This is a genomic window from Natronolimnohabitans innermongolicus JCM 12255, assembly GCF_000337215.1.
Taxonomy (GTDB): Archaea; Halobacteriota; Halobacteria; order Halobacteriales; family Natrialbaceae; genus Natronolimnohabitans; species Natronolimnohabitans innermongolicus.
Window position 1 is genome coordinate 57,672 of record NZ_AOHZ01000088.1, and the last position, 50,999, is coordinate 108,670.

47 protein-coding genes and 3 pseudogenes (1 of these 50 only partly in view) are annotated in these 50,999 nt (G+C 60.8%); 24 read left to right on the top strand and 26 right to left on the bottom strand.

What is annotated here, in order from left to right; all coding sequences use genetic code 11:
• Positions 1–121, top strand: partial view of an SDR family NAD(P)-dependent oxidoreductase gene (locus C493_RS19140; RefSeq protein ID WP_007261145.1) — the 3' end only. The gene continues 629 nt to the left of window position 1, outside the view; the window shows 121 of its 750 coding nt (coding positions 630–750); the start codon falls outside the window, past its left edge; the stop codon is at positions 119–121.
• 741 nt (positions 122–862) lie between these two features.
• Here C493_RS19140 and C493_RS19145 read toward each other — a convergent pair.
• The 6 genes and pseudogenes from C493_RS19145 to C493_RS19170 all read right to left on the bottom strand — a co-directional run.
• Positions 863–1,469: pseudogene (locus C493_RS19145) on the bottom strand (IS630 family transposase); the annotation flags it as partial.
• 358 nt (positions 1,470–1,827) lie between these two features.
• Positions 1,828–2,175 (bottom strand): DUF7344 domain-containing protein, encoded by a 348-nt coding sequence (locus C493_RS19150; protein ID WP_049889507.1) that lies wholly within the window; start codon positions 2,173–2,175, stop codon positions 1,828–1,830.
• A 153-nt stretch (positions 2,176–2,328) separates the two neighbouring features.
• A complete protein-coding gene (locus C493_RS19155) occupies positions 2,329–2,529 on the bottom strand; it encodes a hypothetical protein (protein ID WP_007261148.1) in 201 nt (66 codons plus the stop codon).
• 152 nt (positions 2,530–2,681) lie between these two features.
• Complete coding sequence (locus tag C493_RS19160; RefSeq protein ID WP_007261149.1) at positions 2,682–4,793, bottom strand: sensor histidine kinase; 2,112 nt, start codon at positions 4,791–4,793, stop codon at positions 2,682–2,684.
• 90 nt (positions 4,794–4,883) lie between these two features.
• On the bottom strand, positions 4,884–13,742 hold the full coding sequence (locus C493_RS19165) for a right-handed parallel beta-helix repeat-containing protein (RefSeq protein ID WP_007261150.1): 8,859 nt from the start codon (positions 13,740–13,742) through the stop codon (positions 4,884–4,886).
• 258 nt (positions 13,743–14,000) lie between these two features.
• On the bottom strand, positions 14,001–14,810 hold the full coding sequence (locus C493_RS19170; protein ID WP_083912456.1) for a winged helix-turn-helix transcriptional regulator: 810 nt from the start codon (positions 14,808–14,810) through the stop codon (positions 14,001–14,003).
• Positions 14,811–14,904: 94 nt separating this feature from the next.
• Here C493_RS19170 and C493_RS19175 point away from each other — a divergent pair, with 94 nt between their 5' ends.
• Entirely contained in the window at positions 14,905–16,038 is a 1,134-nt protein-coding gene (locus C493_RS19175; protein WP_007261152.1) for a hybrid sensor histidine kinase/response regulator, read from the top strand.
• Positions 16,039–16,056: 18 nt separating this feature from the next.
• Here C493_RS19175 and C493_RS19180 read toward each other — a convergent pair whose 3' ends face one another.
• Positions 16,057–16,443, bottom strand: a complete 387-nt coding sequence (locus C493_RS19180) for a CopG family ribbon-helix-helix protein (protein WP_007261153.1) — start codon at positions 16,441–16,443, stop codon at positions 16,057–16,059.
• Between the two features lie 371 nt (positions 16,444–16,814).
• Here C493_RS19180 and C493_RS19185 point away from each other — a divergent pair, with 371 nt between their 5' ends.
• Positions 16,815–17,093: a PadR family transcriptional regulator gene (locus C493_RS19185; RefSeq protein ID WP_007261154.1), complete on the top strand. Its 279-nt coding sequence runs from the start codon at positions 16,815–16,817 to the stop codon at positions 17,091–17,093.
• A gap of 241 nt (positions 17,094–17,334) precedes the next feature.
• Here C493_RS19185 and C493_RS19190 read toward each other — a convergent pair whose 3' ends face one another.
• Entirely contained in the window at positions 17,335–17,970 is a 636-nt protein-coding gene (locus tag C493_RS19190; RefSeq protein WP_049889509.1) for a vitamin K epoxide reductase family protein, read from the bottom strand.
• A 193-nt stretch (positions 17,971–18,163) separates the two neighbouring features.
• Positions 18,164–18,550, bottom strand: coding sequence for a helix-turn-helix domain-containing protein (locus C493_RS19195; RefSeq protein ID WP_007261156.1), 387 nt, complete (start codon positions 18,548–18,550; stop codon positions 18,164–18,166).
• Positions 18,551–19,101: 551 nt separating this feature from the next.
• On the opposite strand from C493_RS19195, the gene C493_RS19200 reads away from it, so the two are divergent.
• The 5 genes from C493_RS19200 to C493_RS19220 all read left to right on the top strand — a co-directional run bounded on the left by C493_RS19200 (position 19,102) and on the right by C493_RS19220 (position 25,681).
• Entirely contained in the window at positions 19,102–19,944 is an 843-nt protein-coding gene (locus C493_RS19200; RefSeq protein ID WP_007261157.1) for a universal stress protein, read from the top strand.
• 669 nt (positions 19,945–20,613) lie between these two features.
• Positions 20,614–22,314: an L-lactate permease gene (locus C493_RS19205; RefSeq protein WP_007261158.1), complete on the top strand. Its 1,701-nt coding sequence runs from the start codon at positions 20,614–20,616 to the stop codon at positions 22,312–22,314.
• The gene (locus C493_RS19210; RefSeq protein ID WP_007261159.1) at positions 22,315–22,497 is read left to right on the top strand and encodes a hypothetical protein; all 183 of its coding nucleotides are present in this window, start codon (positions 22,315–22,317) and stop codon (positions 22,495–22,497) included.
• A gap of 190 nt (positions 22,498–22,687) precedes the next feature.
• Positions 22,688–24,277 carry a gamma-glutamyltransferase gene (ggt, locus tag C493_RS19215; protein ID WP_007261160.1) on the top strand — a complete coding sequence of 530 codons (1,590 nt, stop codon included), beginning with the start codon at positions 22,688–22,690 and terminating at the stop codon, positions 24,275–24,277.
• Positions 24,278–24,460: 183 nt separating this feature from the next.
• Positions 24,461–25,681 (top strand): MFS transporter, encoded by a 1,221-nt coding sequence (locus C493_RS19220; protein ID WP_007261161.1) that lies wholly within the window; start codon positions 24,461–24,463, stop codon positions 25,679–25,681.
• Between the two features lie 214 nt (positions 25,682–25,895).
• On the opposite strand, the gene C493_RS19225 is transcribed toward C493_RS19220, so the two are convergent.
• From C493_RS19225 to C493_RS19260, 9 genes are all read right to left on the bottom strand, one after another.
• Positions 25,896–26,306, bottom strand: coding sequence for a PIN domain-containing protein (locus C493_RS19225; RefSeq protein WP_007261162.1), 411 nt, complete (start codon positions 26,304–26,306; stop codon positions 25,896–25,898).
• Positions 26,303–26,530 carry a DUF7557 family protein gene (locus tag C493_RS19230; RefSeq protein ID WP_007261163.1) on the bottom strand — a complete coding sequence of 76 codons (228 nt, stop codon included), beginning with the start codon at positions 26,528–26,530 and terminating at the stop codon, positions 26,303–26,305. The genes C493_RS19225 and C493_RS19230 overlap by 4 nt, the downstream gene beginning before the upstream one ends.
• A gap of 328 nt (positions 26,531–26,858) precedes the next feature.
• Complete coding sequence (locus C493_RS23955; RefSeq protein WP_241430924.1) at positions 26,859–27,218, bottom strand: hypothetical protein; 360 nt, start codon at positions 27,216–27,218, stop codon at positions 26,859–26,861.
• 175 nt (positions 27,219–27,393) lie between these two features.
• A complete protein-coding gene (locus tag C493_RS19235; RefSeq protein WP_007261164.1) occupies positions 27,394–27,621 on the bottom strand; it encodes a hypothetical protein in 228 nt (75 codons plus the stop codon).
• A gap of 189 nt (positions 27,622–27,810) precedes the next feature.
• Entirely contained in the window at positions 27,811–28,638 is an 828-nt protein-coding gene (locus C493_RS19240) for a class I SAM-dependent methyltransferase (RefSeq protein WP_007261165.1), read from the bottom strand.
• 115 nt (positions 28,639–28,753) lie between these two features.
• Positions 28,754–29,569 carry a helix-turn-helix transcriptional regulator gene (locus tag C493_RS19245; protein ID WP_007261166.1) on the bottom strand — a complete coding sequence of 272 codons (816 nt, stop codon included), beginning with the start codon at positions 29,567–29,569 and terminating at the stop codon, positions 28,754–28,756.
• Between the two features lie 122 nt (positions 29,570–29,691).
• Positions 29,692–29,934, bottom strand: a complete 243-nt coding sequence (locus C493_RS19250) for a hypothetical protein (protein ID WP_007261167.1) — start codon at positions 29,932–29,934, stop codon at positions 29,692–29,694.
• Between the two features lie 136 nt (positions 29,935–30,070).
• The gene (locus C493_RS19255; RefSeq protein WP_007261168.1) at positions 30,071–30,352 is read right to left on the bottom strand and encodes a helix-turn-helix domain-containing protein; all 282 of its coding nucleotides are present in this window, start codon (positions 30,350–30,352) and stop codon (positions 30,071–30,073) included.
• A gap of 85 nt (positions 30,353–30,437) precedes the next feature.
• Positions 30,438–30,683: a hypothetical protein gene (locus tag C493_RS19260; RefSeq protein WP_007261169.1), complete on the bottom strand. Its 246-nt coding sequence runs from the start codon at positions 30,681–30,683 to the stop codon at positions 30,438–30,440.
• Positions 30,684–31,204: 521 nt separating this feature from the next.
• On the opposite strand from C493_RS19260, the gene C493_RS19265 reads away from it, so the two are divergent.
• Both C493_RS19265 and C493_RS19270 read left to right on the top strand, forming a co-directional pair.
• On the top strand, positions 31,205–31,957 hold the full coding sequence (locus C493_RS19265; protein ID WP_241430925.1) for a transposase: 753 nt from the start codon (positions 31,205–31,207) through the stop codon (positions 31,955–31,957).
• Between the two features lie 335 nt (positions 31,958–32,292).
• Positions 32,293–33,189 carry a hypothetical protein gene (locus tag C493_RS19270; RefSeq protein WP_007261171.1) on the top strand — a complete coding sequence of 299 codons (897 nt, stop codon included), beginning with the start codon at positions 32,293–32,295 and terminating at the stop codon, positions 33,187–33,189.
• A 243-nt stretch (positions 33,190–33,432) separates the two neighbouring features.
• Here C493_RS19270 and C493_RS19275 read toward each other — a convergent pair whose 3' ends face one another.
• Together C493_RS19275 and C493_RS19280 are read right to left on the bottom strand one after the other, a co-directional pair.
• Entirely contained in the window at positions 33,433–34,779 is a 1,347-nt protein-coding gene (locus C493_RS19275; protein ID WP_007261172.1) for an FAD-dependent oxidoreductase, read from the bottom strand.
• Between the two features lie 210 nt (positions 34,780–34,989).
• Positions 34,990–35,721 carry a DsbA family protein gene (locus C493_RS19280; RefSeq protein ID WP_007261173.1) on the bottom strand — a complete coding sequence of 244 codons (732 nt, stop codon included), beginning with the start codon at positions 35,719–35,721 and terminating at the stop codon, positions 34,990–34,992.
• A gap of 221 nt (positions 35,722–35,942) precedes the next feature.
• On the opposite strand from C493_RS19280, the gene C493_RS19285 reads away from it, so the two are divergent.
• Together C493_RS19285 and C493_RS19290 are read left to right on the top strand one after the other, a co-directional pair.
• Complete coding sequence (locus tag C493_RS19285; protein ID WP_007261174.1) at positions 35,943–36,491, top strand: hypothetical protein; 549 nt, start codon at positions 35,943–35,945, stop codon at positions 36,489–36,491.
• Entirely contained in the window at positions 36,488–37,033 is a 546-nt protein-coding gene (locus C493_RS19290; RefSeq protein ID WP_007261175.1) for a hypothetical protein, read from the top strand. The genes C493_RS19285 and C493_RS19290 overlap by 4 nt, the downstream gene beginning before the upstream one ends.
• A gap of 6 nt (positions 37,034–37,039) precedes the next feature.
• Here C493_RS19290 and C493_RS19295 read toward each other — a convergent pair whose 3' ends face one another.
• On the bottom strand, positions 37,040–37,741 hold the full coding sequence (locus tag C493_RS19295; RefSeq protein WP_007261176.1) for a DUF2270 domain-containing protein: 702 nt from the start codon (positions 37,739–37,741) through the stop codon (positions 37,040–37,042).
• Between the two features lie 111 nt (positions 37,742–37,852).
• On the opposite strand from C493_RS19295, the gene C493_RS19300 reads away from it, so the two are divergent.
• A complete protein-coding gene (locus tag C493_RS19300; protein WP_007261177.1) occupies positions 37,853–38,224 on the top strand; it encodes a thioredoxin family protein in 372 nt (123 codons plus the stop codon).
• 44 nt (positions 38,225–38,268) lie between these two features.
• Here C493_RS19300 and C493_RS19305 read toward each other — a convergent pair whose 3' ends face one another.
• The 3 genes and pseudogenes from C493_RS19305 to C493_RS19315 all read right to left on the bottom strand — a co-directional run.
• On the bottom strand, positions 38,269–39,990 hold the full coding sequence (locus tag C493_RS19305; protein WP_007261178.1) for a carbamoyltransferase family protein: 1,722 nt from the start codon (positions 39,988–39,990) through the stop codon (positions 38,269–38,271).
• A gap of 282 nt (positions 39,991–40,272) precedes the next feature.
• Positions 40,273–40,491 carry a hypothetical protein gene (locus tag C493_RS22355; protein ID WP_007261179.1) on the bottom strand — a complete coding sequence of 73 codons (219 nt, stop codon included), beginning with the start codon at positions 40,489–40,491 and terminating at the stop codon, positions 40,273–40,275.
• 205 nt (positions 40,492–40,696) lie between these two features.
• Positions 40,697–41,164, bottom strand: a pseudogene (locus C493_RS19315) (RNA-guided endonuclease InsQ/TnpB family protein); the annotation flags it as partial.
• A gap of 343 nt (positions 41,165–41,507) precedes the next feature.
• On the opposite strand from C493_RS19315, the gene C493_RS19320 reads away from it, so the two are divergent.
• The 6 genes and pseudogenes from C493_RS19320 to C493_RS19345 all read left to right on the top strand — a co-directional run.
• On the top strand, positions 41,508–41,867 hold the full coding sequence (locus C493_RS19320) for an ArsR/SmtB family transcription factor (RefSeq protein ID WP_007261181.1): 360 nt from the start codon (positions 41,508–41,510) through the stop codon (positions 41,865–41,867).
• Complete coding sequence (locus C493_RS19325; protein ID WP_007261182.1) at positions 41,867–42,133, top strand: DUF7521 family protein; 267 nt, start codon at positions 41,867–41,869, stop codon at positions 42,131–42,133. The genes C493_RS19320 and C493_RS19325 overlap by 1 nt, the downstream gene beginning before the upstream one ends.
• Positions 42,134–42,235: 102 nt before the next feature.
• Positions 42,236–42,943 carry an SCO family protein gene (locus C493_RS19330; RefSeq protein WP_007261183.1) on the top strand — a complete coding sequence of 236 codons (708 nt, stop codon included), beginning with the start codon at positions 42,236–42,238 and terminating at the stop codon, positions 42,941–42,943.
• Complete coding sequence (locus tag C493_RS19335; protein ID WP_007261184.1) at positions 42,944–43,525, top strand: TlpA family protein disulfide reductase; 582 nt, start codon at positions 42,944–42,946, stop codon at positions 43,523–43,525.
• A 3-nt stretch (positions 43,526–43,528) separates the two neighbouring features.
• The gene (locus C493_RS19340) at positions 43,529–44,194 is read left to right on the top strand and encodes a cytochrome c biogenesis protein CcdA (RefSeq protein WP_007261185.1); all 666 of its coding nucleotides are present in this window, start codon (positions 43,529–43,531) and stop codon (positions 44,192–44,194) included.
• Positions 44,195–44,428: 234 nt separating this feature from the next.
• Positions 44,429–45,592: pseudogene (locus tag C493_RS19345) on the top strand (sensor histidine kinase); the annotation flags it as partial.
• Between the two features lie 238 nt (positions 45,593–45,830).
• On the opposite strand, the gene C493_RS19350 reads toward C493_RS19345, so the two are convergent.
• Together C493_RS19350 and C493_RS23960 are read right to left on the bottom strand one after the other, a co-directional pair.
• Entirely contained in the window at positions 45,831–46,691 is an 861-nt protein-coding gene (locus tag C493_RS19350; RefSeq protein WP_007261187.1) for an IS5 family transposase, read from the bottom strand.
• Between the two features lie 256 nt (positions 46,692–46,947).
• Positions 46,948–47,349, bottom strand: a complete 402-nt coding sequence (locus tag C493_RS23960; RefSeq protein ID WP_007261188.1) for a bacteriophage holin — start codon at positions 47,347–47,349, stop codon at positions 46,948–46,950.
• A gap of 588 nt (positions 47,350–47,937) precedes the next feature.
• On the opposite strand from C493_RS23960, the gene C493_RS19360 reads away from it, so the two are divergent.
• The 5 genes from C493_RS19360 to C493_RS19375 form a co-directional block, all read left to right on the top strand.
• Entirely contained in the window at positions 47,938–48,747 is an 810-nt protein-coding gene (locus tag C493_RS19360; RefSeq protein WP_007261189.1) for a helix-turn-helix transcriptional regulator, read from the top strand.
• A gap of 223 nt (positions 48,748–48,970) precedes the next feature.
• Positions 48,971–49,576, top strand: coding sequence for an OsmC family protein (locus C493_RS19365; protein WP_007261190.1), 606 nt, complete (start codon positions 48,971–48,973; stop codon positions 49,574–49,576).
• A gap of 13 nt (positions 49,577–49,589) precedes the next feature.
• Complete coding sequence (locus tag C493_RS19370; protein WP_007261191.1) at positions 49,590–49,862, top strand: hypothetical protein; 273 nt, start codon at positions 49,590–49,592, stop codon at positions 49,860–49,862.
• 169 nt (positions 49,863–50,031) lie between these two features.
• Positions 50,032–50,190 (top strand): hypothetical protein, encoded by a 159-nt coding sequence (locus C493_RS24320; protein ID WP_449289433.1) that lies wholly within the window; start codon positions 50,032–50,034, stop codon positions 50,188–50,190.
• Positions 50,191–50,291: 101 nt separating this feature from the next.
• Positions 50,292–50,999: IS1595 family transposase (locus C493_RS19375; protein WP_049889519.1), on the top strand; the 708-nt coding region annotated here is incomplete at its 3' end.

Below are 50,999 nucleotides of genomic sequence, written 5' to 3' on the forward strand. Positions count from 1 at the left end.
GACGGCGTTCGGACGGTGGGGCGATCCCGACGAGGTCGCGTCCTGCGTCGCCTTCCTCGCCAGCGACGACGCGTCGTACGTGACCGGGCGAGCGCTGAAAGTCGACGCCGGCTACGTCTGAGCGGCCGTTTCGACGACGGCTCGAGTCGTCGGACCTGACGGTCTGAGTAGTCTTGCGCATCGTCGATCCGGCAGCGGCTCGGACCGACCGACGGCAGCCCGCCCGCTGGAACGGTGTGAAAACGAGGGCCGTCGACCGCGCCGAGAGTGACAACTGAACCGAGTTACACGCTGATCGCACAGCCATCGAACGATCAGATGCGCAGTGACATTCAGTGACGACGATAGTTGTACGAATCACGAGCGGCGTTTGGTTATCCGTTCAGGTGCGCCGACGAGGGGCCGGTGAATAACGACCTTAGTCCGTTATTATCCGAGTTGGCAGTTGGCTTCTTGTCGGCAAGGTCGAACGAACCTCGGGTGCACGCGAGAGCCACGGGTTCGTGAACGCGGAGTTCACATCACTTCGACCGACGACGCTCGCCGAAGAAGCGGCCTTCGCGGCGCAGTTCAGCCGAGTTGGATCGGCAACGACCCTACCGTTAGAAGTAATTACTCGTTTTGATGCAGCGATCAGATTTCTGATCGGCTCGATTGCCGAGCGGGGTCATCAAACGATCGAGAAAGTGGCTTTCGGGCGCCGTAGCTAGTGTCTACAGCAGCTTGGAAGAAGGAAACAGCGTCTCGAACGGCACGTCGGAAAAGACGATTCGACGTGCAGTTGAATATGGAAATTGCCTATTAGCGATAATTATCTATAATAGGTAGTCCATACAGCCAGATCACACCAGTCGAATACGAATATCGCGGCAGACGAACGCGTGCCACACGAACTCCACTCAGCACGCAACTCGAGTTTCGGATTGCTCGAGCGATCGATACCGCTACCGCGGCGTCCACCCTCCGGCACTTCCCTCGCGATCGTCTCGGAGCGAGTCACGCTCGTCACCGGTCGAATCGGCAGCTTTCCGGCGTGGTTTTCGATAGCACAATCCCGCTTCTCTGAGCAACCGCCGACAGCTCGGGAGCGAGTACTCGACGTCGTAGGTCTCGTTTAGATACTGTTGGACAAGCGCTGCCGTCCACGCCGGTGCGTCGAACCCAACCCGCTCGGGAGGTTCGTGAAGTACCTCTTCGAACTCTCGTTGTTGATTTTCCGAGAGCTTTCGTTTCCTCCCGGATCGGTGAGCATCCGTCACGGCCTGCTCGAGCGGCTCGTCGGTGTCGAGTCGCTCGAGCCAGTTGTAGATCGTCCGTCGTTGAACGCCGTACCACTCGGCCAGTTCCGTCTGCGTGATACCGTTTTTGTACGCGATAGCGGCTAACAGCCGCTGTGTCGGCTTCGATCCGTCTACGCTATCGAGTGCATCTTGCAATTCCTCGACAGCGATCTCCTCGAGATGGTCCACAACGCGTAGCCACGCATTTCGAGTAAAAAGTTGTAACGGGACGGCACCGAGCTACGTTCAATGCCAAACCCGCGGACGGCCTCTGTGACGGGTCTAACGCTCGTACAGCGGCGCTACGTAGAAGATCAGCTATCAAAAGGAGCAGTCGCGTTCGCCGTAATCGAGTTTGGTCAGGGGTACCAAAGGTAGACCCGTCAGGCGTTAGGCTCCCCGATCGAACGGCGACTGCCGTTCACCCGCGAAGGCGTCATACTGTCGGACAGCAGTCAGTGAGCAGTCGGTCGCGAATTCGCGGTCGGCTCCGACGGCGACGACCGCAGTCGCGCGACCGATCGTCAACTCGTGCTATCCGGCAGTATCAGTCGGTCAAGAGGCGAAGGTACGGCTCGATGACGTCCCGGTCGACGGTCAACGAAACCAGTTCCGTCGTCTCGTCGTAGGAAACGAGGCCGGCGGTGGACAGGTGGGGAAGATGCGTGTGGTAGAGATCGACGAGGATGCGCTGATACCGATCGTGCGACGGCTCGTCTTCCGTGATCGCGATATACTCGGCCAGGTCGCCGATATGGATCGCGGCCGGCTTCTGCGAGAGATACCGGAGCGTCCGTTGTCGCCGTCGTGCCGCGAGGGCAGCGAACAGCGTCGTCGGGGTCACGTCCGAGTGGTCACTCTCTCCTGTCTGTGGGTTTCGAGTTTGCGGCTTCATGCTGTCTCCGTACCATACCTACGCTCGGCGCACAACCTGGTCTCTCGTCACGACTTCAGCAGAGTACGACTACAGATGTGTGACCATCCATCATAACCTTTGTTGTGCGCGAATGTGCTCAAAAATCAAACAGTGACGGGTTTCGACTGGTTATTACTCGAGAAATTCGGGGGTATAGCCCGTCTCTCCGGTCGGATCCTCTCGTTTGATCGTCACCGTCCAGGTCGGTGTCCCGGAGACGGGAACGGTGACTTGCCACGCGCCTTCAACGACGACACCGTGGCCGAATGCCGCTGCAATCAACTCACTGAGATCTTTTTCGAAGAGATCCGTTTCGTCAGTAGCGTGCTTCATAGGGAGATACTCAGTATCTTCACGCGTGGATTGGAGATAACGTTGTCCCCATCTATCACGAAAAGGGTTTTAATTGCACCAGTCTCCTGTAGAGTTCTAATTTCAGGAAATGGTTCTTTACCCACAGGTTAGTTAACTTAGTGACCGGACGGTCATTCCGGGATTCGCTGCGGTTGAGCGGGAGAGCCGCAACGTTCGGTGCTGATTTCGAACCGCGCGCCGCCGTCGGTCCCTTCGCTAACGTCGATCTGCCAGCCGTGGGCTTCGATCACATCGTGGACGATCGCGAGACCGAAACCGGTACCATCTCGGCTCGTCGTGTGGCCGCGCTCGAACACGAACTCGCGCTGTTCGTCGGGGATACCGACGCCGTCATCTTCGACGACGAACCCACAGTCGGGGTCGTCATCGAGATGACTGACCCGGATAGTTATGGAGGAGTCACCGCAGTCGGGGGACACAGCACAGCGCTCATCGCCGGCAGCATCAGCCGCCTGCGTCCCGTTTCGGTCGTCGCTCGGACCGTGCTCGAGGCTGTTGTGAAAGAGATTCTCGAAGACGTGGAGCAACTGGGCGCGATCACCGACGACGGTCCACCCGTCATCGAGGGTACACTCGAGCGTCGCGTCCGCACGCTGGGTCATGTCCCACGCGTCGGCGACCACTGACTCGAGCGCGATCGGCGACGGATCCGTCAACGTCGTGCCCGTTTGCGCCATCGTGAGCAGGTTCGTGATCATCCGTTCCATCCGATTGTGAGCGTCGCGAACCGCCTGGAAGTCCTCGGGACCCGAGGACGTTTCGGCGAATCGCAGGTACGTTTGCGCGATGCTCAACGGCGTCCGAAGGTCGTGGCTGATCACGCCCGCGAACTCCTCCAGTCGCTGGTTCGTTCGCTCGAGTTCGCGTTCTCGGTCGTTTCGTGCGGTAACGTCGCGGGAGTTGATCACGACGCCGTCGACGATATCGTTATCGAGCAAATCGACGGCGACGCCCTCGAGAGCGACCAGGGATCCGTCGGCGTGGCGGACCCGGTACTCGAATCTCGTTTCCGAGTTCGGACCGTCACACAGGGCGTGGAATTCGTCGATCGCCTCGGCGCGGTCCTCGGCGTCGATTAACTCGAAGAGCGACTCACCGATGCGGCCATCGGGACGATACCCGAGAACGCTGGTGATCGACGGGCTGGTATACGTAATAGTACCGTCCTGGTCGACGACCGTGATAACGTCCGAGACGTTCTCGATGAGCGCCTGAAAGCGTTTTTCGGCTCTCCGCTGATCGGTCACGTCCCGCAGCATCAGGACGACTCCGTCGGCCCGTTCGTCGCTGATGTCAGAGACTCTCGCATCGACGATCGCGCCGTTTCTATCGAACGTGAGTTCGTTCTCCGTCCCGACAAAAAGCGAGGAGCACTCCGGAAGAACGTCGCCGATCGGCGTGCCGAGCGCGTTCTCGGCGTTCAGAAACGACTGTGCAGCTGCGTTCAAGTCGACGATTCGCCGTTCGTCGTCGACGACGACGTATCCGTCGCGCATCCCGTCGATGACCGTATCACGAGCGATCGGGACGAGATCGAGCCAGCGGTATCGGTACAGGGCGATCACGATCAGCAGACCGGTCAGACCGAACCCCCACACGGAGTAGTTGATCTCGGTTATCTGGTTGTGTGCGAGGACGTTGGCGAGGCCCGGAATCAGCGGGGCTAACACGACCAGCCGCGCCTGTTTGTGATAAACCCCGCTCCCTCGTGCGTCGAGGTACTCGAAGAAGAACAGGTAAATACCGCCCGCCGAGAGGCCCCAGTTGTAGAGGACGTAGAGCCAGTAGACCGAATTCTGGTACGCTTCGACCGGGAGCAGAACCTCCGTAAACGACGTTGGGTCGTGCATCAGTCCGTGGGCTGGGTTCGTCCAGGTCAGGACGACCCACCCAGCAGTGATGAAATAGAGCGTCCCGAGTCGGCGCGGAGAGAGCCAGTCGCGTCGTCCAGCGTACGAGAGCGCGAAGTGAAACAGCCCGGTCGACATGATTACGGCGCCCGAATCGACGGTTTTCGCGAGGACGAACCCGATCGTCGGATCCGACTCGAGAAGCAGGAATCCCTGCGGAATCGTCCACAGCGCGATGCCGCCGAAGAAGGCGCTCAACGGGACGATATCGGTCTTCGACCGGCTACGAAGGACGACCACCGCGAGAGCGAAGTTCAGGAGTCCGATGAGTACGAGGGTCAGCGCGTGTACCGTCGTGAACTCCTGAGTCACGTCTCTGTGAATGGAGAGTACAGAGAAATATATTGTGCGCGTTATCGGACAGGTTTCGAGATCCCGTCGTGAACGGTCCCGAAACTCGACTTAGCGACGGCGCAGCGTGAGTACCACGACGCTGAGCGCGATGACGAGAAGCGAGAGTCCAACACCGAAGCCGGGAACCAGATCGGCATCGTCGGTCTCGTCGCCATCGTCGCGGTCGTCGGTACCATCCTCTTGGTCGTCGGTATCGCCGGGCGCCGTCTCGTCATCGGCAGCGTCGGCGACCTCGAAGGTCGTCTCGTCGGTCGCCGTGTTTTCGGCCCTGTCAGAGACCGTTACGGTCGCAGTGTAGGTCTCGCCCGCCTCGACCTCGAGTGCGTGCGTCGCCTCGGTAGCGGTGATCTGCGTTCCGTCGGCCGCCGTGACGTCTTCCCCGTTGATTGCCAGCGTCACCGAGCCGACGTCGACCCCCGAGAGTTCGTCACCGTACTCGAACCGAACGTCGACGTCGTCCGTCTCCGCTTCGAGAGTGCCACCATCGGTCGGCGTCACGCGCTCGATCGTCGGTTCGTCGTCGTCGATCACCAGCGCACCGTACGTCGAGAACCGATCGACCGAAGCGACGACGAACGGGTCGCCGCCCACCTGTTCGATCGTCGAGTCGACCGGGTTCCACTGCGACGCGGGCTCGTCGTAGTGGTACATGCCGACGTCCGTCGCGTCGGTTCCGACGGGGAGTTCGTCGTCGTCGATCGCCATCGATATCGTCGCCTGCTCGATCGTCCCCTGCTCGAGGTGGTAATCGATGTAGTCGTCGAACCCGGCCGTCAGGAAGCCGACGCCGATCTCACCGCCGCCGGTGTTCGCGTCGACGGAATTCTCCGAGAGCGCGACGAACAGGTCCTGTTCTTTGATCGCGTCTTCGGCCTCCTCGAGGAGATCGAACTCGATCGTCGTTCCCGACTCGTCGAGTACGATGTAGCCATCGCCGAGCGTGAACTCGGTGTTGACGACGACGGAGGCAGTGTCCGTTGCCGCGTTTCCGGCCCGATCGATTCCGGTCACCTCGACCGAGTAGTTTCCGGTCTCTTCGAACTCGAGCAGACCGGTAAAGCGGCTGTCGTTGTCCGCGGCGGTGTACATCGTCACAGTCGCGTCGGCCGTCGAACCGTCCGCGGCGTCGGTGAACGTCGCCTCGACGTGGGGCATCGCCGAGAGCGGCTCGTCGCTGTCGACGACGATCGTCGCATCGTTCTCGTCGACGGTCTCGAGGCTGACGGACATCGAGGGCTCCTCGCGGTCGATCACGAGCGGCCTGTCGGCCTCGTCGGTGCCAGCGCTTCCCATTTTGTCGACGGCGACGACCGACACCGTGTAGCGGCCGTCGTCGGGGAGGTCGGCGAACGGGATGTCGGCGCTCCAGGAGTCGCCGCCGTCGTGTGTCGCTGCGACGGGTACCGCGTACGTCGTCTCGAGCGAGTCGACGAGCACGGTCACCGTCTCCAGGGCGATGTCGGCGTCGATCTCGAGTTCGACGCTCGCCTCGTCGCTCGCGTGAACCCGTTCGGTCTCGCTTTCGGGGTCGTACTGGTCGGAGTAGCCGACGACGTCGACGATCGACGCCTCGACTGTCGACTCGGTGACGGTGACGGTACCCGCATGTCGGTCGCCGAGCTCGAGGTCGTACGTTCCCGGCTCGTCCGGCTGGAACGTGACGTTGAGCGCACCCAGGTGGTAAAAGCCCGGCTCGAGCGCTGTTTCCACGGTGTCGACCGTGTGCGTCTCGCCCGTCTCCTGGCTGGTGGCGGTGAGCGAAATCTCCTGTGGTCCCTCGACGGTGCCGGCCTGGTAGATGCTGCCGGTGACGTACGCTTCCTGTCCCGCGACCAGTTCGATCTCGGAGACGCCGGCAGCGATCACCCGGATGTCAGACTCGGCGGACGCGACCTCGAGCGTCCCGGCGTCTCGATCGCCGAGCTCGAGGTCGTACGTGCCCGGTTCGTCGGGCGTGAACGAGACGTTGAGCGCCCCCAGGTGGTAAAAGCCCGGCTCGAGCGTCACGTCCTGGCCGCCGAGCACCTCGGTCTCGTTGGTCTCGGTGTTCGTGGCGGTGAGTTCGATCTCCTCAGGCCCGTCGATCGTGCCGGCCTGGTAGATGCTTCCGGTGACGGAGAGCTCGTCACCTTCGACCGCCTCGACCTCGGAGACGGCGGCTGCAATCACCTGAACGTCCGACTTGGCGGGTTCGACGTCGACCGTGCCGGCGTCTCTGTCGCCGAGCGCGAGGTCGTACGTGCCCGGTTCGTCGAGCGTGAACGAGACGTTGAGCGCTCCCAGGTGGTAGAATCCCGGCTCGAGCGTTACATCCTCCCGAGCACCGACGACCACGGTTTCGTTGGTCTCGGTGTTCGTGGCGGTGAGTTCGATCTCCTCGGGTCCCTCGATCGTGCCGGCCTGGTAGATGCTCCCGGTGACGGAGAGCTCGTCGCCCTCGATCGCCTCGACTTCGGAGACGCCGGCGGCGATCACCTGGATGTCAGATTCAGCGGGCTCGACGTCGACCGTCCCGGCGTGATGATCGCCGAGCTCGAGGTCGTAGATCCCGGGTTCGTCGGGCGTGAACGAGACGTTGAGCGCCCCCAGGTGGTAAAAGCCCGGCTCGAGCGTCACGCCCTCCTGGATTCCGACGACCTCGGTCTCATTGGTCTCGGTGTTCGTGGCGGTGAGTTCGATCTCTTCAGGTCCCTCGATCGTGCCGGCCTGGTAGATGCTCCCGGTGACGGAGAGCTCGTCACCCTCGACCGCCTCGACTTCGGAGACGCCGGCGGCGATTACGGTGATGTCAGATTCGGCGGGCTCGACGTCGACCGTCCCGGCGTGATGATCGCCGAGCTCGAGGTCGTAGGTCCCGGGTTCGTCGGGCACGAACGTCACGTTGAGTGCCCCGAGGTGATAGTACCCGGGTGAGAGGGTAACGTCCTGACTTCCCGCGATCTCGGTCTCGCCGGTTTCAGTGTTCGTGGCGGTGAGCTCGATCGTCTCGGTCGCTTCGTGGCTGCCGTTCTGGTAGACGCTCCCGGTGACGTGAACCGGCGCTCCCTCGATGACCTCCACTTCCGAGAGCGACGATCCGATTACCCGGATGTCGGTCACGACCTCGTCGACGGTGATCGTTCCGACCTCGCGGTCGCCCAGCTCGAGGTCGTAATCGCCGGGTTCGTCGAGCGTGAACGAGATATTGAGTGCGCCGAGGTGGTAGAATCCCGGCTCGAGCGTCACGTCCTCCTGGGTTCCGACGACCTCGGTCTCGTTAGTCTCGGTGTTCGTGGCGGTGAGTTCGATCGTCTCGGGCCCCTCGATGTTGCCGGCCTGGTAGATGCTTCCGGTGACGGACAGCACCTCATCCTGTAAGACTTCGACCTCGGAGACGCCGGCAGCGATCACGGTGATGTCCGATTCGGCGGGCTCGATCTCGACCGTGCCGGCGTCTCTGTCGCCGAGCGCGAGGTCGTAGGTACCCGGTTCGGCCGTAAACGAGACGTTGAGCGCCCCCAGGTGGTAAAAGCCCGACTCGAGCGTCACGTCCTCCCGGATTCCGACGACCTCGGTCTCGTTGGTCTCGACGTTCGTGGCCGTGAGTTCGATCGTCTCGGGACCGTCGATGTTGCCAGCCTGGTAGATGCTCCCGGTGACGGACAGTTCTTCGCCCTCAATCGCCTCGACCGCGGAGACGCCGGCGGCGATCACCTGGATGTCAGATTCGGCGGGCTCGACCTCGATCGTCCCGGCGTGTCGGTCGCCGAGCGCGAGGTCGTAAGTCCCGGGTTCGGCCGTGAACGAGACGTTGAGCGCGCCGAGGTGGTAAAAGCCGGGCTCGAGCTCCACGTCCTGCGTTCCGACGACCTCGGTTTCGTTAGTCTCGACGTTCGTGGCCGTGAGTTCGATTTCCTCGGGGCCGTCGATAGTGCCAGCCTGGTAGATGCTTCCGGTGACGGACAGTTCTTCGCCCTCGATCGCCTCGACTTCGGAGACGGCAGCGGCGATCACCTGGATGTCCGATTCGGCGGGTTCGATCTCGACCGTCCCGGCGTCTCGGTCGCCGAGCGCGAGGTCGTAGGTACCCGGTTCGGCCGTAAACGAGACGTTGAGCGCCCCCAGGTGGTAGAATCCCGGCTCGAGCGTCACGTCCGCCTGAGTTCCGACGACCTCGGTCTCGTTGGTCTCGATGTTCGTGGCCGTGAGTTCAATCGTCTCCGGGCCGTCGATGTTGCCGGCCTGGTAGATGCTCCCGGTGACGGAGAGCTCGTCACCTTCGACCGCCTCGACTGCGGAGACGCCGGCGGCGATCACCTGGATGTCCGATCCCGCGGGTTCGACCTCGATCGTGCCGGCGTCTCGGTCACCGAGTTCGAGGTCGTAGGTGCCCGGCTCGGGCTCGAATGAGATGTTGAGCGCGCCGAGGTGGTAAAAGCCCGGCTCGAGCTCCACGTCCTCCTGGGTTCCGACGACCTCGGTTTCGTTGGTCTCGGTGTTCGTGGCGGTGAGCTCGATTTCCTCGGGACCGTCGATGTTGCCGGCCTGGTAGATGCTCCCGGTGACGGAGGCGTGCTCGCCTTCGACCAGTTCGATCTCCGACGGCGATGCGGCGATGACGGTGATGTCGGAAACGGCTTCCACGACTTCGACGGTGCCGGCGTTTCGGTCGCCTAACTCGAGGTCGTACGTCCCCGGCTGATCGGGTTCGAACGAGACCTTGAGCGCACCCAGGTGGTAAAAGCCCGGCTCGAGCGCTGTTTCGACGGTGTCGACCGTGTGCGTTTCGCCGGTCTCTTGGTGCGTGGCGGTGAGCGCAATGTCCTGCGGGCCGGCGACGGTGCCGGCCTGATAGATGCTCCCGGTGACGTACGTGTGCGCACCCTCGACGAGTTCTAGCTCCTCGGTGGACGCGGCGATGACCTGAATATCAGTGAACTGGTGTTCGACCGTCACGGTCTCGACCAGAAGGCCGTTGAGCGAGAGAGTGACCTCCATACCGTCTTCGTCCGCCGGCAGATCGTCGAGCGCAGGCGTCCACTCCAGCGTCACACCGTTTCTGTCGATCCCCGGTGGAACGCTAACAGCCGTCTCGTCGACGGCCTCACCGTCGACCTCGAGCGCCACCGTTTTCGTTCCCTCGGCATCACCACCGTTTAATAGATCGCCGGAAACGGTGACGGTCTCGCCGATCAGTACCTCACTCCGATCGACGGTCGCCCCGTAGACCACGACGTCGTCGCTCGCGGCTTCCTCGAGCGCGACCGTCGTCGTCGTTTCGTCGTCGTCGCTTCGCACCTCCAGCGCGACCGACTCGCCCGCGTCGCTCGAGTTCGTGGACCACTCGAAGACCACCGTTTTGTCATCGCCAGCGGCCAGTGAGACGGGGGTCGAATCGACCACCTCGCCGTCGGCGAGTAGCTCGAGCGTCTGTTCGTCGTCCTCTTCGCCCGTATTTTCGACCAGCGCCGTCACCTCGAGCGTGCCACCGGCGACCGCCGGCGTCGACACGGTTACGCTCGTGACGTCGAACGATGCGGGGTCGGGGTCTGGCTCTGGATCCGGTTCCGGCTCCGGATCGGGGTCCGGCTCTTGATCGTCCCCCTGATCGGCCTCGCCGAACACGCCGAACGTCGAAAACGATTCGAGGGTGGCGGTGACGACCTGGTCGTCGACGTCGACTCCGGAGGAATCGACGGGAGACCACGCCGCCGTGGCAGCGTCGTAACGCCACATCGAAAGCGTCTCCGCGTCGATCTCGCCGAGATAGCTGTCGTCGTACTGTAGTTCGACGGTGAGCGATCCGCCCGCCTCCTCGTCGCTCGCAACGAAGTAGGTGCCGAGTGAGAGCATCCCCTCTGGAGCGGCTTCGACGTCCGCTGCGCCCGTAATGCCGACGTTGCGTCCGTCGGCGCTCACCGTCGTTTCGGCGGCCGACTCGCCGACGGTGAGCGCCGACACGGTGTTCTCGTCGGATCCCGACGAGAAGTAGACGTCCCAACCGCCGTTGTCGGACGCGGTACCCCCCTCGAACTCGTTTCCGAAGCTGGCCAAGACGTGAATCCCGTGCGTATCGCTTCCGGTCGCCGTGGCGTTCGTAACGACGGTGCCGGTCACCTCGACGAATCGGAATCCATCGCGACCGCTGTCCCGGGCCGTGTTGTTCTCGAGGGTGTTTCCGACGCCGCTGATACTGAAGCCGTCCGAATACAGCCCGTCCGCGAGATTGTCCTCGAGGACGTTGTCCGCGCCCTCGACGTAGAAGCCGGAGCCGCCGGGCGAACGCCCATCGTCCGTCACGGTGTTGGCGACGAGCGCGTTCTCGCTCGAGCCGCCGGCCAGGACGAACCCGTCGTCCGCGGCGCCGACGACGGTGTTGTTCTCCAGCGTATTGCTGTTCGATGCGTCCAGAACGACGCCGTACCGGTTGTCACGTAGTTCGGTGTGCCTGACGGTACTCTCGGTGACACCGCCCAGCCCGATGCCGATCTCGCTCGCGTTGGTTACCGTGACGTCTTCGATCAGGCCGTCGTCGACGTCACCGAACAGAACGCCGTACTCCGCGTTCTCGATCGTCAGGTCTCGAACGGTGACGTTTTCGATGGACGCAACTGAACCAGGGTCGCCGCTGAGCTCACCATCAGTCATGGGACCGGCGACGATAGCCGGCCAGTCGTGTTCACCCGTAAGTGTCATCCCGTTTCCTTCGAGCGTGACGTCGTCGGCGCTGATGACGATCGGCGGCTCGCCGGTTTCGAGGAGGTCCTCAAGATTGTAGACGCCCGGTTCGTCGATGATGAGTTGCTGTGGCGGTTCGGGACCCGGTTCATCATCGCTGACGACCTTCAGTTCGCCAGCGAACGCTTCGTCGACGAAGATCGGATACGGTCCCATCGGGTCGTGAACCGCGATCTCGAGTTCGACGGTCTTCGTCTCGTTGGCTTCGACGGTCACGGGGACTGGTCCGTCTGCCGCCGGTCCATCGATGCGAAAGTCGAACACCTCGTACAGCGGTAACTCGCCCAACAGCACCGATAGATCGACCGTGCCGGCTTCCTCGCCCGCCTGTACGACGGCGGAGACGGTCACGGTCTCGCCGACCTCGATCCGGTCGTCGCTCAGGAACGCGTCGACGACCTCGGGGCCGCTCTCGGTCTCGTCCTCGTCTCCCTCATCGTCGCCCTCGTCCGGCGGGTCGTCGGGGCCGGGATCGGATTCGAACTGCGGCGACTCGAGCCACGGATCGAACAGGACGTTCTCGCTGACGTTGTCGCCGTCACCGCTAGCGGTCGTCTTCGTCTCCGGATCTGCCACGGTACCGCCGGGTCCGTTCTCGGCACCCCACCAGTTGTCGACGGCGTCGACGGTTCCGTCACCGTCGTACGCGAGGCCGAACTCGCTGTTTCCATCGAAATCGTTGCTACGGACGGTGATCGACTCGGTCGCCGTACTCTCGTAAATGAAGAGACCGTACGCACTGTCCGTGAGCAGGTTCGAGGAGACGTCGAACTCGTCGAACGAGGCACCCTCGTCGGTGTCGATTCTGAGAGCGGTACCGTCGGCAGCGGTGACCTGGTTGTCGGTGATCGAGACCGTTTCCGCGCCCGTCGGGACGTGCTCGAGTTCGACCCACGTGCCTAACCCCTGGGTGTTCACCACGTTCCCGGAGATCTCGATGTCGGCAATTTCGCTCTCCCACGAGCTGACGCCGAGACCGTATCCGTTATAGTCGACGGTGTTGTCCGTCATCGAAACCCGTTCGACGGACGAAGCGTCTCCATAGCTGTATAGCGAAATACCGTACGACCGCTCTGCCCCCTCGTTCGCCGTCACGACGTTTTCGTGGAATTCGACCGCCTCGAACGTCGACTCGGACGCGATAACGTCGATACCGTAATAGCCGGGTGACGGTGTAGAGTCACTCGCCGTCACGACGTTTTCGTGAAATTCGACCGCCCCGAACGTGGACGGAGCGGGCATTTCGCTCGCCTCGGACGTCGATGGGTCGGGCGATTCGATCCAGATTCCGTACTCGGTATTCGAGACGGCATTTCTAGCGACCGACACTGTTCCGTCGACGGTGAATAGACCATACCATTCGATACCGTAGCCCCCGTCGATCTCGTTGTCAGCGACCGTGATCGAATCGAATTCGAGATCGTGACCGCCGATCCAGAGGCCGTACCCCTCGACCGCGATCGCGTTGTTCGAAATCTCGAGCGCCCCGAAGTCGACGGTATCGTCGGGCCCGAAAGTAATCGAGACCGCGCTGGCGTCGGCGGTTTCGTCCGAGACGAACTCGTTTCCGGTGAGTTCGACGTCGCCGAAACTCCCCTCCTCCTCGAGGGCCACGCCGGTTTCGAACGCGAAGAACGCCGAGTTCCTGACCGTCACGTCGGCGGCGCCCTCGCCGAGTTCGATTCCCGTCTGCCAGTCGTCGACGTTCACGTTCTCGACCGTAACGTTCGAACCGGTGACGACCACCGCAGAACCAGTTCCGTCTCCGGAAACGCTGAAGTCGTTCCCGTCGAGCGTAACGTCGTCTGCGGAGATCTCGAGACAGGTCTCGTTGCCGGATAGGGGTTCGGAAAGCGCGTACGTACCGGACGCGTCGATCAGCCTGCACTCGCTTACCGACTCGCCGGTATCGTCCGAGGGGGTAGTTTCACGGTCGTGTGTCCTCTCCACGGAGCGTTCTGATTCGTCAGCATCGGCGTCGACATCGGCATCGGCATCGAAACTCGTCTGTTCGACGGACGGCTGGTCGATCGAATCGTGAGACTTCGCCACCGAATCCGACGTCTCGGCGTCGACCGACGAGTCGGCTGCGACCCCGATCGGGGCCACCAGCGAAACGATCAGTAGTATCGAAACGATCGTTGCGAGCGCCTGTTTTCGCCCCCATACACTCGGTTCGTCATAAATCATATTCTGAATGACCAGTTATATTATATAATGTGTCAGGGAACGCGTCGGTAACCAAGGGGGTTACCTCGAGGTAACCAATCTCCGAGAACGCGGGCCGACCGCTGGAACGTGGCCAGTAGCACACCGAGCGAACGGCCGAAAAGAGGGCAGACGACTCGCAACACACCGCTGCTGCGCACTGCGCCAGGATACTCACTCGACTCCCGCGAAGACGAGCGGGGACGACGCGTGTCCGGCAGGTTCGCGAGGTTTCGACGGCTACGCTTCGAATTCGGCGAGTCGATCCCGGCCCCGGCGGTACGTGTCGCTCGTCGCCAGCCGCTCGCGAGGGTACACCGACTCGAGGAACGACAGCTTCGCTGCCAGGGCCGCTCGAGCGCGCTGGTCGGCGGACTCACCCTGCCGGCGCAGTTGGGTTTCGACCGCCTCGAGGATCGTTTCACGAACGACCGGCTTCTGGAGGACGTCGTCACAGGAGCGCTCGAGCAGTTCCACGGCCGGACGGTCACCGACGACGAGGATCGTTCGGGACAGCGACCCGACGACGTTGAGGGTGGCCTCGAGATCGACACCGGGCAGCCCGTCGTCGACGAACACGACGTCGACCCCCTCGTCGAGAGAGCGCTCGAGCTCGTCGCCGGTGTGGGCTCGGACGACGGAATATCGGTCGGCGAGCCAGTCGCCGTACAGTTCGGCGAGTCGTCGGTCGGAATCGGCGAGCAGAACCGTCGGCGACTCCGACTCGAGGTGGCGCGTTCCCCAGTCCCCTAACGAGTCGAAAATCGGGATGACGTCCGCTCCGGCGTCCGTCAGCTCGTACTCCACCCGAAGCGGGGAGTCGCTCACGACGCGGCGCTCGACGAGACCGACGTCACGAACCCCATCGAGGGTATCCGACAGCACCTTGCTCGAGATCTCGGGAAGTTCCTCGAGGAGGTCGTTAAAACCCAGCGGGCCGTACCGGCTGAGGGTGAGAACGACGACCGGATGCCACTTCTTCGAGAACACGGAGAGCGCGTCGAGCGCGATTCGATCGTCGGCCGGGAGACCATCGTCGCGACGAGTCATACCCGCCGTTTCCGGTGCGATAATATAACTGTTGACCACACGTACGGTCACCGGCGTCGACGGTCGCCGCAAGTCCACGGGGGAAACGAAAACAATGGCAACCACCGAAACGGGTACCAGACTGCTACTCGTCGAGGACAACCACGACGACGCGCGGTTTGTCGAGCGGTTGATACGCGAGCGACAATCGACGCTCGATCGTGAGAGAGCGGACAGCCCGATCGAAATCACGGCGATTCGCCACGTCGACCGACTCGCGGCCGCGCTCGAGCACCTCGAGACGGCCGCGGTCGACGTGATCCTCCTCGACCTCATGCTCCCCGATAGCCGTGGCCTCGAGACGATCGAGCGGGTGGTCGAATACGCCCCGGACGTTCCGATCGTCGTGTTGACCGGCCAGAACGAAACGGAAGTCGGCGTCGAGGCGATCCAGCGCGGTGCCCAGGAGTACCTGTCCAAGGGGAGCGTTACCGGCGAGACGATCTTGCGCACGGTCAGGTACGCGATCGAGCGCTCGCGAAACCAACGGCGGCTAGTCGACCGAAACCATCGACTCGCGGTGTTGAACCAGATCGTCAGACAGGACATCAGAAACGACCTGAGCATGATCGTCGGACTGGGCGATCAACTGCAAAACGCCGACAGTCCGGCCGACGAGCGCGCGGTCGAGACGTTACTGGATGCGGCACGACACGCCGTCGAACTCACCGACACCGCGGCGGAAGTGATCGACGTTATCTCGACCGACGGCCCGAACCGCGAACCGTGTGATCTGTACGCCGTACTCGAGACGGAAGTGACGACGCTCCGCCGGAAACGGGACGTCGATGTCACGCTCGCGCGGGGCGATGCCGGCGACGGTCCGGTGATCGTCTCTGCATCGCCGATGCTCGGCGCAGTGTTCGAACACCTCCTCGTGAACGCCGTCGACCACTCGGAGCGACCGACGCCGCAGGTGACGGTGACCGTCGAGACGACCCCCGAGGAAGCGACGGTCGAAATCGTCGACGACGGCGTCGGCATTCCCGACGCACAGAAGCGGGCGCTCGTCGATCCGGACGCTCGGTTCGACACCCGATCGGGAATGGGCGTCGGGCTGTACCTGGTGACGACCCTGCTCGAGTCGATGGGTGGCACCCTCGAGGTCGACGACAACGACCCGTGCGGAACGTCAGTCACAGTCGCCTTCAGCCGCGAAGGGAGCCCGACCTCGAGACGAGCGACGTGAGCGAATGCAGAATGAGGATTACGACCGGAGGAGGAGCACGTTGACACGGCCGACGGCGTCGAAGTCCCGGAGCCGGTAGACCAGATCGCGAACGCGGGCTGCCTCGCCGCGACAGAAGACGGTCTCCAGACACCAGTTACCCTCGTGAGTGTGACTCGTCGTCGTGATGACGTCCTGAAAGTCGTGTTGGACGTCGTGGAGGTCACGGATCACGCGCTCGTGTTGGTAGTCGAACGCGAGCGCGGCGATCACCTCTCCCGAAACGGTCTCGAGACGGGTGTGGGCCTCGATGTATTCCTGCATCGCCTCTCGGACGGCCCGCGAGCGGGAATCGAACCCTTCGGCTTGCCACGTTCGATCGAACTCCTCGAGGAGGTCGTCAGGAATATTGAGACTGGTTCGCATCTGCCCTCGGTTCGGTGCGCGGGCGAATGACGATTACGGTCTCTCGGCTCGAGTTCGAACGGGTAGTACCCACAGAACGAACCGTTCGTTTCTCGAGACCGAGGTCTCGATTCGACGCCGTCACCTGCGGACGCGGACAGTTCCAACGCGCACTCGACGGCACGACGGATCGCCAGCGGGCGACGTGGCAGACAGTGTGAACGTGGAGATGTACGCGATATCCACACATCATTGAAATCCTCGCAAAATGCCAGTATTTAGTATCTGCTAAATGAGCGGAGCAACGCGCACAGACTCCCTGAACTATTGCTCGAGCGACCGCCGAACCATATAGACGAAAATTTATATGTCTGCTCCGAAACCTAGCTCGTATGTACGACCTGACTGGATTCCAGCGAGACTTGCTCTACGTCATTTCGGGGCAAGAAGAACCGCACGGACTGGCGATCAAAGAAGAACTCGAGAACTACTACGAGAAAGAGATTCACCACGGTCGCCTCTACCCGAACCTCGACGAACTCGTCGACAAAGGACTCGTCGAGAAAGCGGAAAAGGACCGACGGACGAACGTCTACTCGGTTACGGCTCGCGGGCGACGCGAACTCGAAGCGCGTCGCGACTGGGAAAACCAGTACGTCGACCTCGAGTAAGACCGTTTCTGGCGCCCAGACCATCGGTTTCGGTAGCGGGTACCGGTGTGTTCGGTAGCCGACGGTACCGCTAGGCAACCTTGTCGGTCGCTCGATTTCGTCGAGTGTGGTTCCAGTAGCTGTGTAACCGGGTAAAACGACGACTGTTCTCACGTCACGGTCGAAGCCGTGACTGCGCGCTACGAGAGATGAGGAGTGTGTTCACTGCACTGGTGAACTCGCCACAGAGATCGAATGGGAATTAGACGAACTGAACCGCGTCCGGGAGCGGCAGGAGCGGCACGATGAACAGCGCGCCGATCGTGACCAGTCCCATGAGGATCGGGAGGACGACGGCCGGGTAGTTCGTCTGCCCGAGGATGCGACCGAGGTCACCGCCCATGCTGGACAGCGACGGCATCGTGCTCTTGCGGAGGATCATCAGTTCGAGGGCGAACAGGATGACCGTCGCCGCCGCGGACATCATACAGAACGGACAGATCTCCCCGATGACGCCCAGCTGCAGGTAGACGAAGTAGCTCGAGAAGACCACGCCGCTCGCCGTGATCGGGGTGAGGATCTTGATGAGCAGCGGGTGACGCGTATCGAACCACCAGAGGGTCAACCCGAGCGTCGTCAGGTAGTAGAACCCACCGAGCGTCGCCAGCGGAATGCCGAGGACGTAGGCCCACGGACTGGTGATGACTTCGATACTCCCCTGGACTGGTGCATCAGCTGGTATTGCAGGGATTGCAAAGAGGTGTATCGCCGTCAGAGCGACAGTGACGAGCCAGCCGAGTATCGTCACGAGCGCGAACACGCCAAACAGCGTGGACACTCGCGGTGAGTACTCCCATTCGTAATCGAACGACATGCGACCCAGTGTTTCGGTTGACATACAATATTGTGTTGCGGCCCCACCTACATAAGTATTGTGCTGAATGCCCAAAACCATGCAAACGGTTCAGGGAGAGTCTGAGACTGCGTTTTCGCCAGGTTCAGCGACTGGCAATCCGCGAGAACTGTGTCCGAAAGTCGGCGTTAGAAGCCGGCTGCAAGCAGTCTCGAGCGACGGTTCGGTTCGGGCGCGGTTAGCGTTCGTCGACGCGGTCGTACGTCGCCTCGAACTCGTGGATCAGCTGGCCCATCGTGGCGTACCAGTCGTTGAGCACCCGCTGCATATCGCGTGCGATCCGCTCGGGATCAGCCGGATAGTAGACGTGGTAGTACCCGCCTTGCTCGTAGTTGATCTGTCCCTTCTCGAGGAGTCCGTGCTCGAGCAGTCGCTGGATCGATCGATACGCGGTCGATCGCTCGCGGCCGATTCGATCGGCGACGTCGTCGACCGTCAGCGGCGTCTCGCTCGCGACGATCGCGTCGTAACACTCCCTGTCGAGCGACTTGAGGCCGTGCAAGCACTCGAGTAACTCCTCACACGCCATTTCCTGTGTTAACTGGTCGGTGACCGACGATACCATAGTCGTACGTGAATGGAGGTATCGAACCGCAATAAGTATTTCTGGTATTGTACAATACAAGCACAAATATATTGGCTGATAGGTGTATGCGATGGCGTCGGCCCGACTGAGAACGGGAGTCGCAACTGACCGCCACTGTGCACCTAATTACCGGAGAACGCGGCGGTCATCGCGGAAACCCTTTCGCTGGCTACAGGACGCGGCGAGTCATCGTGTTGCGGTCGGCGAACGTTCCATCGGCGAAGTCCGCGGGGCCGCTTCGAACTCTCAGCTATCGGTTCGTCGACTTCAAACGGACACGCGACAGCGGCGATCAGTCGAGACGTCCGTCGCCAGCCTGGGTCGACGCATTCGCGCGAAGATGGCACCGGCCGGCGCCACCGATCGCAGGTTAGAACGGACGGACTGCTGTATTCTCGAGTTCGGTCGCATGCAAATCGTCCCGTCGCGTTTGCGATCCGACCGACCACGACGGCGCTCGCGCAGTCCGCAGCATGTGTATTGTATTGGCCAACCCAAACAATATTATGCCGTCGGTACCTACGGCAGGTATGAAAGCGGTACTCGCGACTGATCTCTCGGCCGCCAGCGAAGCGACCATCGAGAACGAAACCTGCCTCGAGTGTCTGGGTCGAATCGGCGTCGAGGAGATGCACCTCGTGACGGTCATCCCGTCGAACGTCCACGCGGGCATGCCCGGGATCGACTTCGAAAAACGACGCCGAAAGGCGATCAAAAACTACGAGCGCGTCATCGAACGCACCGGCTTCGACGTCGAGACGCACGTCGTCCGCGGAACGCCCCACCGTCGAATCCGGGGCATCGCCGAAACGATCGGCGCGAGTCTCACGGTCGTCGGCTCGCGCGGGAAGAGCCCGCTCGAGAACCGCGTCATCGGCTCGACGGCGCGCAACCTCGCGCGGACGTCCGAGACGCCGCTGCTGGTCAACCGAATCGAGCGCGAGGCCGACGACCCCACCGTCGTGAGACAGCACCTCTTCCAACGAATGCTGTACGCGACGGACTTCTCCGAAAACGCCGAGCGCGCGTTCGAGACGTTCTCGTACCTGCGACACGCGACCCGGGAGGCGACGCTCGTCCACGTCGAGACGCCGAAGGATCCGGAGCCCGGCGACGACGATCCCGAATCGCGGCTGGCGGAGCTGGCCGCGCAACTCGAGGAATGGGGGATCGAGACGCGAACCGAGATCCGGCAGGGCGATCCCGCCGACGAAATCCTCGCCGTCGAAGACGCCGTCGATCCGACGACGATCCTCGTCGGCTCGCGCGGCCACAGTCGGCTTCGCCGGCTCCTGCTCGGCAGCGTCTCCGAGGATCTTGTCGCTCGAGCGAACGGGAACGTGATGCTCGTGCCGCCGTCGCAGGCGATGTAGGTCCTGGTTCGGTTGGGGAGGTGTGTTACTACTAAGCAGGGAATGGGGAGACGTCGTCACTCCCCAAGGTAGTCAGAAGCTTCTGGAGAGGATGCCGAATACAGGATACTGTCAGGACCGCGTAGTGGATTGGTGGTCAACTGACAGGATGTTGGTTTCTGCGTCTCGAGTGCATAGTTAGTGATACTAGACCGAATTGGATAGTCCGGGAGGAGTTTTCCCAGCGACTCAGGCTTGAAGTACATTGATACTCGGTTGTCAACTTCTGTTGGCTCTCCTTCGACCAAGAACTGGACGTTTGTCTGTTCTGATCTAATCTATTCACACACCACATAATCGAGCGAACATCCCGAATCTCGACCAGAGTACAGGAGATAACTAGGCATCGAGAATGATTTCGCCAGTTATATTAGAGTGTGCTTCCGGCACGTGGTTGAATATATTCGATTATAGAACCAGTTTGGGTCGGATTGTCCAAAACAAAAGGTATTGTATTACGGTTCTAGATAACATCCATTCATACTAATCAACGTATTAGTGTTCTTCGCGAATTTGATTGGGATAGACCATATATGGTCACACAATTGGCAACTTTGTTGGACGGTTGTAGCAATAATCGCGATAGTAGAGTCAAAAGAAAATCGGTTGGTTCGTCAGGGGTGATTCCGAATGCCACCCATTGACCCGCTCTACTGGGCTGCCGCAGCGATACCTCTCGCGCTGTTGATGATCACCCTTGTCGCGTTCCGGTGGAAAGCCCACGAGGCCGCGTCGGTCGGGATGTTCGCGGCCCTGCTGGTCGCTTTTGGAGTGTACGAGATGGATCTCTCCGGTTTGGCAGTAGCGAGTGCGGTTGGCGTCTGGGAGGCCGTTGCCATCCTATATATCATCATTCCGTCACTAATCTTCTATCACGTCATTGATCGAGCAAATGGATTCGATGCGCTTCGCGAACAGGTCAAATCCTTCACCGAGAACGAGCTATTCCTCGTGCTCGCAGCCGGCTGGGTGTTCGTCTCGTTCATGCAGTCAATCACCGGATTCGGGACGCCAATCGTAGTCGTAGCACCGATCCTGCTTGCTCTCGGCGTCAAACCAGTGTACGCTGTTGCGATTCCGCTGATCGGACATGCCTGGGCAAACACTTTCGGCACCCTCGGCGTCGCCTGGGTGACACTCGAAGGGGTCGTTGACATACAGGACGTGCTGCTGACGGCACTTAGCACCGGACTGTTGCTCTGGGTCGTCAACGTCATTGCCGGCCTGACGATTGCGTACATCTACGGCCGCAGGACCGCGGTTAGGCACGCAATTCCGATGGTTACTGTAATCTCGTTGGTTCACGGCGGCGGCCAACTCCTGGGTATTTACTTCTGGGAGCCGGCGTTCGCGAACTTCTTCGCGGCGACCCTCGCGATGCTCACACTTGCTCCACTCTCTCGACTCCCACGGTACGCGGCTCAGTTCGATGCTGTCGACAGTCGTCCAGCAATGAAAGAAAGTGTCACCGACATGGACGACAAAGGGCAACCCCCCGCGGTAGCTGACGGCGGGACGGCGGCCGCGTCTGTAGACCTCAAAGGAGAGTTAAAGGCTGACGACCTAATGAGCCTGAAACTCGCTGCACTGCCGTTCGCGGTACTCGCCGTCATCGCGTTCGTCACCGGTATCTTGGATCCGCTCAGCGAGGCTCTTGAAACGATCCAAATCGTGGTCCCACTTCCGGGAGTCGAAACCGGGTTAGGGGTCGAGACTGACGCCCTGAGCGCTTCAGACGGGATCGCGGTACTGAACTATCCCGGTACCTTCCTGCTGGTCAGTTCGCTCGTCGCGTACGCCGTCTTTCGGTACACTGGCCACTACGCAACCGCCGACGATGTAGGGTCGAAGGATGGGTTCACAACCACCGTCCTCCGATCGGCACTACCCGCCTCTGTTGCCGTCGTCGGATTCCTCGTCATGGCGCTCGTAATGGACTACAGCGGACAGGTAACCGTTCTGGCACAGGGAGTGGCGACGGTCGCAACTGCCGAGAGCTATGGGGTACTCTCTCCGCTCATCGGCGCACTGGGGGCGTTCATGACCTCGAGTAACACTGCATCGAACATCCTGTTCGGTGGACTCCAACTCGAGACGGCTCAATCGCTGGGCACGAGTGGTTCGTGGATCCTCGCCGGCCAAACCGCCGGCGGTGCTATTGGAAACGCAATCTCACCGGCGAATGTTATCCTTGGTACAACGGCTGTCGGGATCGTCGGCCGAGAAGGTGACGTTCTCCGAAAGGTAATCCCGTGGGTGGCAGGCGTGTGTGCCATCACAGGGGTTCTGATCGTTTTGGCGACGACCATCGGGTTCCTGGGGGTGGTCTAGATGGATGACGTGAAGGCCTTCACCTCGGCGTTCCTCCTGATTGCCATTTCCTTGCCGCTGGTTAGCTACGGGTCGACGAACGGGGCGGAGTCGCTGACATCGATCGGATTCGTCGCACTGCTGGCCGCGTGTACGATCCCCATCGTCCTGCGGTACGTCGACCAGTCGCCAGCGTCTTCCTGACTGGCAAATGTTTCGCTGAGATTGAGCTATTTATATTGCCCACTTCAATGAGCAATCGTCAACTATAGCCGAGAAAACATACACAATATGGTCCAAACAACCCCAATACCCAACGAAGTAGATATAGAGGCCTATATCAATGCACGAATATCGAAGTAGCGGACGACCGCCGACAAGGGCGAAACGAGCGATGATTACGACGCCGCATACGCTTGCGAGTAGCACCGGGCTCGATGTGCTTCGATCTGGAGGCTCTGCTGTCGACGCGGCCATCGCGGCCAACGCAACCCTGTGTGTCGCGTATCCACACATGGCTGGTCTCGGTGGCGACGGATTCTGGCTGCTCGCGGACGGTAACAACGTCACCGGAATCAATGCCAGCGGTCCGGCAGCTGCGAACGCGACGCGAGCGTCCTACCGCGACCGCGGTCTCGAGTCGATTCCGGACCGAGGGAGTGAATCTGCACTTACTGTTCCGGGCGCCATCGACGGCTGGCGGCTCGCCCACGAGGAGTATGGTAGCCTCTCCTGGGAGCGACTGTTCGAGGACGCTATTCAGCACGCTCGAGAGGGCGTCGCAGTGACTGCCAATCTCGCTCGCTGGATTGCGCTCGACCGGGACGTGCTCGCAGACGATCCACGCGCAGCAGCGACTTTCCTCTCGAACGGCGACGCACCTACTGTCGGCGCGACTCTCCGTCAGCCGGCACTGGCGGCCTCGCTCGAACGAATTGCCCATGGCGGTGCACGGGATGGATTCTACGATGGTCAGCTAGCTATAGAGTTCTGTACGAGTCTCGATGAGGAATCACCGCTCACTGCAACGGACTTCAGCGAGTACAGCGCTGAGTGGGTGACTCCCCTTGATATCGAGTACGGAAACTGTACTGCCCACTCTCTCCCACCAAACAGCCAGGGACTCGCCGCACTCCAGATCCTCGGATTACTCGATGGTTTTGACGTCGAAAGTTGGGGTGACGGCACGGTCGACTACTACCACCATCTCGCAGAAGCGGTCAAAGTCGCCTTCGCCGATCGGGACGCATGGATAACCGATCCCGATAGTATCCAACTTCCGGCAGAGACGCTGCTGTCGTCATCGTATCTCGAAGACCGACGGGCGTTGATCGGACGTGAAGATACGTTGCCGGCCGACCTTGAACCTGGAATCGCTCCCGAGACTACTCAGCCTGTTTCGGAGGACGCCGGCGGTGATACGTGTTATTTATCCGTCGTCGATTCGGATGGGCTGGCAGTATCGCTCATCCAGTCAATTTACTATGACTTTGGAAGCGGCGTGATCGCGGGCGATACGGGAATTATCCCACAAAACCGGGGCTCGTTCTTCTCGCTCGATCCGAATCACATCAACCGACTCGAGCCCCGCAAGCGGACGTTCCATACGCTCACTCCGGCGATGTTGACCGAAGAAGGCGATCCACGACTCGTCTACGGCACGATGGGCGGCGAGGGGCAACCCCAGACACAGGCGGCGCTCGTCACCCGCCTCCTCGATTTCGAATACGATGTCCAGCAGGCAATCGAAGCACCCCGGTGGCTGTTCGGCCGCACGTGGGGTGAAGCGTCGCGTTCACTGACGCTCGAGGGTCGAATCCCGGACCCCGTTGTTACCGGTCTCGAGAAGCGGGGTCACCCCGTGGCGATGGGGCGGAACTACGACGACACAATGGGGCACGCAGCAGCGATTCGCCGTCACGACGATGGCTCACTTGAAGGCGGGTCGGATCCGCGTAGCGACGGTGCAGCGATCGGATACTGAAATTGATCCACCAATGATAGCTATGCAGATGTCGACAAAATTAGAGCGGTATCGCAGACGAATAGCACGGATAGTCACACCAGAGGGGAGTGGCCCGTGACTGAATCAACAGACGATTTCGGTGCGAAAGCACATGAAATACTTGGCTACTCACGTTGGTGGCAGATCGCCGCTGCCGCCGTCATGATGGCTCTTGTCAGTCCGTACCAGTACGTCTGGGCATCGATTGAGGGCCCACTTGCGAACCAGTTAGAGGTCTCGCTGTCGGCACTCGGGTTCGTCTTCACCGTCTATGTCGTCGTGATGGCGCTCGTACAGTTTCCAGCGGGATGGTGGCGAGACCGCTACGGGCCACGGGCAGTAATCGTCGTCGCAGGTCTCCTTGCCGGTGTGGGATACTATGCCCTCTCCTTTGTAACCGCAGTGTGGCACGTCTACGTCGCGTACTTCCTCGGTGCTGTGGGCGTCGGGATGGTCTATACGGTGTCGGTGAACACGGCAGTCAAGTGGTTCCCCGATAAGCGTGGCTTGACGACCGGCATCGGAACGATGGCGTTCGCAGCGGGCAGTGCAGCGTTCGTACCCTACATCCGGATTGCCGTCGCAGACGGGACGCTCGCGAACGCCCTCTCGAATATGGGAATGCTGATCGGGATTGGCATAATCGTCGGCGCCGTTGCTCTCAATGACCCGCCAAAAGAATTTAACAAGCAGGCGTACGGACAGTGTTCCAGCACCGATCAACCGTCGACGAACGCCGAGGGGGATTCCCTCAGTGAGAGGGACTCCGACGGAACAACGACTGCCTCGGACGGCGGCGTACGTTCTTACACGTGGCAGCAGATGATCAGGACCAAGCAGTTTGCGCTGATGTATTTCATGTTCTTTGCAGTGAGCGCCGCTGGCCTCATGATCACCGCTCGAGTGGTCCTCTATGCTGAACAAGCGGAACTCACTGCGACGGCAGTGACTGTGGCAGCGACTCTGCTCCCGATAGCGTCCGCTGGCGGTCGACTCGTCGTAGGAGGAGTATCCGACTACTACTCTCGAGAGTGGGTCGCAGCGGTGTCGTTTACCGTCTGTGGCCTCGCGACGATGGCAATTGTCCTCTTCGCGGGAGTTGAATCCGGGATCGGTTATATCCTCATGGTCACCATCGCTGTCTTTTTCTGGAGCTCCCAGTTTTCGCTGTTTCCCAGCCTCGTTGGGGACTACTACGGGAGCAAACACTCCTCAACTAACTACTCTATCGTCTACTCCGGCAAGATGTGGGGAGGTGTATTTGGTGGGGGCGTTGTCGGCTGGCTCGTCGGCGTTCTCGGCTGGGACGTCACCTTCCTTCTCGGTGGGATTCTGGCGCTTGCTGCAGGCATTGTCGGCTTCTTTCTCAAGCCCCCGCGGTAACTCGGGACGGGATACAGAAATCCCGCACCCATTCGAGTTCACTTGTCCGTGACAATTCTCGTACGGAGGGGGTAAGAGTGTGAAAAGAGAGTAGAACGACTATTTCTGTTGCTTTGGACCGTTCTGGCGATGGTACTTCGGGATCTCGGCGATAGAAAATCACAGGTAGCTAAAGATAAATAGTTGTTGTAGTGATTCAGCGTTAAAGCTACACTCAGTGCGGATTGTACTCCTCTACAGGTAGTACTTCCTGGACATCATCCATCCAGAACTGCTTCTCAGCTGTCGCAAACCTCCCACCATGTTCTAGGGCAGAGGCAGCGATTAGTGCATCGAGCTGATCGACTGGTGCTCCTCGATCGTGGAGTTTAGATTGCAAGTCATGAGCTTCGATTGCAGTCCGCTGTGTCGTTGTGAAGACATCCATTGACGTCGCGATTGCGTGGTTAATCTCGTCCGGGGTGGCATCTATATATCCGTAGAGTGAGCCCATGAGCGCCTCGAATAGTACGATAGATGAGATTCCCCACCGATCTCGATCGTGCTCCTCGAGGAACTCTCTGGCGTCGACTGTTCCGTTGAGATAATCGCTCAGAAGATTATTGTCGAGGATGATTAATGTCACTGGTCCATTTCCTCGACGTGCTGATCCATCCGTCCGCGCAGTCCATCTCGAATCTCATCCATGCCCTCTCGAGACTCCTCAGGATCCCCTGATGCGATTCCGAACCCACTCCACTTGTCAGTCGACGTGAGTCGGAAGATTACGTCGTCGTAGCTCTCCCCCTCCCGTTTGAAGATGTCCAGGCGCGACTTTGCCTCGTCCGATAGCCGAATTGAAGTGCTCATGCATGCACTAACGCATGCACTCTTGATAAGAGTGGCCGTTGTTTCAATGATTTACAATCTAGAATAATATCATTTAATCAAACTGTGACATACATAGAAGACACCACTGATGATCACTAGTTTCATGAGAGAACTGCACAGATAGGACCCATTGGCCATAATCGCACATGTTTGGAGATACAATAATCAACCAGGTGCGGATCCAGCTATCGGTCAACAGCGAAGTTACGGAATGGTCAGATGGACACGATTTGTCGGATCAGGTTGGTGGAAGAGCATCATCATATTCACCGTCAAGGATTTCGGAACAATCGGCGGGGATACTAGTTCACGCGTTCTTCACAACCTCGTACCCGGTCCACCCTTCTGTCTGAATCATCTCCACGGTTGCCTCGCAGAATTCAGGCTTTGAGATGAGGTCGTTGTCAAGTAGGATGTAGAGGAGATACGGTGGTCCGACAACGTCAATGTCGTACGCGTTATCGTCAATGAGACGCCGAATTGACCGTGTCGAAGCTGAGTCAAGAATCGTTACGATCTGATCCGAAGAAGCATGCTCAGTAAGTTCTTGCTCGAGCGATTGCTCGCCTGCGTCTGGTCCATGCGGGCGGGGAACGACAGTTACGCACGACCACGGCGACGAATCCTCGTCTAGCTGTTCAAGAACACAGTAGCTTCCTTGCTTCAAGTAGTGCTCACGGCTGCCCTCAGGCGGATATTTGTTCGAGCTGACGTGATTTTAAAGTTCGTGCCTGCAGACGTTTGTCGTTGTAAGATGGATCGCGTCTTTCAGTCGTTCCCACTGAGTGGTGCTCGCAACTGCGATCAAGGAACTCGTACCGGTCAGTATCGCGTGGCGAGTGTCACTCGCCATCTCTGTCCGTCAGGAATTCAGACGTGTCTCGCTCCATAGCCGCCTCGAACGACTCTTTCTCTTCTTCCATCTTATCGAGTTTCTCACCGAGGTGGATTCGGGCCACGTCCTCACCGATATCACCGCGGCTGTATCGTTCGTACACCGCGATCTTGTCCTGTTCATCTAATGACTGTCGAAGCATTTCGACCAGGCCGACGCGAGCGAGTTCGCTCACGTTGACGTTCGACGGGAGGGCGATATATGTTATAACGTGTCCTAACTTGTCAATACACATCGTCAGGGATGTAGTACTACCGTTCAGGACTCTCACGAGGGGTCCGATATGAGTTAGGAACTGTGAAGAACCAGTAGTATCTAATGAAATGAGCGAAAGCTAGTGAACTCGTCGACACCGTCTGCGCTGCTACCGATCTGCGGTAATAACATACGATTCCATCGGCGAGACGATTCCGTCGTCGTCACTGTATCCGTGTAACGCGTCCGCAACCTCTCGAATCAGGTCGTCCCGTACCGCGCTCTCGACGGCTGCAATCGGTTCGGCCAGCGGTGAGCTAGCCGCCTCGCGGCGAACGAACTCTTCGACCGACGGATAGCGCACCGAACCGATCTCGACGGTAACTGATACGTCGTCGAACCCTGCATCCCGGACGAGTGTCTGGAGGTCTTCACCGTCCCACTCAGGGAACGGGGAGCGCATCATCGTCCCAGCTTCGTCACCGACGTGCCGGTCTAGGGCGTCGGCTAACACGACGTACGCAGGTTGATAGTCGATCGGTCGCCAAACGCTCAGCGCCACACTCCCGCCCGGCGTGAGAACCCGACGCATCTCCCCGACTGCCACACCAGGATCGTCGAAGAACTGGAGGGCCTGTTGACAGCAGACGACGTCGAACCGTTCGTCGGAGAACGGAAGGTCAGTCGCGTCGCCCCGTCGCCACTCGATCGACGGCTGGAGGTCAGCGGCGGTTTCCGCCGCCACCGCGAGCATCCCGTCGTTGATATCGAGTCCGACGACGGACCCGCCGGTACCGACTCGAGGTGCGGCCCGACGCGCCACGACGCCGGTCCCGCAGGCGACGTCCAGAACTCGATCTCCCTCCCGTATCTCGGCGGTCTCGAGCAGCCGATCCGTCCACGGCGCGAAAATCGCCGGCACGAGATACTGCTCGTAGGCCTCGGACGCACTCTGTTCGACCTGCCAGCCGGCCGGTTGACGTGTCCGGTCACTCATGGGCACACACCACGAATGCGGGTACGCCGCGAGCAGAAGTATACCTGTCTAGTGAAATATTTCACGCCGTGAAAGCGTCGGTGGCGAGGGAAATCCGAAGCGGCGGGCGCCGTTACTAGATCGATTCGCTCGAGAGCAATTCAGTTTCGCCCTCGAGCGGTCGCGCTTCATCTCGGAACTGCTCGTAATACGACGCCGCCCACGTCCGCATCTCGTCGCTCCCGGTGTCAACGAGTAACTGTAACGCCCCCGTCTCCGTGTCGTAACAACAGATGCTGACTCGGTCGTCGAAGACGCAGATACCGCATCGGTCGTCGAGCGGGAGGCCATCGTGCAGTAAGACCGTGTAGTTGGCGCGCCGCGCCGTCTTCATCACCGTTTCTTCGTCCCACGAGAGGAGATCCTCGAAAACGGCGGGCGGATAGATGTACTCACACTCCAGGCCCTCCAGGACGTGGTCGAAAAACGGCTCGAGGTTCCCCGACTTGAGCAGTGCCATGCCGAACCCGCGCATCGTTCCCGCCGTCGTGATGAGATCAGTGAGCCGTTCGATCGGTTTGTAGGGATATCCGGGCCCCGGCCTGGAAACCACGACGTCAGTGAACAACTCGACGCTGAAGCCGTCGATCTCGTGGGGGAGCCAGGGCCAGATCTCGCACAGCCGCCGTTGATACGCCATCGCGCTCTTGAATTCCTCGAACCGACTCGCAACGAACTCACCGAGACCGGTCAGCCGGTACGTCTGCCCATCTCGGTCGATCCAATGCCGCTCCTGGAAGTCCGAGAGGATTCGACCCATGGTCGGAGACGACGCCCCCGTCGCGGTACGCAGTTCGTCCCGGGTACAGGGATCCCTCGCCAACGCCTCGAGTACCCCCACGCGATGGTCCGAACTGACGAGGAACTCGATATCGTCAGGTGTCGCATCCATGGTAGTGGTACAGGTTGACACACCATAGTCGTATATGCCGGAACTCTCGTCGGTGTCCCTTCCCGTGCCAGAGAGCCTCCGGTTTCCACAGCGCTATAAAATGGCTCGTGTCGAAACTATTCTTACGATTTTTCAACTGGCTCGAGTTCGCTCGCATCCAGTTCCTCGTCGAGATATGCGACCCCCGTGTCAGTGATTCGATAGAGCCCTCTCGAGATCTTCGTGACGAGACCGTACGTAGCTAACAGTGGAAGTCGGTCACTCGCGTGTCCGGAGACGGGGCCCCCGAAGTCCTCGACAGCTTGCGGCGTGAGATTCCCTTCCTCTCGAAGCAACTCAAGTATCCGATCATCACTGGGTACCATCCAATCCGCGGGCTGTCGCATCTTAGGTTCAGTATTCACTGTTACACCCATAAAATTCTCTATTTTAGTATAATTAACCATATGTATTATTAGAGATCCCATGTATATAGTGATAGAAGGACAGGATTGATCGCCGCTACTCAGTTGATTCGATCTCAGATTCGATGAGTGCTTCGAGCTGATCCGATTCTCGGTCGTATTCATCGATATGAGCGAGTGCGATTTCGCCTCGAGGAGTAATCTCGTAGACACCGCGTCCGATATTTCGAACGAGGCCGTAGTCTTCGAGCTGGTTGAGCCGCTTTGTGGCGGTCTTTTTGTGGCGGTCGATCTCGTCAGCAATGTTTGCGCCGAGATTCCGTCCGTCTTGCAACTCCTCGAGGATTAGTCGGTCTGTTGGGAGCTGCAGTAGCATCATCGAATTCGAAGCGGAGGGAATACATGATACTATTGGTAGCGTTGTGTTAGGAACTATTGATGAACAATAACTAAAACAGCGGTCCTCAGTCGATATCTTCGACTGATTCGAGTTCGCTCGCATCTAACTCCTCATTAAGAAATGCTTCCCCATCGTCAGTAATTCGATAGAGACCCTGGGCGACACGCTCGACAAGTCCGTAGTCGGCCATCTTCGAGAGACGGTTGCTCGCGTAGTTGGCGACTGTTACGTCCAGTTGCTCGAGGGCGCTGGGAGTCATATTCCCCTCATCGCGCATTGTCTCGAGTATTTTCTCGTCAACTGGACGCATCCACTCGGCTCGCTGTCGTACCACGTTCATGGGTGCTACTGTGGAACTCATAGTAGTATCGATGAAGATTACAAAGTCTAATTGTATAAATATACGATATCCATGCATAGAAGTACTGTAGAACTCACAGTAAAGTATTAGTATACCACAGTGTAACAAGAGTAGTGACCTGCCCTTTCGGGCCTAAAAGGTCCGACGTGCTGCCACACGCCGGGGCGGGTCATCCCCTACAGGGGGTAAACAACCCATGCGAAAAGACAGCCTCCGAGCCCATAACTGTAGGGCTCACGAGTCAGACGTATCGGCTGCCCACCACGTTCAGTTCGCGATCCGTGACGACGCGCAAAAAGCGTCCCCGCGTCACACTGCGAACACACAGACGAGAGATCGACGGCTCCTCACCCGTCCGTCCGAACAGTTCCCCACACCGAACCACCACAATAGTACTCACGACGCAACCATCGTCGGCGACGACGCGATCCGCTTCGTTCCCGAGCCCACACCCTCCCCAGGTGATCCCGATGCGTAACGCCGAGCGCACTGCGATCGGCGTCGACCTCGGCGAGTACAATCTGTACACCGCCTGCCCGGCGCGGATGCCGGACTGGAACGGCGTCTACCCGATCCGCGGCAACGAGTACTGTGCGCGCCTCGACGAGTTCCGCGAGCAGGTCGCCGCGTTGCTCGGCAGCGAGTGCGACCGCGAGACGATCGTCGCGTACGTCGAGCACCGTCGCGAGGCGCTTCTCGAGCGACTGACGGACGCCGCACACGAGATCTGCGAGTACGCGAGCGCGTACGACCGGCCCGTGCTGGTCACCGAGGACAACCACTATCAGCCGGATCTCTGGGCGTGGCTGACCGACCCCGACGCACACCGCGGTACGGCGTGGCTGCTCCCGACGGCCCACCTGCGCCTGCGAGCGGTCGCCGCCGAGTACGGCCTCGAGGTTGCGACGGTGCCCGAAGCGTACTCCTCCCAGGAGTGTCACGCCTGCGGCGTCATCGGCGAACGCCCGCTGGGCGAGACGTTTCGCTGCACCAACTCGGACTGTCACGTCGACTGGGCCGACGCGGATTACAACGCCGCGAAGGTGCTCGCCCAGCGGTACTACCCCGGGCGGCGGTGTGCGTACCGACCGTCGCGCTCGGGGCCGACGGAAGAGCACTCAGCGCTCGCCGCAGACGGCGGGTCGCCACAGCACCAACAGTCACAAGATCCAGAGCTGCAGCAGCCTCCGCGGTCACCACAGTCGCCACAGGAGGATGCGTGACCGCCGACTGCAGGGCGACGCTCGAGCCGGGAGCCGAGGGTCTACGAGTCGACTCGGCGTTGGGAGAGCCCTCGAAGCCACGACTCCTCTCGGAGTGACGAGTTCCCTCGAGACCGTGAGTCGTGGCAGAACCACAAGCGGCCGCGGAACCACGAGTCGCCGCGGATAGCCGCGCGTGCGTTCGCAACCGATCGCCCGCGCCCCAGGCGACGCGCCGCTCGCCGCCCAGACACACGCTTCGCCCGCCTCCACACCCGTCCGCGTGACCGCAGAGCGCCGGCTGTATCGACGTCTCAACCACCCCGTACCCACCCTCACCGATAGCCCCCGAACACATGACCACGCACCCCGACCACACCGACCCGAACGCATCGACCGTCCGAGCGCTGGCCGCCGAACTCGAGTCGCTACGCGAACAGATCGCGACGCTCGAGTCGACCCTCGAACGGAAAGACGACCGTCTCGAGCGCCTCGAGTCCGATCTCGAACGCACCCGGGAAGCAAACGACCGCCTCGAGGATCGCGTCGACGAACTCGAGGACGCCCGACGGCCGATCGAGGCGCGACTGGACGCCCACGAGAAGAAACTCGACGCGAACAAGGCTCGCGTCGGCGAGCTCCAGGCCCGCGAACTCGAGAAGGGCGCGCATCTGCTCGACGCGAACGTCGACGAACACGCGATCGACGTCGCCGACGGCCGCCTCGAGCGGATCAGCAAGGACGACGGCAGACGGCACCTCCGACTCCCCGAGAGCGACGACCCGCTCGAGCGCGGCGGCGGGGTCGCGCTGGCCCACGGCGATCTGCTCCCGATCCAGCAACTCGCGAGGATGGACGACGACATGCTCCACGCGACCACGTCCGCGCTGCCCTCGCGACTCGCCGCGAAGCTCTGGAAGGCTCGCACCGATCCCGGCGTCGGCGACGATCCGTGGCGGAGCGGCAGCGTCGACGTCCGCGAATACGTCACGGCGAGCGACATGAAACACTGGATCCGCCGGCAAGAGTCCGGGATCAGCGAGAGCTACGCGAAGAAGCTCGTCTCCAGAACGATCGATGCGATACGCGACCTCTCGAAGCACCGGCTCGCGATCGAGCGAACCCGACAGCACAAAAACGGCCTCGAGTACACCGAACGACGCGTCCTGTTGCGAACGGACGCGGAAATCCCCGGCGAAACACCGGGAGCGACGACGGAGAACGCCCCGGCGACAGGTGGCGTCGACGGGTGACGCCGTCCCCGGACGTCTCACAGCACCCTGAGAGGGAGCGTACGCTCTACACCTGACACGAACGCCGTGCGATCGCGGTCGTCCGCCGGTTTCGGTACCTGTGCGTCCGTCGCTCGATCGGTCGTCGTCGGTCCCGAGCCGGAGACGGGCCGAGAGCGTGCACCGAAGACGTCAGGTGTCACCGGAGCGAACGAGAGACGTTCGACGGACAAACGAACGAGACGCGGCCACGATCGAGCCGCCTCACTCGAGGTTGCCGCCGAGGACCTTCGCCGCGGTAAGGATCGGATCCCAGACGGGGCTGAACGGCGGCGCGTACGCCAGGTCCGCATTCTGCAGTTCGGAGACGGTCAGTCCGGCGTGTAGCGCCGTCGCGAGCGTATCGATCCGCTTGGCGCCTTCGCGGCCGACGATGGTACCCCCGAGAACCGTTTCGCTCTCGCGGTCAGCGATCAGCGTCACCGTCAGCTCCGCGCCGTCTGGGTAGTAGTGGGCGCGCGACGACGCCGAAATCGTCACCGAAACGGGGTCGAAGCCGGCCTCCCGTGCTCGCTCCTCGTCGACGATCCCCGTTCGAGCGGCCCCGAGGTCGAACGCTTTCACGATCGCGGTTCCCGCGATGTCGCCGACGGGCGTCGGCTCGCCGGTGACCGTCTGCCCGATCGCTCGCCCCGCACGGTTCGCGGTCAACGCGAGCGGGACGTGGTCCGGCTCGCCGGTCACGACGTGGCGCGCCTCCGCACAGTCGCCGGCCGCGTAGACGTTCTCGACGTTCGTCCGACCGTACTCGTCCGTCGCGATCGCACCCGTCGGACCGCGGTCGACACCGGCCTCCGCGGCGAGGTCGACGTTCGGGCTCACGCCGACGCCGACGATCGCGATATCGGCGGCGACGGTCTCGTCTTCGAGGTCGACGCCGTCGACGCGATCGGCGCCGCGGAACCCGGAGACGGCCGTCTCGAGGTGCAGTTCGATCCCCTGCTCGCGCAGGTGCTCCTCGACGACCGAAGCGACCGCCTCGCCGAACGGCTGCAGGACGTGGGGCAGCATCTCGTAGAGGTGGACGTCGACCCCGTGGGCAGATAGCGCCTCGGCCATCTCGACCCCGACGTACCCGCCGCCGACGATCGCGGCGGTTTCGGGATCGTGGTGCGCGACGTAGTTCTCGATGGCGTCGGCTTCGTCCATATCGTGGATGGTGAAGACGCCGTCGAGGTCGAGCCCGTCGAACGGCGGTTCGATCGCACTCGCACCGGTTCCGATCAGGAGGTCGTCGTACGATTGCTCGTAGGTTTCATCGCCGGTGTCGACCGTTACCACCGCAGCGTTCGGGTCGACGTCGACGACTTCTTCGCCCGTGCGCAGGTCGACGTCTCGCTCGGTCCGGAACTCCTCGGGCGTGACGGTGACGAGGTCGTCCAGTTCGTCGACCGCACCCTTCACGTAATACGGCATCCCGCAGGCCGCGTACGAGACCCACTCCCCTTTCTCGAAGACGACGACGTCCAGCTCCGGGTTCTCTCGTTTCGCCTTGCTCGCAGCGCTCATTCCCGCCGCGTCACCGCCGATGACGACGAACGTCTCTGTCATACGCAGACCATAGGATGGGGACGCTTAAAGAACTTCTAGTACTTCCCAATACTGTACAATATCGCCTCGGTCGTCAGAATCGAGCGTCGACGAGACGGACAAAACACCGGCGGTATCCGCGGTCGCTGAGTCGCCATCGATCGGGGCACACCCGTCGTCGCGAGATACCAACGCGATCCCGGTGCGAGATACCAACGCGAACCCCTCGAGTTACGCCGTTCGGATCTGCTCGATCGCGTCCGAGAACCGCTCCGGTGGCTGGGCTCCGATCAGCGTCCCGGCGGCCTCGGTTTCCGGGTCGAAGACGACGAAGGTCGGCGTTCCGCGAATGTCGAACGACCGCGCCTGCTCCGCGTCGGCGTCGACCGACTCCTCGAGCGACGGGCGGTCGTCCTCGAGACACGCCTCGAGTTCGTCGGCGTCGACGTCCGGAACCGATGCGGTGATCTCGAGGAGGTTGTCGGTACTGGCCCACCCCGAATTCCGTTCGCCCTGTTCGGCGAAAACCGCAGCGTGCCAGTCCCAGTACGTCGACGGGTCCGACTCGCGGACCTGTTCCCAGACGCACTTCGAGGCGACGGCGGCGGTCATCGAGTCCGCCCCGAAGAAGGGCAACACGACGAAGACGAGTCGTACCTCCCCCGACTCGACGTACTCCGAGACGAGGTCGGGGAGCGTCTCCCGCTCGAACTGTTCGCAGATCGGACACTGGAAGTCGGTCCAGTAGTAGATCTCGAGCGGTGCGTCCGGATCGCCCATGATCGGTTTTCCCGCCAGGTCGACGTCGAGATCCGACGTCTCCTCGCTGGCGTGCATCGTCGGCGAGAGGGAGCTACCGTCGTCGTCATCGTCCGAGCGGGAGAGATAGTAGACACCGCCGCCACCGAGCGCGAGGGTCGAACCGGCGAGCACGGCGCGACGGGTCGTCTGATCGAGTGGCATTCGGGAAACTCGATTCCACGTTCACATCGCCACCACGTAACCGGCGCGTCGATTTGCTGGGTCAGCAAAACGGAGACGCACCTTTGTGGGAATCGTGCGACGGGACACCTATCCGTGGCCTCGAGCACACTCGATCTGGGGCGAAGAGGTGTCGTGGACTGGCCGTCCTCGAAACGCGTCGCGGGACGTCCGTGTCCGTCTGCGAACTGGACGGGGTGTCCATGAACCGGCACGACTGGATCGGCAAATTCGGGCGGAACCTTTCGGACGCGATACGGTATCCGTTCGAGTCCTGGCGCGGGACGATCGGTTTCGTCCTCGTCACGTTCGGTACCTACACCCTGTTGATCCTGAGTACGATGCCGGAGTTTGCGCTCCAGATGCTCGGCGACGGACTCCACTGGTTCGATTACGTTCTCGTCTCGCTGACGGAATCCGTCTACCTGACCGACGGCGCCACGGGGCTCGGGATTATCGTCTCCTACGCGCTCCTGACCGGCGTCGCCGTCGTCAACGCCGTCGCACAGCTCCGGCTCATCGGCCTCTCGGGTGCGACGAGCGTGTCCGGCGTCCTCCCGGGACTCGTCGCGTCCGGCTGTGCGAGCTGCGGGGCGGGTCTGCTCGCCTTCCTCGGGTTCGCCGGCGGGCTGACGCTGCTGCCGTTCGACGGCACGCTCCTCCAGGTCGGCGGTCTCGCGCTCTTGCTGTTCTTTCTCGGACGAGCGGGCCATCCCGAACGGTGTGTCGTCTCGCTGGAGGGATCGCAATGACGAGAAGAGAACACCTCCGGTCACTCGGCGCGAACCGACGGGCCGTCGTCTGGGGAGCCATCACGTCGACGGGCGTGTTCGCCCTGTTCGGTCTCGTCACCGGACTCGTTCCGAATCCGCTTTTCGTCCGGATGGTTCCACGGACGGGCTTCGATTACCTGTTTCTCACTCTGACCGCGCTTCTGGCGGGCGTCTACGTCGCCCAGCGGCTGGCGACCGACGTCCGCGGTGGCAGCGACCCGCAGCGCGATCCCGTCGACCGAGACGGACACGGCGAGCACGACCACGCTCATCGCACCGACGAGAACGACGACGAGACCACCACGGACCGACTGGCGTTCAGTGGTCTGATCGGGGGATTCCTGGCGGTCAGCTGTCCGATCTGTAACGCCGTCCTCCTGGCGCTGTTCGGTTCGTCCGCGCTCATGACGTACTTCGATCCGCTGCGGCCCCTGCTCGGTGCGGTCTCGGTCGCGTTGCTTGCAGGGTTGATCTATCTTCGCCACAGTCGAACGTGTCCGACGTGTGCGTCGCGGGCGTGAGCGCGATCACTCCGCATCCTTCCACTCGCCGGCCTCGACGTCGCGAAACTCCCCTTTAGCCTCGCGTTCGTGCGGCCAGAGCATGACCGCGAACAACGTCGCGTAGAACGCCCCGACGACGGCGAGGACGACGACTCCGGAGACCGTGCCGACCGCCGCGGCGGCGGGGAGGGAAGCGTCCGGAACGAACGCCGTGACGCGAAAGAGCCACGCGAGACCGAGGACGAGCAACAGCGCGAAGTAGATGCGTCGAAGCCGGTTCGAAACGGCCTCGAACATCGTGATTTTGTACGTCGGGTGTCGGTAGTCCTCCCCCAGTTCGGTTCGCCACTCGCGGTGCTCGACGTCCAGCGACGGATCGAGCGCGTTCGCGAACAGATCCTGCTGGAATAGGCGAACGCGCGACCGGTAGACGTCGTAGTCGCGATAGCGTCGGGACTCGATCCAGCAGAATAAGCCGACGGTCAGTACGCCGACGAGGACGATGTAGTGCGGATTGTCGGGGCTCGAGAACGCCCACGTGAGGATCGCAGCCATGAGCGTGACGCTCCACGTCGTCGTCTGGTCGAGACGCGAGCGCCAGGTCGTTTCGCGGTCCAACTCCCCGCGATAGGCGTCGCCGAGGATCGGACTCAACTCCGACGTGTCCTGGCCCAGCTCGCGTCCGGGATCGGTCGTCGCGCGCTCGGTGTCGGTATCGTCGCTCATCGATCTCTTCTCCCTTCAGCAAGTAGCGCAAAATAACGGTGGTCCGGGGACCAGAAGTAGTGTTGTTTTTATTGCGCAATATTCAAATGCTCTCGGTACGTAGTGTGGGTAATGAGCGACGTGGAACACGAAAAAGCGGGTGGCGACGGGAACGCACCGCAGACGCCGGTTCAACTGGAGAGTGTAGCCGAGTACGAGGCGCTACTCGAGGCCCACGAGCTCGTGCTCCTCGAGTTCGTCACGTCCGGATGTGGCATCTGTGCGTCCATGGAGCCGGTGCTCGGTTCCGTCGCGCGGAGCGCGCCGGGTGCGGTAGCGACGGTGAACGCCGGGCTCGTTCCGGAGCTCGCCGACGAGTTCGCCGTGCGACGCGTTCCGACGTTCGTCGTCCTGAAAGACGGTGAGGCGGTCGACCGACTCGACGACGGATTCCAGCGCGCCGAACCGATCGTCGATATCCTCGAGACGCGCGCCGAAGAGTAACCGGCGGGATGGGAAAACGGTGCGATCGCCCCCGATGAGCGGGATCAGGTCTCGGTTTTCTCGACGACGACGTCCTCGATAGCGAGGACGTCGAGTCCCATGCCGTAGAAGTCTTTGATAGCGTGCGTCGGCGTTCGGACGATCGGTTCGGCGTGATCGTTGAACGAAGTATTAAGGACGACCGGCACGCCCGCAATATCGTCGAATTCGGAGATAAGGCGGTGATAACGGGGGTGCTGATCCTCGCGGACGGTCTGGGGGCGAGTCGAGTCGTCGGCCGGGTGGAGGACGGCCTCGAGGTCGTCGGTCTTCTCGGGATCGACGTCGTACGCGTCGATCATGAACGGCGCCGGACCGCCGTCGATCAAGTAGTCGGCGGCGGCGGATTCGAGCATCGACGGCGCGAACGGTCGCCACTCCTCGCGGTGTTTGACGAACCGATTGACCCGATCTCGAGAGTCTTCGGTGCGCGGATCGGCGAGGATGCTCCGGGCGCCGAGCGCTCGCGGCCCCATCTCCATGCGGCCCTGGAACCAGCCGACGAGTTTGCCGTCCGCGAGGCGTTCGGCGACGTACCGTTCGAGGTCGTCGGGTTCCGTGTACGCGATCTTGTTGGTTTCGAGCAGCGATTTGATCTCGTCGGTCTCGTACTCGGGACCGAGGTAGGCGGTCGTTTGTTGGTCGACCTCGGCCGGCCGTTGCTGGGACCAGCCCGCACCGAGCGCGAGGCCCGCGTCGTGAGCGACCGGCTGAACGAAGACGTCGTCGACCAGCGGCGACTCGCGGATGCGCTTGTTCAGTTTGCAGTTGAGCGCCACGCCGCCGGCGAGGGCCACGTTCGACGTTCCCAGTTGCTCGACCGCGGACTCGGCGATGTCGACTACTGTCTCCTCGAGCAGTTTCTGTGCCGTGTGCGCGAGGTCCGTCTCCCACTGGTCGAACTCGCCCGGCGTCTCGTTTCGCGGCCGATCGAAGACGTCCTCGAGCCGGGCGACGCCGTGGCCGGTGCCCCACCGCTTCGTCAGATCGGTAACGTCGTAGTCGGCGCCGGTGTCGATCAGCTCTCGCAGGGTTCGTTCGATCTCCGGATTATCGTCGCCGTAGGGGGCGAGCCCCATCACCTTTCCCTCGCCGTTGAACATTCGATACCCGAGGTACTCCGTGACGACCGCGAAAAAGAGTCCGAGGCTGTTGGGATGCTCGTACGTGTACGCACGCGTGAGTCCGTCCTCGTCGGCGCGCCAGACGACAGTCGAATCGTACTCGCCTTTCGCGTCGACGGTGAGGACGACCCCCTCGTCGAATCCGGACGGATGGAACGCGCTCGCCGCGTGACAGCGGTGGTGAGCGATCGTCTCGATCGGCGGCACCGGCGACCCGATCGACTCGAGTCGGTTCTCGATCCGTCGCGTCGGGACGAACCGGGCGCGCGCCTGGCTGACGATCGTGTTCTCGAGTGCGGAAATCTTCCGTCCCAGCCCGGGGACACGAAGCGCGTCGGTGACGTAGTGAGACGTGAGTTCGCTCCGAAGACTCGGATCGTACGGAAGTAGAACGCGATCGATATCTGAGAGGGCCAGATCGCGAGAATCGAGACAGGCCTCGATCGCTCGCTCGGGAAAGGTTTCCGTCGCGTGTTTGGACCGCGTGTACCGCTCCTCCTCGACCCCGAAAACGGGAGTCGCGTCTTCGAAAAGAACGGCACTCGGATCGTGTTGCCCGTAAAGCCCGATCGCAGGTTTCAACGAAAGTCGATAGTCTGTCATATTCGAGAACGTCTCCGCTTCGAACGACGTTCGAAAGCGGATAAATCTCCGGTGGGGTTTTGCTGAACCAGCAAATCGTTGGCTATTTACCCACGTGCGAAAACGCCGGACCGGACGAACGTTGTGTGATGTATCTCCCCACACCAACACCACACACTGTCGACGAAAGAATATAAACTAGCGAGTGATCGGATACGCAGCGACGCGCAGCGGCTACGATGCCGAACCGTCGTGCGGCCAGACGGTCGTTACTCCGCGAGACGACGACTCGGACCGTCGCGATCAGTCGCAGTTCGAACAGCCGGTCCGCCATCGCACGACGAAGCCGAGTAGCGCGAGCGTCAGTACGGTTACGGCGATCTGACTTAGGCCGGCACCCAGCCCGGCCGCAGCGCCGCCGCCCGCCAGGCCGACCGCGCCGGGTGCGAGCGCGAGACAGCAGAGGCTCGCTGCGCCTGCGAGGCCGAATAGCGAACGCCGCGACGCAGTCTTCGAGTCCATTAGGAAACGATATTCCGGCTGTACCGATATACGTTCTGGAACTCGTGGCGGCTTCGAACGAACGATTACGGAGCCGACGATTCTAACCGAAACGGCACCACGCTGATCGCACGGTCTCGTTCGATCGGAGGCACCGACACTCGATCCGCAGTCATCCCCGGAAGGTAGCGTTGCCGAGACAGTGAACTACCCCACCCTACTTCGCTCAGGCTAACGCCTTCGCTTCGTTGAGGGTGGGGCTTCCTGTTTCGATGACGTGCTTTGCAGACACCACACGGGTGTCCGTAGGGAGCGCAGTCTCCACAGGCGTAGATTCGGGCCATCCCAGCCCTAGTTTAGAAAAGCCTCGTTGCAAGACATTCAACGCCGCATTCGCGTCACGGTCACACTCAAACCCGCACGACGGACACGAATGCTCTCGTACCCAAATCGGTTTCTTGGTTTCAACGCCACACGACGCACATTCCTTCGTCATCCCGTGAGGTTCAACTTGCACAACGTGGACTCCGTACAACTCTGCCTTGTATTCGAGTATCGTGATGAACTGCCGCCACGCGGCATCCTGCTTGTTCCGAGCGTTGTGCGACTCCTCAAGCATCGGTTTCACGTCTAAATCCTCGACAAACACGGCATCATACTCACGGACGAGCCACGTCGTCAGCTTCTGCTGGAAGTAAAACAGCGCCACCCAACCGACGAAAAGGCCCGCGATGACGACCACGAAATCGGCCAGACACGTTCCGACGATCACACAGTATCCGATCCCGATCGTCAGGAGTACTAACGAGAGACCGAACAGAAGGTGACACCGTCGTTCGGCTGTCGGAGCCATAGCCAGGGGTATCCCAGACGGTTACAAATAACCATGACGGTGAGTCGCTGGGTATCACGAGACTCGACGAGACGGTTCGGATACGTCGCCGGCACAATCGCAGGGACGAGTACAAGACGCTCTCGGTGATTTGCTGAACCAGCAAACCGTGGCCTATTTGACGGTGATCGACGGACAGTACCGTGTGCAACACGGAGGCGCCGCGGACTCGGGGGACATTTTTCAGCTTCTCGCGGACGAGTACGCACGGAAGATCCTCCTCGCCGCGGATCACGGACCGAAGACGGCGAAAACGCTCAGCGAGGAGTGCGACGCCTCGCTGACGACGATCTACCGGCGAGTCTCGGCGCTGCAAGAACACGACCTCATCGAGGAACACCACACCGTCGACTCCGACGGCTCTCACCGGAGCGAATTCGAAACGTCGCTGGAGGCGCTTCACGTCGAAATCAGCGACGGTACGCTCTCGCTGACGGTCGAAACGCGCGACGAGCTCGCGGACAGCTTCACGTCGCTGTGGAGCAATCTCCGGGGGAAGGACTGATGGAAGTGCCGTTTCTGCTCTCGAAGGGAGTCACGCTCGTATTGAGTCTCGTCGTCTCGTATCTCGCGTACCACGGCTACCGCCGGAGCGGCCAGACGCCGATGTTGTACGTCTCCGGCGGGTTCGTCTTCATCGGCGTCGGCGCGGTCTGCGAGGGACTCATCTACCAACTGTTCGGCACAACGATCGCGTCCGCGGCGCTCGTCCAGGCGATCGTCGTCTCGAGCGGGATGGTACTCATTCTCTTCTCGCTGGTAAAGCAGTGAATCGGTCGTCATCGAAATTATTTTCAGTCCGTCTGACCCCCATATTTTCCGACCCAGGGAATCGCCGGATGGGGTTTATGGACCGGGGCGAAACACGACTCTATGAACCGGCGTCTCTACTGCCGATCGGTCGTCGCCTCGAGTATGGGTATCGTCGCCACCGCAGGCTGTCTCGATTCACTCTCGTCGGGTGACGACGAGTCCGACCGAGCACACGCAGACGGCGTCACGCTCGGGCCGCCGGAGCAGGATTTGAGCGAGGCCTCGCACCCGAGCTACGGCGAGGAACTTCCAACGATCGAGTTTCCCGATCCGTTGACCGGAGAGACCGTTTCGACCGAGCAGTTCGAGGGAGAACGAACGACGCTACTGACGTTCTTCTACACGTCGTGTCCGGACGGCGCGTGTCCCGCGCTCCTCTTGCGGTTGCGACGAGCGCAGGAGGTCGCTGCCGAAGAGGGATACGACGACGCCGCGTTCCTCGCGATGACGTTCGATCCCGAACGCGACACCGAAGACGAGTTACGAGCGCACGCCGGCGAACAGGGCGTCGATCTCGACGCCGGAAACTGGCACTTCCTGCGCCCGGAGCGGTACGAGGAGGCAAAAGAGAGCCTCACCGGCGAGTTCGGACTGCCCCTCGAGAAGCGAGACGCCGACGAGTACGACACCCTCGAGTACATGTTCCCTCACTACAACTACATCTTCCTCGTCAACGAACTAGGGCTCATCGAACGGGTGTACCCAAACGGGGCGACCGTCGATCCGTCGCAGGTGGTCGAAGAGTTCGAAACGGTGGTGACGGCGTAGATGCGACGACGAGACGTGCTCGCGGGCGTCGGTAGCCTGGGCGTCGTCGGCGGCGGTGGGGTGCTGGCGGTTCGCGGGGTCCCGTCGTTCGAAGCCGACGGCGACGAGAAAACAGCGCCGGACGGGACGGACTCGACGGCTGACGATCCGATCGAGATAAAAACGGTCGAAGCACCGGGTAGCGAGGGCGGTGAAGTTCGGGTACCGACAGGCGACCGAGCGACGTTCGTCGATTTCTTCGGCACGTGGTGTCCGCCGTGTGTCGAACAGATGCCCGCATTAGCCGAGGCCAACGACCGAGTCGGTGCAGACGTGCTGTTTCTCTCGGTCACCAGCGAGGCAGTCGGCTCGTCCATCACCGAGGACGAACTGGTCGACTGGTGGGACGAACACGACGGCGATTGGCTGCTCGGCCTCGATCCGACCGCCGAACTGACTGCGCGCTATCTCGCCGGCGGGTATCCTTCCGCCGTCGCGATCGATTCGACCGGGCGCGTGCAGTGGGCAGACTCCGGCGTGAAAACCGCAGACGAACTCGTCGCGGGGATCGAACGGGCGCTCGAGGCTGAGACGGAGACGTAATCGATGCTCGACGCTGCGCTCCTCTCGACGCTCGGGTTCGCGCTCACTGCAGGCCTGGCGACCTTCTTCAGTCCGTGTGCGTATCCGTTACTACCGGGCTACGTCGGCTTCTACGTTAGTCAGACGGAGGGAGACGACGCGTCGCTCGGCGGCGCACTCCTCCGAGGCGGGCTCGCCGGCATCGGCGCGCTGGGAACGCTTGCGATTCTTCTGGGAGCGACGTTCTGGCTCGGGCATTCGACGGTGTCACAGCTCACCGTCTTCGAGTCGCTCGTCGGCGGATTTCTGGTGGGTTTCGGTTTGCTCGTCTTTCTCGGCCGGGCACCGTCGCTATCGGTTCCGCTCCCGGCTCGGCGCTCGAGCGTGCTTGGATTCGGAGTCTTCGGCGCGGGATACGCGCTCGCCGCGGCTGGATGTGTCGCCCCCGTCTTCCTCGCCGTGGTCGCCCGCGCGCTGTCACTGCCAGCCGACGCAGCGGCGCTCGTATTGGTGACGTACGTCGGAAGTGTCGTACTACTAATGATCGCAGTGACTGTCGCGACCGGAATGGGGCTGCTCGCGAGTGCAGGGCGATTGGCCGCCTACTCGGGGACACTAACGCGCCTCGCCGGCGCAGTGATGATCGCCGCCGGAATCGGCCAACTGTACCTGGCTCTCGTCGTCTACTGACGACGGAAGTGCCATCGATCGGTCGTCTTCTACCGCTCCGGTTCTCTGCCAAACGATCGGTGCGAGTGCGAACAGTACGGGAGCGAACGCACGGTGCAGTTTCGTTAGTATCGATCGTCTGTTGCAGACGAGGTGCCGTGGTTTGAGAGGGGCGCGTTCGAGTCGTTCGACTGCCGCGAGTGTGCCCGCAGCGTACGCTACGAGTCCGGAACCGACGACGAGCAAGCCGAGTAGGAACTGCAAAAGACCACGAACCAGCTCGAGACGCTGTTTGAGGTGCTGCCCGTCGGTGCCGTGGTCGCGAACGCGGACGGATCGCTCCGCAGAGCGAACGATGTTGCAAAGGAGATCTGGGGCGGTGACGTCTTCGACGCTGAATCCGTCGCCGACTACGAGAAGTACGACGCAGTGTGGGCAGACACGGGCGAACCGGTCGAGCCGGAAGAGTGGACAATGGCGCAGGTACTCCGCGGTGAGGAGGTGACAGACCCGAACGTCTACGAGATTGAGGCGTTCGACGGCGAACGGCGAATCATCATGGAGCACGGAAGGTCGGTCCGTGACGAGCGTGGAAACCTAACGCGAGCAGTCGTGACGCTCACCGATATCACCGAACGCCGAGAGTATCGGCGCAAACTCGAGGAGTCGAACGTGCGCTTAGAGCAGTTCGCCTACGCCGCCTCCCACGATCTGCAGGAACCGCTCCGGATGGTCACGAGCTACCTCCAGTTGCTCGAACAGCGGTACGCGGACGAGCTCGACGAAGATGCCGAGGAGTTCATCGAGTTCGCCGTCGACGGCGCCGACCGGATGCGCGAGATGATCGACGGGCTGCTCACGTACTCCCGAATCGACACGCGCGGCGAGCCGCTCGAACCTGTCACACTGGAGACCGTCCTCGACGAGACACTGGACAACCTGCAAGTACGGATCGAAGAGAGCGACGCCGAGATTACGACGGAGACGCTGCCCCGCGTCGAGGGCGACGCCAGCCAACTCCGACAGCTGTTCCAGAACCTGCTTGAGAACGCCATCGAGTACAGCGGCGACGAGTCGCCGCGGGTTCGGATCGACGCCGAACGGCGCGGGAGCGAGTGGGTCGTCTCCGTCAGTGACGAGGGAATCGGCATCGATCCGGAAGACCAGGAGCGGATCTTCGAGGTGTTTGAACGGCTGCACAGCCGCGAGGACCACGGCGGGACGGGAATCGGTCTCGCACTCTGTGAACGGATCGTCGAGCGCCACGGCGTTCGAGCGAGCGAAGCGAGTTCGTGCTCGACAGACTCGCGGAGTGAGTCTGTCGGCGGCGACATCCGGGTCGAGTCTGAACCCGGTGAGGGGACGACGTTCTCATTTACGTTACCAGCTGCAGACGGTCCCGATCAGGACGACAGCTGAGGCGAAGCCGGTCTACCCGGCAAGACGATCCGCTTGCAGTTCGCTCGAGCGGCCCTGAGCCTTCAGCGAGCCGCGCTGTATTGCTTCTGGCGGGAATTAGCCTAGACACTCAGACGCATCGGTGTCGACATAAATCAATGAGCACGTGTAGTGAGCAGATGGTTCACCGAACTCGGCGTGAAACAAATAGAGTCGTCGTACTGCACTCATGCTCTCGGCCTTGTTTGAACGCGTGATTTCACGGGTGAGAGTCCTCTATTGCGCGTTCGATGTTGCGGACGGCGGATTTCATGACAAGTTCACGGAATTGACCGAACCAGGTTCTCGACCAGAGCGTATCGCCGTATCTGCGTCGGAGTCCGAAAAACACCGATTCAGCGTTCGATCGCTGGTGATACGCCCGATCCTTGATGAGTAAATTCATCGCCCACCCCCGCATTCCAGGGTCTCGCTGCGGAATCAGCGGCGTGATACTTTCTGCACGCAACCTCGTGCGAATCTCTTCCCAGTCGTAGCCCTTATCGGCAACGACAGTCGCCAAGTCGTCGAGATTCCGCACTAACACCTGCCAGCCGACTTGTGTATCGTGCGGTTGTTTCATCGAGCAGTGTATATCGAGAATCGTACTGGTTTCACAATCGATAAGCAGCGTCGTCTTCACCGCCTCAAACGTATAGTCCGTCCGTTTTGCGTAGTGCTGGCTGGCCTGGACGCGATCGACACCGGTTGCGTCGATCGCCTGCACATCACCGAGATCATACAGCTCAACGGACTGATCAAGGATCGCTCGCCACCGCTTCATCGGAATCTCCTGCTTTCGCGTACACACCGTCGAGAAGTGTGGAACCGTTTCAGGCGTCAATCCGAGTGATTTCGTTACTCCTGGCATCTCGCGGAGGACGTCCATCAGCTTCCGGTACGGATGGCCGAAATACTCCTTCAACCCCTGAACGGCGAGAATCACCCAGTCAGCGTAGCCTTCTTCTCCCGGACGGTAAGCCGGAGCTGGCTGGCCAACGACGGCTTTTTGAGCGAGCGACACAACCCTCTCTATGAAGCGGGAGGTCTTCGTGTGCACAACGAATCCGTCCCGCTTCACTTCCTAGTAGATTTGGTATTTTCTCCGAGCTACTAGCACGGCGATACGAGTTCGATCGGCTCTACAGTGCTAACGTTTGAGCGTCTAAACAAGGCCCAACCTCTGCATACAGCACGCAGTTACTAACAGAATCTGAGTAAAGCGTTCAGCCTCTGCTGAATTCACAGCGCGAGTCTTGCGCTAATACGAGTTCGTTAGGTTCAGCATTATCAACTGCCAAATTGGACGGTACAGATAAGGTGATAAGAATTACATTTCACTCCGCCAATCGGTTGTAAAGTCTCCCAAACAGGTACCCGAGGATGTATGCATCGATGAAGCCCAGAACTGTTCCCCAAACGAGATCCCCAGGCTCATGGCTGTATCCCGGGTAGAGGTCCGCAAGCAACAGTCGCCAGCGTTCTCCGTATTTTGTCCCAGCTGCCAGTTCCAGGAAAGCAACCACTGCACCCCAGATGATACCTGCCGAGAGGCCGAGCGCACCGGCATCTACCTTCCCTGTGGTCTCCATGGCTTCGGCTGAGGGAGCACGGGTCTGNCCCCAGATGATACCTGCCGAGAGGCCGAGCGCACCGGCATCTACCTTCCCTGTGGTCTCCATGGCTTCGGCTGAGGGAGCACGGGTCTGTTCTTGGACCGAGGACTGTGAGTCGCTCATCCTACCGAGAGGTCGTCTCCTTCAACAAAAATACACCAGGGTAGTCCTAGCGCTGTGAGAATTACTACACGTAGAACTGGTCATCGGCACCCGTAACACTCGATACGCCGATTTTCCCATAGTCCAGTCAGTATGAATCAAACGACTCATTCGATAGCCATAGAGACAAATCTTCATTCCCTGTACGGAGATTGCCGATGGATTCACCCTCTGTCTGGTGAACGAAACAAAGTCGCTCTGCTGTACTCATCCTCTGGATTCAGCACGGAGTTTCTGACAGAATCTGAGTAGAACGTTCAGTCTCTGCTGAATACAGGGCGCGAACGTCGCATGAAGTTTGGCCCAGTTTGCGACGGTGTTGCAAGTGGCTGCTAGGAGGTTTTTTCAGTCACTGTCGCCCGCGGAGATGCTGAAACGGAATGTTTGGCCCTGGCAGGTCTTTGCCGAGGTAATATTGAATATCGCCAGCTGTACCCGGTTTGTGGGTATTCAATAGGTAGCTCGGCGAATCGAGTATCGGTAGTCACGTGGTCTGCCCCCAATCGTTTTCACAGTTGTTGGCGTACTCCGGCTAAGAGTCGAGTTAACATGGAACACCGTAGGCGGGACTCACCGATCGGCGACATCGCGTACTTAACCCGGTCCGAACATCGCGTCCCGACGCTCGTCGCGCTGACAGAGCGTCCGCAGAGTCGCTCTGGACTCTGCGAGTTGACCGGGGTTTCCTCGTCTACAATACGACGGACATTAACCGAATTTGAGGACCGGAACTGGATCCGAAAAGAGGGATATCAGTTCGTCGCAACGACTCTGGGGGAGAGTATTGCCTCCGGAATGGAGGACCTGCTCGAACGAGTCGAAGTCGAACGGAAGTTACGTGACGTTTGGCACTTGCTTCCGAACCATGTGATCGAATTCACTATCGAGATGAGTTCGGAGACGACGGTGACTGTCGCTGACCACGACGCGCCGTACCGTCCGATTGGACGATTCAGGTCGTTGCTCCAGGATGCCGATCAGTTCCGGTTTCTCGGAGTCGACATCGCCTTGCTCGAACCCTGTCGGGAGGAGTTCCGTCAACGGCTTCGCGACGGAATGCAAGCTGAAATAATTGATCCACCAAACGCTGCCAGATACGTTCTCTCGACGTATCCCGAACTCTGCTCTGACATCCTCGAAAGCGGCAATCTGAATCCACTCGTCCACGACGATGTGCCTCCTTACGGCCTCAGTTTCTTCGACGATCGAGTCGCTGTGAACGACTACGATCCCGACACCGCAGGAGTGGAGGTGTTAATCGACACCGACACACCGGCGGCACAGGAGTGGGCAGAGTCGGTGTACACCACATACAAAACCGAGTCTCGACCACTCGAATACCAACAGATCGTCGGATAGCGATTCACCGACGTAAGCATGTGAGCTCTCGTGCCAGATCGCTCGTTTCTACTGTTGACCAGAACAGTCCAAAAGGAAAGTTCACATCACACCGGTTTCTGAATCGCACCGGTTGACGCTTCTTCAGCAGTTGCAAAGCATGGCTGTACCTGCCGAAATGGCACAAAATAGCTACAACAGCCTCGGCTTCATACTCTCGCTTGCAGGGATGGAGTGAAGAACAATGGTAAATAGGAAGCGAGTCACCCACGGAATAGACCTCGACACACTCGAAGAGTTTGCCGAGCACGCAGCAGAACACCCTGAAGAAGTCAAACTTGGCCTCGGGGCGTCAGCGACGTACGAAGGGACGGCCGCACACAGCCTGGCGAAGATCGACAGTTACGAACTCGGAGGGAAAACGATCGCCCGCGAAACACGCGAGTACACGCTTCCCTACGGCGGCTGGAAAGAAGTACTGGACGCTGGTGGCTGGGTCGGCGCGACCGACCGGATGGAACCAATCGAAGCCGCGCTGTCCGCGCTGTCCGCCTGTATCAACGTCGGGATCACCATCAACGCCGTCGCTAACGGTGTTGACATCGACCATCTCCAAACTCGCGTGCGGACCGAGTTTGATCCGGCAGTCCTCTTCGGCCTCGAGGAAATCGCCGAGTCCGACACCGTCTTCGAGAACGTGACCGCGGAGATCGAGATCGACGGGCAGGATCTCGACAGAGACCTCATCGATGAGTGGGCACGACGGGCGCCAGTCTACACATTCGTCCCCCTCGCTCAAGACGTCGATACGACCATCAACACTCCTGCTGAGGTGGCAGGCGACGACTAACAGGTGTTCCGTAATGAGCGAATCATTCGACACGGACAAACTCGAACGCGAAGTTAAATCGATGTACCGCGACGTGGCGGAGTCCGCCGACGCGGAGTTCCACTTCGAGACGGGCCGTGAACTCGCCGAACGGCTCGGATACGATTCGGACACGCTCACCGACGTTCCCGACGAAGCGATCAACTCGTTCGCAGGGGTCGGGTACTACTTCGAGATGGCGGAACCCAACTCGCGCGAAGACGTCCTCGATCGGTTGCTGTATTCATCTCTGCGTCGGTTACGTTGATTCAATATATCTGTGATACCACACTAGTTGGTTTCACGCTTGCATCGAGTGCCGCCTGATCATTGTCTGCATGGCCGTCAGCGGCTGCAGAAATTGCAGAAGATAACTATCTAACGTTTCGTGTCGTAGCGTCTCTCGTTGGGGTGATATAAAGATGCAAACACCAAAAATGAGGGAAGTGACGTGCCCGGAATGTGGAGAAATCAGTAACGTTCCAGTCCCCGAAGCGGACGTGAAACTGAAAGTCAGCCCATACAGACGTGCATTCGGCGACTACACGGAAATCGAATGCTTGGACGGGCATATCTTCTGGGTCTACTACTGCTAATTAAATACGTTCGCTCTTCTGTAGGAGATTGTTGATACTGCTCAGCTGTCGCTGTGGAATCGAAGAGAGCAAGGACACCGCGTCAGCGGTGTCCGTTAGGCATGATTCCGCTAGATGTGTTTGGATCGGAATCGGTCGCAGCGGACCTGTTGGCGCAGGTTCGCTGGCGTAACGGTGTTACTTGCCCTCGCTGCCGTTCTGACCTGACGGTCAAGAACGGCAGCTATGGACACTTTCAGCGCTATCTCTGTAAGAATTGCGACCGCACGTTCAACGACAAGACCGGCACGATCTTCGCCCATTCGAAAGTCGCGCTCAGAAAGTGGCTATTCTCGATCTACGCGTTTCTCCGGTTTAACACGAGTCTTCGCCAACTTCAGCTAGAGATCGACGTCCAATACAAAACGATCTACCAGCGCGTCGAGCGCTTCACGAAGGCGCTCGACGCGCCTTCGCTCGACCTCGTTGGTCCTGTCGAAATCGACGAAGTCTACGTTTCTGCGGGGCTGAAAGGCCGCGAGCGCGACCAAGAGTCGCGCTCGCGTGGCCTGTCAACGCGTGGGCGAGGATCGTACGACCAGGACAAACCGCCGGTGTTCACGATCGTCGATCGTGGCACCGGCGACCGATACGTGATCCCCGCGAAATCAGCCGACGAATCGACGGTTCGGCTCCTTCTCGCAAACCGCGAGAAGGAGCCACTGACCGTCTACACTGACGGATTTCGAGCCTACGATCCACTCGACGTGGACGACGCATTCGACCGCGAATACGTCGTCCACGGCGACGGCGAATACGCCGACGCAGAC

What these genes read in the sequence shown, in the direction of transcription:
- C493_RS19150 (WP_049889507.1), bottom strand. Translation starts at nt 2,175, where the DNA reads ATGAAGCCGCAAACTCGAAACCCACAGACAGGAGAGAGTGACCACTCG.
- C493_RS19155 (WP_007261148.1), bottom strand. Translation starts at nt 2,529, where the DNA reads ATGAAGCACGCTACTGACGAAACGGATCTCTTCGAAAAAGATCTCAGT.
- C493_RS19165 (WP_007261150.1), bottom strand. Translation starts at nt 13,742, where the DNA reads ATGATTTATGACGAACCGAGTGTATGGGGGCGAAAACAGGCGCTCGCA.
- C493_RS19170 (WP_083912456.1), bottom strand. Translation starts at nt 14,810, where the DNA reads ATGACTCGTCGCGACGATGGTCTCCCGGCCGACGATCGAATCGCGCTC.
- C493_RS19175 (WP_007261152.1), top strand. Translation starts at nt 14,905, where the DNA reads ATGGCAACCACCGAAACGGGTACCAGACTGCTACTCGTCGAGGACAAC.
- C493_RS19180 (WP_007261153.1), bottom strand. Translation starts at nt 16,443, where the DNA reads ATGCGAACCAGTCTCAATATTCCTGACGACCTCCTCGAGGAGTTCGAT.
- C493_RS19185 (WP_007261154.1), top strand. Translation starts at nt 16,815, where the DNA reads ATGTACGACCTGACTGGATTCCAGCGAGACTTGCTCTACGTCATTTCG.
- C493_RS19190 (WP_049889509.1), bottom strand. Translation starts at nt 17,970, where the DNA reads ATGTCAACCGAAACACTGGGTCGCATGTCGTTCGATTACGAATGGGAG.
- C493_RS19195 (WP_007261156.1), bottom strand. Translation starts at nt 18,550, where the DNA reads ATGGTATCGTCGGTCACCGACCAGTTAACACAGGAAATGGCGTGTGAG.
- C493_RS19200 (WP_007261157.1), top strand. Translation starts at nt 19,102, where the DNA reads ATGAAAGCGGTACTCGCGACTGATCTCTCGGCCGCCAGCGAAGCGACC.
- C493_RS19205 (WP_007261158.1), top strand. Translation starts at nt 20,614, where the DNA reads ATGCCACCCATTGACCCGCTCTACTGGGCTGCCGCAGCGATACCTCTC.
- C493_RS19210 (WP_007261159.1), top strand. Translation starts at nt 22,315, where the DNA reads ATGGATGACGTGAAGGCCTTCACCTCGGCGTTCCTCCTGATTGCCATT.
- ggt (WP_007261160.1), top strand. Translation starts at nt 22,688, where the DNA reads ATGATTACGACGCCGCATACGCTTGCGAGTAGCACCGGGCTCGATGTG.
- C493_RS19220 (WP_007261161.1), top strand. Translation starts at nt 24,461, where the DNA reads ATGATGGCTCTTGTCAGTCCGTACCAGTACGTCTGGGCATCGATTGAG.
- C493_RS19230 (WP_007261163.1), bottom strand. Translation starts at nt 26,530, where the DNA reads ATGAGCACTTCAATTCGGCTATCGGACGAGGCAAAGTCGCGCCTGGAC.
- C493_RS19240 (WP_007261165.1), bottom strand. Translation starts at nt 28,638, where the DNA reads ATGAGTGACCGGACACGTCAACCGGCCGGCTGGCAGGTCGAACAGAGT.
- C493_RS19245 (WP_007261166.1), bottom strand. Translation starts at nt 29,569, where the DNA reads ATGGATGCGACACCTGACGATATCGAGTTCCTCGTCAGTTCGGACCAT.
- C493_RS19250 (WP_007261167.1), bottom strand. Translation starts at nt 29,934, where the DNA reads ATGGTACCCAGTGATGATCGGATACTTGAGTTGCTTCGAGAGGAAGGG.
- C493_RS19255 (WP_007261168.1), bottom strand. Translation starts at nt 30,352, where the DNA reads ATGATGCTACTGCAGCTCCCAACAGACCGACTAATCCTCGAGGAGTTG.
- C493_RS19260 (WP_007261169.1), bottom strand. Translation starts at nt 30,683, where the DNA reads ATGCGTCCAGTTGACGAGAAAATACTCGAGACAATGCGCGATGAGGGG.
- C493_RS19265 (WP_241430925.1), top strand. Translation starts at nt 31,205, where the DNA reads ATGCGTAACGCCGAGCGCACTGCGATCGGCGTCGACCTCGGCGAGTAC.
- C493_RS19270 (WP_007261171.1), top strand. Translation starts at nt 32,293, where the DNA reads ATGACCACGCACCCCGACCACACCGACCCGAACGCATCGACCGTCCGA.
- C493_RS19275 (WP_007261172.1), bottom strand. Translation starts at nt 34,779, where the DNA reads ATGACAGAGACGTTCGTCGTCATCGGCGGTGACGCGGCGGGAATGAGC.
- C493_RS19280 (WP_007261173.1), bottom strand. Translation starts at nt 35,721, where the DNA reads ATGCCACTCGATCAGACGACCCGTCGCGCCGTGCTCGCCGGTTCGACC.
- C493_RS19285 (WP_007261174.1), top strand. Translation starts at nt 35,943, where the DNA reads ATGAACCGGCACGACTGGATCGGCAAATTCGGGCGGAACCTTTCGGAC.
- C493_RS19290 (WP_007261175.1), top strand. Translation starts at nt 36,488, where the DNA reads ATGACGAGAAGAGAACACCTCCGGTCACTCGGCGCGAACCGACGGGCC.
- C493_RS19295 (WP_007261176.1), bottom strand. Translation starts at nt 37,741, where the DNA reads ATGAGCGACGATACCGACACCGAGCGCGCGACGACCGATCCCGGACGC.
- C493_RS19300 (WP_007261177.1), top strand. Translation starts at nt 37,853, where the DNA reads ATGAGCGACGTGGAACACGAAAAAGCGGGTGGCGACGGGAACGCACCG.
- C493_RS19305 (WP_007261178.1), bottom strand. Translation starts at nt 39,990, where the DNA reads ATGACAGACTATCGACTTTCGTTGAAACCTGCGATCGGGCTTTACGGG.
- C493_RS22355 (WP_007261179.1), bottom strand. Translation starts at nt 40,491, where the DNA reads ATGGACTCGAAGACTGCGTCGCGGCGTTCGCTATTCGGCCTCGCAGGC.
- C493_RS19325 (WP_007261182.1), top strand. Translation starts at nt 41,867, where the DNA reads ATGGAAGTGCCGTTTCTGCTCTCGAAGGGAGTCACGCTCGTATTGAGT.
- C493_RS19330 (WP_007261183.1), top strand. Translation starts at nt 42,236, where the DNA reads ATGAACCGGCGTCTCTACTGCCGATCGGTCGTCGCCTCGAGTATGGGT.
- C493_RS19335 (WP_007261184.1), top strand. Translation starts at nt 42,944, where the DNA reads ATGCGACGACGAGACGTGCTCGCGGGCGTCGGTAGCCTGGGCGTCGTC.
- C493_RS19340 (WP_007261185.1), top strand. Translation starts at nt 43,529, where the DNA reads ATGCTCGACGCTGCGCTCCTCTCGACGCTCGGGTTCGCGCTCACTGCA.
- C493_RS19360 (WP_007261189.1), top strand. Translation starts at nt 47,938, where the DNA reads ATGGAACACCGTAGGCGGGACTCACCGATCGGCGACATCGCGTACTTA.
- C493_RS19365 (WP_007261190.1), top strand. Translation starts at nt 48,971, where the DNA reads ATGGTAAATAGGAAGCGAGTCACCCACGGAATAGACCTCGACACACTC.
- C493_RS19370 (WP_007261191.1), top strand. Translation starts at nt 49,590, where the DNA reads ATGAGCGAATCATTCGACACGGACAAACTCGAACGCGAAGTTAAATCG.
- C493_RS24320 (WP_449289433.1), top strand. Translation starts at nt 50,032, where the DNA reads ATGAGGGAAGTGACGTGCCCGGAATGTGGAGAAATCAGTAACGTTCCA.